38 protein-coding genes and 1 pseudogene are annotated in these 44555 nt (G+C 66.6%); 20 read left to right on the forward strand and 19 right to left on the reverse strand.

All coding sequences use genetic code 11. The features are described 5' to 3' along the window. Positions 1–458: 458 nt before the first annotated feature. The gene (locus TsocGM_RS20990) at positions 459–1892 is read right to left on the reverse strand and encodes a sulfatase (protein ID WP_158633679.1); all 1434 of its coding nucleotides are present in this window, start codon (positions 1890–1892) and stop codon (positions 459–461) included. A 303-nt stretch (positions 1893–2195) separates the two neighbouring features. Further along, positions 2196–3464, reverse strand: coding sequence for a tyrosine-type recombinase/integrase (locus tag TsocGM_RS20995; RefSeq protein ID WP_126727427.1), 1269 nt, complete (start codon positions 3462–3464; stop codon positions 2196–2198). Between TsocGM_RS20995 and TsocGM_RS21000 the strand changes: the two genes are divergently transcribed. Both TsocGM_RS21000 and TsocGM_RS26575 read left to right on the forward strand, forming a co-directional pair. Continuing rightward, positions 3384–4853 (forward strand): Mu transposase C-terminal domain-containing protein, encoded by a 1470-nt coding sequence (locus TsocGM_RS21000; RefSeq protein WP_126727428.1) that lies wholly within the window; start codon positions 3384–3386, stop codon positions 4851–4853. The genes TsocGM_RS20995 and TsocGM_RS21000 overlap by 81 nt on opposite strands. Then, positions 4846–5784, forward strand: coding sequence for an AAA family ATPase (locus tag TsocGM_RS26575; protein ID WP_199756854.1), 939 nt, complete (start codon positions 4846–4848; stop codon positions 5782–5784). Before TsocGM_RS21000 ends, TsocGM_RS26575 begins: the two co-directional genes overlap by 8 nt. An 8-nt stretch (positions 5785–5792) precedes the next feature. Here the strand turns inward: TsocGM_RS26575 and TsocGM_RS21010 are convergent, their stop codons facing one another. Beyond that, positions 5793–6851: a tyrosine-type recombinase/integrase gene (locus TsocGM_RS21010; protein WP_158633681.1), complete on the reverse strand. Its 1059-nt coding sequence runs from the start codon at positions 6849–6851 to the stop codon at positions 5793–5795. Between the two features lie 369 nt (positions 6852–7220). Between TsocGM_RS21010 and TsocGM_RS21015 the strand changes: the two genes are divergently transcribed. The 12 genes from TsocGM_RS21015 to TsocGM_RS21065 all read left to right on the forward strand — a co-directional run bounded on the left by TsocGM_RS21015 (position 7221) and on the right by TsocGM_RS21065 (position 16749). Further along, positions 7221–7898 carry a hypothetical protein gene (locus tag TsocGM_RS21015; RefSeq protein WP_126727430.1) on the forward strand — a complete coding sequence of 226 codons (678 nt, stop codon included), beginning with the start codon at positions 7221–7223 and terminating at the stop codon, positions 7896–7898. A 10-nt stretch (positions 7899–7908) separates the two neighbouring features. Beyond that, positions 7909–8586 carry a response regulator transcription factor gene (locus TsocGM_RS21020; RefSeq protein WP_126727431.1) on the forward strand — a complete coding sequence of 226 codons (678 nt, stop codon included), beginning with the start codon at positions 7909–7911 and terminating at the stop codon, positions 8584–8586. Then, entirely contained in the window at positions 8583–10022 is a 1440-nt protein-coding gene (locus tag TsocGM_RS21025) for a sensor histidine kinase (protein ID WP_126727432.1), read from the forward strand. The genes TsocGM_RS21020 and TsocGM_RS21025 overlap by 4 nt, the downstream gene beginning before the upstream one ends. A gap of 27 nt (positions 10023–10049) precedes the next feature. After that, positions 10050–11120 (forward strand): hypothetical protein, encoded by a 1071-nt coding sequence (locus TsocGM_RS21030; protein ID WP_126727433.1) that lies wholly within the window; start codon positions 10050–10052, stop codon positions 11118–11120. Between the two features lie 121 nt (positions 11121–11241). Next, on the forward strand, positions 11242–12336 hold the full coding sequence (locus tag TsocGM_RS21035; RefSeq protein WP_126727434.1) for a glutamate-cysteine ligase family protein: 1095 nt from the start codon (positions 11242–11244) through the stop codon (positions 12334–12336). 84 nt (positions 12337–12420) lie between these two features. Beyond that, entirely contained in the window at positions 12421–13374 is a 954-nt protein-coding gene (locus tag TsocGM_RS21040) for a DUF1259 domain-containing protein (protein ID WP_199756855.1), read from the forward strand. Beyond that, positions 13371–13820, forward strand: coding sequence for a chromate resistance protein ChrB domain-containing protein (locus TsocGM_RS21045; protein WP_126727435.1), 450 nt, complete (start codon positions 13371–13373; stop codon positions 13818–13820). Before TsocGM_RS21040 ends, TsocGM_RS21045 begins: the two co-directional genes overlap by 4 nt. Further along, positions 13813–13983, forward strand: coding sequence for a hypothetical protein (locus tag TsocGM_RS26240; protein WP_158633682.1), 171 nt, complete (start codon positions 13813–13815; stop codon positions 13981–13983). The genes TsocGM_RS21045 and TsocGM_RS26240 overlap by 8 nt, the downstream gene beginning before the upstream one ends. Beyond that, entirely contained in the window at positions 13970–14653 is a 684-nt protein-coding gene (locus TsocGM_RS21050; RefSeq protein WP_126727436.1) for an ABC transporter ATP-binding protein, read from the forward strand. The genes TsocGM_RS26240 and TsocGM_RS21050 overlap by 14 nt, the downstream gene beginning before the upstream one ends. 1 nt (position 14654) lies before the next feature. Then, positions 14655–15455, forward strand: a complete 801-nt coding sequence (locus TsocGM_RS21055; protein WP_126727437.1) for an ABC transporter permease — start codon at positions 14655–14657, stop codon at positions 15453–15455. A 587-nt stretch (positions 15456–16042) separates the two neighbouring features. Continuing rightward, positions 16043–16282, forward strand: a complete 240-nt coding sequence (locus TsocGM_RS21060) for a type II toxin-antitoxin system Phd/YefM family antitoxin (RefSeq protein WP_126727438.1) — start codon at positions 16043–16045, stop codon at positions 16280–16282. Positions 16283–16314: 32 nt separating this feature from the next. Then, on the forward strand, positions 16315–16749 hold the full coding sequence (locus TsocGM_RS21065) for a type II toxin-antitoxin system VapC family toxin (protein ID WP_126727439.1): 435 nt from the start codon (positions 16315–16317) through the stop codon (positions 16747–16749). A gap of 48 nt (positions 16750–16797) precedes the next feature. Here TsocGM_RS21065 and TsocGM_RS26580 read toward each other — a convergent pair whose 3' ends face one another. Both TsocGM_RS26580 and TsocGM_RS21075 read right to left on the reverse strand, forming a co-directional pair. After that, positions 16798–18024, reverse strand: coding sequence for a PD-(D/E)XK nuclease domain-containing protein (locus TsocGM_RS26580; RefSeq protein WP_199756856.1), 1227 nt, complete (start codon positions 18022–18024; stop codon positions 16798–16800). Between the two features lie 14 nt (positions 18025–18038). Continuing rightward, the gene (locus TsocGM_RS21075) at positions 18039–20324 is read right to left on the reverse strand and encodes an argonaute/piwi family protein (RefSeq protein WP_199756857.1); all 2286 of its coding nucleotides are present in this window, start codon (positions 20322–20324) and stop codon (positions 18039–18041) included. A gap of 273 nt (positions 20325–20597) precedes the next feature. On the opposite strand from TsocGM_RS21075, the gene TsocGM_RS21080 reads away from it, so the two are divergent. From TsocGM_RS21080 to TsocGM_RS21090, 3 genes are read left to right on the forward strand one after another with little or no spacing between them, the layout of a single operon-like run. Continuing rightward, on the forward strand, positions 20598–22628 hold the full coding sequence (locus TsocGM_RS21080) for an ATP-dependent nuclease (protein ID WP_158633683.1): 2031 nt from the start codon (positions 20598–20600) through the stop codon (positions 22626–22628). Beyond that, the gene (locus TsocGM_RS21085) at positions 22625–23263 is read left to right on the forward strand and encodes a UvrD-helicase domain-containing protein (protein WP_126727441.1); all 639 of its coding nucleotides are present in this window, start codon (positions 22625–22627) and stop codon (positions 23261–23263) included. The genes TsocGM_RS21080 and TsocGM_RS21085 overlap by 4 nt, the downstream gene beginning before the upstream one ends. Then, positions 23212–24540, forward strand: coding sequence for a 3'-5' exonuclease (locus TsocGM_RS21090; protein WP_126727442.1), 1329 nt, complete (start codon positions 23212–23214; stop codon positions 24538–24540). The genes TsocGM_RS21085 and TsocGM_RS21090 overlap by 52 nt, the downstream gene beginning before the upstream one ends. A 164-nt stretch (positions 24541–24704) precedes the next feature. On the opposite strand, the gene TsocGM_RS21095 is transcribed toward TsocGM_RS21090, so the two are convergent. Further along, positions 24705–30170: a DEAD/DEAH box helicase family protein gene (locus TsocGM_RS21095; protein ID WP_199756858.1), complete on the reverse strand. Its 5466-nt coding sequence runs from the start codon at positions 30168–30170 to the stop codon at positions 24705–24707. A 166-nt stretch (positions 30171–30336) separates the two neighbouring features. After that, complete coding sequence (locus tag TsocGM_RS21100; RefSeq protein WP_126727443.1) at positions 30337–30630, reverse strand: hypothetical protein; 294 nt, start codon at positions 30628–30630, stop codon at positions 30337–30339. A 197-nt stretch (positions 30631–30827) separates the two neighbouring features. On the opposite strand from TsocGM_RS21100, the gene TsocGM_RS26245 reads away from it, so the two are divergent. Further along, positions 30828–30971, forward strand: coding sequence for a hypothetical protein (locus tag TsocGM_RS26245; protein WP_158633684.1), 144 nt, complete (start codon positions 30828–30830; stop codon positions 30969–30971). A 198-nt stretch (positions 30972–31169) separates the two neighbouring features. Here the strand turns inward: TsocGM_RS26245 and TsocGM_RS21105 are convergent, their stop codons facing one another. From TsocGM_RS21105 to TsocGM_RS21150, 10 genes and pseudogenes are all read right to left on the reverse strand, one after another. Then, positions 31170–32108, reverse strand: coding sequence for a hypothetical protein (locus TsocGM_RS21105; protein ID WP_126727444.1), 939 nt, complete (start codon positions 32106–32108; stop codon positions 31170–31172). 82 nt (positions 32109–32190) lie between these two features. Further along, the gene (locus TsocGM_RS21110) at positions 32191–33594 is read right to left on the reverse strand and encodes a thiamine biosynthesis protein ThiF (RefSeq protein WP_126727445.1); all 1404 of its coding nucleotides are present in this window, start codon (positions 33592–33594) and stop codon (positions 32191–32193) included. Further along, the gene (locus TsocGM_RS21115; protein WP_126727446.1) at positions 33591–34076 is read right to left on the reverse strand and encodes an MPN domain-containing protein; all 486 of its coding nucleotides are present in this window, start codon (positions 34074–34076) and stop codon (positions 33591–33593) included. The genes TsocGM_RS21110 and TsocGM_RS21115 overlap by 4 nt, the downstream gene beginning before the upstream one ends. Further along, a complete protein-coding gene (locus TsocGM_RS21120) occupies positions 34069–34557 on the reverse strand; it encodes a DUF7665 family protein (RefSeq protein ID WP_126727447.1) in 489 nt (162 codons plus the stop codon). Before TsocGM_RS21120 ends, TsocGM_RS21115 begins: the two co-directional genes overlap by 8 nt. Positions 34558–34560: 3 nt before the next feature. Then, on the reverse strand, positions 34561–35046 hold the full coding sequence (locus tag TsocGM_RS21125) for a hypothetical protein (protein ID WP_126727448.1): 486 nt from the start codon (positions 35044–35046) through the stop codon (positions 34561–34563). 204 nt (positions 35047–35250) lie between these two features. Continuing rightward, positions 35251–38628: an ATP-dependent helicase gene (locus TsocGM_RS21130; RefSeq protein WP_126727449.1), complete on the reverse strand. Its 3378-nt coding sequence runs from the start codon at positions 38626–38628 to the stop codon at positions 35251–35253. Continuing rightward, positions 38629–39261: a hypothetical protein gene (locus TsocGM_RS21135; protein ID WP_126727450.1), complete on the reverse strand. Its 633-nt coding sequence runs from the start codon at positions 39259–39261 to the stop codon at positions 38629–38631. Continuing rightward, positions 39258–40037, reverse strand: a complete 780-nt coding sequence (locus TsocGM_RS21140; protein ID WP_126727451.1) for an RNA polymerase sigma factor — start codon at positions 40035–40037, stop codon at positions 39258–39260. The genes TsocGM_RS21135 and TsocGM_RS21140 overlap by 4 nt, the downstream gene beginning before the upstream one ends. Positions 40038–40181: 144 nt before the next feature. Then, positions 40182–41087, reverse strand: coding sequence for a DNA N-6-adenine-methyltransferase (locus TsocGM_RS26250; RefSeq protein WP_158633685.1), 906 nt, complete (start codon positions 41085–41087; stop codon positions 40182–40184). Positions 41088–41315: 228 nt separating this feature from the next. Next, a pseudogene (locus tag TsocGM_RS21150) lies at positions 41316–42170 on the reverse strand (PDDEXK nuclease domain-containing protein); the annotation flags it as partial. A gap of 110 nt (positions 42171–42280) precedes the next feature. Here TsocGM_RS21150 and TsocGM_RS21155 point away from each other — a divergent pair. Then, on the forward strand, positions 42281–42829 hold the full coding sequence (locus tag TsocGM_RS21155; RefSeq protein WP_126727453.1) for a hypothetical protein: 549 nt from the start codon (positions 42281–42283) through the stop codon (positions 42827–42829). After that, on the forward strand, positions 42805–43524 hold the full coding sequence (locus TsocGM_RS21160) for a hypothetical protein (protein ID WP_126727454.1): 720 nt from the start codon (positions 42805–42807) through the stop codon (positions 43522–43524). The genes TsocGM_RS21155 and TsocGM_RS21160 overlap by 25 nt, the downstream gene beginning before the upstream one ends. A 4-nt stretch (positions 43525–43528) precedes the next feature. On the opposite strand, the gene TsocGM_RS21165 is transcribed toward TsocGM_RS21160, so the two are convergent. Next, positions 43529–43795: a DUF1016 N-terminal domain-containing protein gene (locus TsocGM_RS21165; protein ID WP_233579080.1), complete on the reverse strand. Its 267-nt coding sequence runs from the start codon at positions 43793–43795 to the stop codon at positions 43529–43531. A gap of 150 nt (positions 43796–43945) precedes the next feature. Continuing rightward, positions 43946–44227: a hypothetical protein gene (locus tag TsocGM_RS21170; protein ID WP_126727455.1), complete on the reverse strand. Its 282-nt coding sequence runs from the start codon at positions 44225–44227 to the stop codon at positions 43946–43948. Positions 44228–44555 lie beyond the last annotated feature (328 nt).

A 44555-nucleotide genomic window follows, 5' to 3' on the forward strand; every position in this document is an offset into this window, starting at 1 on the left:
CCTACCACAACTATTCGACGGAATCTTGCATTCCTCTGAAGGTTGCGACGCCGTAGCGTCGTCACGAGCCATCGCAGCGGCCAGAGAAGAACCGTACCGATAGCGAGGAGGCCCGTCAGCAGAAATACAGCTGCCGATCCGAGAAAGGCGAATCCCGCCCCGGGCCCAATGTAGGCATGCGCCTGACTCGGGACTAAGGCGAGATAGAGGAGCAGCATCAGGCGGAGACAGATGACAAACCTCCGTTCCGGCCCGGCCCACGTTGCAACGCCCATAAGCTCAATTCCGCTTGAACGGGGAGGCTTCGTCCCCTCGGGAGTCCATCTCCGGATCCCCCAGGTGTCCATGTAATTTCAATAAATTACAATTTATAATATACTATATTTAGTGAGACCATACTTGAAATTCGATCTTCGGGCAAACAATCGCTGCTCATACCCGTTGATCTCCGGAACCGGTCAGAGATAGCCGAGGGATCGGAGTTCTTCGAGTTGATCGCTGGTCAGCGCTTCGCCGGCCTTGCCTTCCTCCTGCGACGTCCGATCGCGCAAGCCGTCGAGGATCGAATTCAACTCCGAGCGTAAGGCCTCCTCCTCCGGCCCCGGGGCCTCGATTAGGTTCTCGGTCTCGCCCGGGTCGGCGCGGAGATCGTAGCGTTCATCCGCGGCATGGGCGTGATCAATCAGCTTGGCATCGACTGTCTGGATTCCGTAGATGGGTCCTTCCTCCCAGGATCTACGAAGTCTCGCATCATCCTTCGGTCGGCGCTGGGAAAGCGAGTATCGCGGCAGGTCCTCGGGACTTGCTTCATCCTGTATCACGAGCTGCGAGAAGGAGACTCCACGCAGGAACGAGGGCAGCAGGCTCGTATCGAACCCGGCCAGCTCGGACAGCGTCGGGAGGAGATCCACGGTCCTGATCAGGTCGTGGAGGCGAACCGCCTGGCCTCGCCAGCGATCGGAGTGGAAGAGGAGCGGGATCTGGAGCTGTTCCTCGTAGAGGAACTCCCCGTGACCCTCGTAGCGGTGATCGCCGAGGCCTTCGCCGTGATCCGAGGTGAACACCCAGAGCGTGTCCTTCCCCAGCCCCATCCGCTGGACCGCGTCGTAGAACCGGCGAAGCTGATCGTCCACGTAGCGGATTCGCGCGTCATAGTTGTCGAGCACGCTGGTGAATTCCGCCGCACCGCCGAAGTGGTCCTCGGCGACGCTGCCGTGCCGGAGCGCGTGGGCCCGAATCTGCTCGGGATTGCCGCTATCCCGCATCTGCTCCACGTAGCGTTCCGGCAGCCGCCCGATCTTCTTCCACTGGTGCGGGTCGTAGAAGTGGAGCCAGAGGAAGAACTCGTCCTGCGTCCTGCCATTCTCCAGCCAGTGAATCGCCCGCGACACCTGGTCCTCTGCGGTCCGGAACCAGTACCTCCGGGAGAGCTCGGCCGCCTCGGAGTGGTCGGTTTCCGTGGGGAGCTGATCGAAGCCGACCTTCCCCTCGAGGAAGTTCACCGCCGGGAGGGCGACCGTCTCGAGGCCGGTACGCTGCAGGACGGCCTGGAGCGTGAGGTGCTTGCGGTTGAGCCGGTCGTGGTTCCGCAGTACGCCGTGCTCGAACGGGTAGAGCGAAGTGAAGATCGTCGCGTGCGAGGGCGCCGTGTGAGAGATGGCCGAATAGGCGTTATCGAAGACCACGCCGGACCGTGCGAGCGACGCGAGGAAGGGAGCCGTGTCGCGGGGCCAGCCGTAGAACCCGAGATGGTCCCGGCGGAGGGTATCGATGGTGACGAAGATGATCCGTTCGAACGGTCGAGCCCGGCGCATCCTTGCGGAGTAGAAGAACGCCGCTGACGAGGACACGAAAACCAACAGGATCAGGAACGAGAGAAATCTCTCTTTCATCCACTTTTGGGAGAAAACAAGAAAAAATAGACTTCGAGAAACTAGCATTACAGCAAATGAATGGGAATAGACGTCGTGAGAACAATGGCCTCGAGGAGGCATCGGAGGATTACTGCTTGGTGGATAGAAATATTATTCCGTGATGGGTACCGCCTCTGCCGCGATTCCATCCGCCGCATCTCTCGCCCGATACTTCTGAAACGCTCCGGCATACCTCGTCGCGTTCACCCCGCGCGCTTCGGGTTCGCGGTGACCGGCGGCGGGGCCGGAGGAGGCCGCTCACCACCGGGCGGGGCAGGGGGCTCAGATCGGCACGTCGTGCGAGGCCCCTTCCTTCGTGCTCCGCCGCCGCTTGTCATAGATCTGCGTGGTCGTCACGTGCCGGTGCCCCAGCAGCTCCTTGACCTTGACGATGTCGACTCCGGCGTCCAGGAGCAGCGTCGCCGTGGTCGCCCGGAGCGAGTGCGGCGTGTAGACGCATCGCTTGACCTTCCGCACGGTCCCGTCCTCGGCGGGGATGTCCTCCTCACGCATGGAACCAGGTAGGCGGGAGAGATATCCCTGGAGCAGGGTGTACATCGTGACCAGGCCGATCGGCCGATCGCTCAGCTCCGGGCGGCGCGAGTTCCGCCGCGCCCGGAACAGCGGCCCCTTCTTCAGGTCCGCCTTCTGGATGTACTCGGCGATCGCCTCGGCCGCGGCGAAATGCAGGCCGATCCGGCGGTGCTTGTCGCCCTTCTCGCGGAGCGCGAGCGTCGCCTCGTCGCCGTCCTGGTGGAAGTCGGCGACCTTCAGGCGGCAGGCCGTCCCGATACGGATGCCGGAGTAGAGGAAGGTCTTGATGATGGCCCGGTCCCGCGCGTCGAGCACCGTGTCCTTGTTCGGCAGGCCCATGAGCTGCCGGGCCCGGGTCGCCGAGAGAGCCTTGGTCTCGTCGCGTGGGTCGGAGGAGCCGCGGGGGATGAACTGGGCGTGGGCCGGGTTGGGGACGGTGATCGGCAGCCGGAACTCGGAGGCGACACCCTGGAGGTACTTGTAGAAGCTCGAGAGCGAGGCGATGCGGCGGTTGATGGTCTTGGGGGCCTTGTCGTCGGCGAGCATGAGGTCGCGGAAGGCCTGGACCTCGGCGACGGTGACCGTGAACAGCCGGGTCGATTCCTCGGGCCACCGGATCCCGAGACACTCGACGAAGGCCATCACGTCCCGGCGGTAGGCCCGCTGGGTGTGCTTGGACGACCGGCGGGTGACCCAGCGCTCGAAGATCTCGGCGACCGAGGCATAGAAGCTCCGGACCTGGCGCTCGATCGCGGGGGTCGCGCGGCCGAGCAGGACCGGCGGTAAATCCGCGCCCGTCTCCGCGTCTGTTAAGTTTGACGGTAACTGGCGTGGTTCTTCTGGAGCTATTCGGCGCGATCGTCCGATAAACGATTCCAGTATCCGACAATACACTTGGCTCCCCGGTCCGGGGAGCCGCAGGGATCGTCTCCGGTCATGTCGCAGCCGCCGCTCAGCGGCCTCTCCGAGGCCGAGCGTACCCTGGCCTTCGAGCGTTTTGAACTCCTCCGTCCCCATCTGGAAGAGGGGGTTCCCCTGGCTCGTGTGGCCCGGGAGCAGGGCCTCGCCCTGCGGACCGCCACCCGCTGGGCCGGGCAATATCGCCGCGAGGGTCTCGCCGGGCTGGCCCGCAAGGGGCGGAGCGACCGGGGCAAGCGGCGTCTGTCCGACACGCTGCGTCAGGCCATCGAGGGCCTGGCCCTGAGCAAGCCGCCGCTGTCCGTGGCGACCATCCACCGCCGGGCCATCGCCCTCGCCGAACGGCTTGGCGAGATCCCACCGACCTATTATGCCGTCTCTGCCACGGTGCTCGCGCTGGATCCGGCCCTGATGACCCTGGCCCACGAGGGGTCGAAGGCCTACGCCGACGCCTTCGACCTGGTCTATCGTCACGAGGCGACCGGTCCCAACGCCGTCTGGCAGGCCGATCATACGGAACTCGACATCCTGCTGAAAGACGGGCAGGGGGGGACCGGGAAGCCGTGGCTGACGGTCATCCTCGACGACTACAGCCGGGCCGTGGCCGGCTACGCGCTGTTCTTCGGCAGCCCCTCGGCGATCCAGACGGCCCTGGCCCTGCGGCAGGCGATCTGGCGCAAGGGCCGACCGGGCTGGCAGGTCTGCGGCATCCCCGAGGTCCTCTACTCGGACCACGGCAGCGACTTCACGTCCCGGCACCTCGAGCAGGTGGCCGCCGACCTGAAGATCCGCCTGGTCAATTCCGGGGTCGGGCGGCCCCGCGGCCGGGGGAAGATCGAGCGGTTCTTCGAGAGCGTCTCCCAGGTGCTCCTCCCGCGGCTTCCCGGCTATGCACCCGCCGGGACCGCCCCGGAGGCCAGGCTGACGCTGGGCGACCTGGCCGCCGAGTTGGAGCCGTTCCTGGTCGATCGGTACCACCACGAACGCCACGTGACGACCGGATGCACGCCGCACGAACGATGGGCCTCCGGCGGGTTCCTGCCGCGGATGCCCGAGTCGCTGGAGCAGCTCGACCTGCTGCTGCTGACGGTCCCGAAGACGCGGCGGGTCCACCGCGACGGCATCCGGTTCTCGGGGCTGCGGTACATCGACCCGAACCTGGCGGCCTACGTGGGGGAGGAGGTCCTGCTGCGGTACGACCCGCTCGACGTGGCGGAGGTCCGGGTCTTCCACGAGGGCCGGTTCGTCTGCCGGGCGGTCTGCCAGGAGCTGGCCGGGGAGACGGTGCCGCTGCGCGAGGTCATCCGGGCCCGGGATCGCCGTCGTCGCGAGCTGCGTCAGACGATCCGGGATCGGCTGAAGGTGATGGAGTCCTTGCTGGAGGTCCGCCGTGGCGACGCGACCGGGCAAGCGACCGGCGACGCCCCCGAGGACTCCCCGCCACCGCGACGGCCGGGGGGGACGCTCAAGCGGTACGCCGATGACTGACGCGACGGTCGCCGCCTTCGTCGAGACGCGGGAGTATCGCCGGTTCCGCGAGTTCTGCGACGCCTGTCGCCGGTATCGGTACATCGGGCTCTGCCACGGGCCGCCCGGGGTGGGCAAGACGCTCTCGGCCCGCCGCTACGGCGACTGGGACCGGGTCGAGGCGACCGAGCCGTATGCCGATTCCGGCGACTTCCGGTGCGACGACGTGCCGGGCAACGGGTGCGTCTTCTACACCGCGACGGTCGTCAATTCCCCGGGGCAGATCCAGGGCGGCGTGTTCCAGTTGCGGCAGCGGATGCGCGAGCTGGTCCGCCAGGCCATCCGCACGGAGTCGGCCCCGGTGATCGCCGCGGCCCAGCGGAGGCTGGAGAAGGCGCGCGACGACTATCTCGTGAAGCACGACTGGTTCGCGGGCAAACCGGCCCGCCTGGAGCGGGCCGAGGCCGCGGTCGCCAGGGCGATCCTCGATCGCGCCAAACGTGACCACCAAGCTGTTGATCCGACCGAGCTGCTGCTCGTCGACGAGGTGGACCGGATCCGGATGGCGGGCCTGGAGCAGCTCCGCGCGATCTTCGACGACGGGGGGATCGGCCTGGTGCTGATCGGCATGCCGGGGCTGGAACGTCGGCTGGCGCGGTATGCCCAGCTCTACTCGCGGATCGGGTTCATCCACGAGTTCCGCCCGCTGGGTGCGCCGGAGGTGCGCGAGCTGCTGGGGGGCTGGCGGCCGCCCGGGGCGACGCTGCCCGACGACCTGCTGGCCGACGCCGAGGCGGTGGCGACGATCATCCGGATCACCGGGGGGAACTTCCGGCTGCTGGATCGGCTGCTGACGCAGGTGGCCCGGATCCTGGAGATCAACGCCCTAGATTCGGTGACCCGGGAGGTGGTCGAGGCGGCGCGCGAGGTCCTGGTCATCGGCGCGGCGTGACCCCGGACTCAGAGCGAGATCCGCTCGACGATGTTGCGGGTGACCTCCTTGTCGGTCCGGTTGTAGAGGTCGGTCGTGCGGGCGTCGGCATGCCCGAGCAGGTACTGGACCTGCTCGCGGGCGACGTCCTGCCGCAGCAGGTTCGTGGCGGTGGTGGCGCGGAAGCTGTGGCAGCAGAAGGTCCCCTCGGGCAGCCCGGCGGCCTTGAGCCGCCGCTTGACGATCCGGAGCAGGTCGTTGCCCGTCAGGCCCCGGTCGGGGGAGAGCCTGCGGGCGCGGCCGCGGGCCGAGCGGAACAGGGGGGCCTTGCCGGGGCTTCCCGCGAGGTTCGCGACCCGGAGGTAGGTCTCCATCTGCTGCTGGAGGTCATGGCGGGCGGGGACGAGGTGGACCTTGCCGCCTTTTTCCCCGAAATGGAACCACCACTGGGTGCCGTCGGAGTAGTAGTCCTCGATGCGGAGCTTGGCGACGGCCCCGGCGCGGGCGGCGGTGTAGGCGAGCACCATGAGGATCGTCTTGTCGCGGAGGCCGAGGATGTCGTCGGTCTTGATGGACTTGAAGAGCGCCCGGACCTGCTTGTCGTCGAAGGCGGGGGTCTGGCCCTCGTGGGCGACGTGCTTTGGGCCGCGGACCGAGGCGGCCGGATTGAGGACGACGCCGTGGTACATCTGCTGGTTGTCGAAGAAGTGCCGCAAGGCGGCCAGGTGCTGTTTCTTCGAGGGGGCCGCCAGCGGATGACCGGCCTGGTCGATGAGGTGATGTTCGAGGTAGTCGCCGATCAGGAAGGACGTGACCTGCCGGAGTTCGATCCGGCGCTCCTGGCAGAATCCGAGGAACCGGTCCACGGCGCGCCTGTAGGCCTTCCTGGTATTCGGGTTGGAGATCTTCGCCTTGAAGAAATCGGCATAGGCGTACTCGGCGTTGGGACCGGCATCCTTGACAATTTCGGGCGCGGCGACGGCGCGGCGGAGCCGCTCCAGGTCGGCGTGGACGACCAGCTCATGCCCGTCGCCATTTGGGCCGGCCGTGGCCGGCAATACCTCGATCTCGCCCCTGGTCTCGTCCATGACACCCCCCTGCCCCGGATTCTTCCATGCCGAATAATGTCCTTTATTCGGCATGGGCGCAAGCGAAAATTGAGGGCAGGGGCTGGCTGCCAACGGCCTCGATCCCGACCCACCGCGAGCCCGGTCGCCGGGCCGAACCCGTGCGTCGGCCCCATCCTTCGTCATCCGGGGAACCCGCATGGCCGCCACGGTTGGCGGGATCGCCGATGAGATGCGCGACCTGAAAGGCCTCACGAGCGCCGCGTCTCGGTATGAAGCGTTTCTAATGATCTTTTAAGGTGACCGGCCCGGCGTCACGCGGACAATAGAATCGCGGTCGGTCATCCGCCGCGGCCCCCAGCCCCAAACCTACGGCGAGATGACGCGACCATGGACACCAATGGTGAACTCGCCAGGAGGATCTCGAGCCTCGAGCGAGCGAACCACCGCCTGGCCGCCTTGCTCGCCGCGCTCGCCGTCGGAGTGTGCCTGGCATTCGTCCTGGGGGCCGGCACCGCCCGGCCGGAGACCCTCGAGGCCCGACGCCTGGTGCTCCGCGACCGCGAGGGGCGCATCCGGGTCGAGTTGGGCGCCGAGCTGACCGGGTCGTGCCTCTCCCTCCTGGACGATCGCGGTCGGCGACGCATCCGACTCCGTGCGATGGACGACGGCACCGCGGTCCTCAGGATTGAGGCGGGCACGCTCGGGGAGGACACGCGGCGTGTGGTCGATCTCAAAGTCCCTCCCGATGGGTGGTCGTCGCTCACCTTCGCCGATGCCCGCGGCACGGAGCGGCTGGCACTGGGCCTCGGATACGACGGCGAGCCGAGGCTGAGGATGTACACGGAGAACGGGCGGTCGCGCGTGGTCCTCGGCTCGGACAGGTCTGGGAGGGCCGATCTCGTCATCCACGACGAGGCGGGTGCGCAACGCGCCGTCGTACGGTCCGCGCCCGGTGGGGCCGCGAGCTTGGAGCTACTCGGCGGGGACGGGACCACCACCTTCATCGCCCCGCCCCCTGCCCCGACCGCGGCGGGTGGCGCGGCCGACGGCCGGGACGGGCCCTGAGGAGGATCGCGTGTCGCGGCTGCTCGTCGTCGAGGACCAGAAACGATTGCTCCAGAGCCTGCGGCGGGGACTCCAGGAGGAAGGGTACGAGGTCGTGGCCGTGGCCACGGGCGAGGAGGGCTTCTATCTGGCGAGCACCGAGACCTTCGACGCCGTCGTGCTCGACCTGATGCTCCCCGGCCGGGGCGGGATCGAGGTGCTCAAGGACCTGCGGATCAAGGGTTTCTCGAAGCCGGTCCTCATCCTCACGGCCCGCGACGCGGTGGAGGACCGCGTGCTCGGCCTCGACATCGGCGCCGACGATTACCTCGTCAAGCCCTTCGCCTTCGCCGAGCTGTTGGCGAGGCTCCGGGCGCTGCTCCGCCGCGACACCACGGGCCGCGAGCTGTTCCTCCGCGCCGACGACCTGGAGATGGACCTTCTCGGACGCCGGGTCGTTCGGGGGGGCGTCGAGCTTGATCTCACGCGGCGCGAATTCGAGCTGCTGGAATATCTGCTCCGATCCAAGAACACGACCGTCACCCGGGAGATGATCACCCGCGACGTCTGGAAGGAGACGAGCGGCGTCCCGACCAACGTGATCGACGTCTACATCACCCAGCTCCGGAAGAAGATCGAACGCCCGGCCGGGAGGCAGCTCATCCAAACCATCCGGGGCGTGGGCTACGCCGTGAGAGACATGCCGTGAAGGGCCTGAGCATCCGCTGGAAGCTGACCGCCTGGTACGGGGCCGTGCTCGCCGCGGTGCTCGCCGCCTTCGGCGCGGCGGTCTACCTCACGATGCGCCACCAGCTCTACGGCCAGGTGGCAAGCGGCCTGCTCATGGAGATGGGCGAGGTCAACGACGAGGTGGGCAGGGCCCGCGACCTCGCGTCGCTCCGCGCGGGCCTCAACCGCCGCTTCACGCGGCACCCGAGCTACGACATCCAGGTCACGACCCCGTCGGGCGAGGTGCTCCTCAGAAGTGAGCGAATCCGTCCGGACGGGCTCCCCGTGCCCGCTCCCTTGCCCTCCCCGCAGGAAGTGAACCTCCAACGGCTTCCCCACGCCGAGCAGGCGGACCGGTACCTGGCGACGAAGGTCGTCGCGAGCCCCGTCGGCCCGGTGGTCGTCCAGGTGGCGACGACGCTCGCCCACCCCGAGCACGAGCTTGGCGAACTGCTCGCCGTCCTGCTCGTCCTGGGTCCCCTGGCCCTGTCCGCGGCGATCGGCGGGGGATATCTCCTGGCTCGCAAGGCGCTGGAACCCGTCGAGCGGATGACCGAAGCGACGCACGCGATCACGGCCTCCCGGCTCGACCGTCGCATCGAGGTCGTCAACCCCGACGACGAGCTCGGCCGGTTGGCCCGGACGCTCAACACGATGATCGAGCGACTGGAGCGATCGTTCGACGAGACCCGACGCTTCACCGCCGACGCCGCCCACGAGCTCCGGACGCCGCTGGCCGTGCTGCGAAGCGAGGCCGAGGTGGCACTGCGGCAGCCCCGCTCTCCCGAGGAGCATCGGCGCGTGCTCGAGAACATCCTCGAAGAGGTTGATCGCCTCACGAGGCTCGCCGAGCAGCTCCTGTTCCTCTGCCGGGAGGATGCGGGACTCGTGCCCGTCGCCCGAGGGTCCGTACGGATCGATGAGCTGCTGTCCGAGGTGATCGAGCACATGCGGCCGGTGGCCGAGGAGAACGGGGTCATGCTGCACGTCGAGCCATCGGCCTCGACGGAGGTCTCGGGCGATGCCGACCAGCTGCGGCGGCTCTTCTTCAACCTCCTGGACAACGCCATCAAGTATACGCCCAGGGGGGGGCGGATCGTCGGCCGCGTCGAGCCGAGCGGCGGCGGCATCCTGGCGATCGTCTCGGACACGGGCATCGGTATCCCGCATGAGCACCTGCCGCGTGTCTTCGAGCGATTCTACCGCGTCGACCAGGCGCGCACCCAGGACACCGGGGGGGCGGGCCTCGGGCTCTCGATCTGCCGGGCCATCGCCGAGGCCCACGGGGGCCAGCTCCGGATCGAGAGCGAGCTCGGGCGCGGGACGCGGGTCCTCCTGAGCCTGCCCGCGGCGAGGCCCCAGGGCGGGCGGACCGACGGCCATCATCGCGCGGAGTCGGAGCTCTTGCCACGATAGGACGGAAAACCGTATTGGGAGATCTACATGAGAGTTATAACAGCACTTTTCGTCGTCGGCCTTGCCGGGTGGATCACCTGGCCTCCCGCCCCGGCTCGGGGAGGCGACGACGGCGATGCCACGGCCGCGACGAAGGAATTCGAGATCCGCGGCGACCGGGCCTTGTTGGGGGGGCAGCCCGTCGAGCTTTGGGGATTGCGGGCCGGCAACGCGCTGATGAGCCGCGCCGTCACCGAACGGCACGTCAACGCGCTCGACACCATGGTCGCCCACGGCATCAACCTCATCGGCGTCTACCTCCAGGGCTCCAACGGCGGCTGGCCCGACCCCGAGGCGGGCAAGAACGGCTACACGCCCGACGGGCACTTGAAGGGAGACGTCGCCGAACGGCTCGAATGGCTCATCCGCGAGGCGGACCGACGCGGCATGGTCGTCATGGTGGGGCTGTTCTCCCCCAGGAAGGACCAGGAATTCGGAGACGAGGCCGCCGTGAGGCGGGCGGTCGAGGAGACCGCGCGATTTCTCCACGGGCGGAAGCTCAAGAACGTCTTCGTCGACCTCATGCACGAGTACGACCACGAGCGGATCGACCTGGATCTCTTCCGCGAGCCGGGTGGCGAGCGGAAGAAGGCGCAGCTCACCGAGTGGTTCCGAGCCCATGCCCCGGACATCGAGGCGGGTGTTTGTCCCACCTACCGATCCGGCACCGCCGACCTCTACCCCGGGATGCAGGTGCGGCTGATCCAGAAGGAGGCCGAGATCCCGAACGAAGGCTTCGTCGTCAACGTCGAGATGCAGCGGCACGACCCCTACGACGACGAGGGCGTCTACCAAGCCGAGGAGTTCGCCATCATGCGCGGTTACTTCGAGGCGTACCGCGACGCGCCCAACGCCGCGCTGCTGTTCCACTCGGCGTATTGCCAGGGGATCACCGGTAAGAGCGGCACCGGTCCGCACCCGGAGATGGGCGGCTCCGGCCGGGCCGAGGACGACCGCGGGATGCGGTTCTACTTCGAGTGGGTCCGGGACAACATCGGCCGCTACGAGTACCCGAACCACGTCGAGGCCGCGACCGAGCTGTCCGGGCGCCCCGGTTAATCATTTTTAATGATCATTTAAGCTGACATGGTCGTGTCGGCCTGACAGGATCGCATCGGGGGCCGATGGCGCCGTGGCGTCCGCGCCGTCGCACCGGCGACATACCTGCGAGGAGACGGAAATGACACCCGAGACTGGTCCCGGCTTCCGCTTCGGCCTGGAGACCGAATACCTGCTGGTCGACGCCGAGACGTACCGGCCGCTCTGGCACCCGGATCTCTCGTTCGGGACCCTGAACGCGGCCCTGGAGGCGATCCCGATCGGCGACCTCCCGTCGCTGCGAGGGCTCGAGGTCGAGCCGCCGCACCGCAAGGCGATGCCGTTCGTGGTCGAGGGGTACCATCTCCCCGATCCGGACTTCAACCCGATCGATCTGCTGCCCAAGGGGGTCGAGATCCGGACGCCCGTCTGCGCGACGATTGCGGACTGCCTCGCCTGGCAGGCAGAGTTGCTCCGCAGGCTCGAGACGGCGATGGCCGAACTCGGCTGGAGGCTCGTGGCGCTGTCGCACCACCCGGTCGCCGACCACTTCGAGGGGCCGCAGAACAAGCGGCGCTACGACTACTGGCAGTGGGCCATGCGAGCGATGACGACCTACGGGCCGGACGTGAACATCAGCGTCCCCGAGCATCGCGCGCGGCGGCTCGACGCGTCGGACCTCTTCGCCAAGGTCAACTACTACGCCCCGGCCCTGACGGCGCTGACGCTCGCCTCGCCGATCTGCGGCGGCGGGCTCTGGGAGACCCGGGGGCGGACCGGGAAATCCTACCGCACGCATCGCCGGAGCGTCTTCGGGGCCGCCCTCGAGCTCCACCCCGAGGAGGCGGGACGGATGGAGTTCAAGACGTTCGAGATGACCCACCGCCTGGAGGACTTCCACGCCTATTTCCTGCTCTGGCTCGCGCTGCTGCTGGACGATGGGCTGACCGGCCGGGCCGACGACCAGGACCGGGTCTACGACCTCGGGCAAGTCGCCCGGGACGGCCTGGAGGCCGAGACGGTCCGGGAGCGGGCGGCGGCGGTCCTGGACCGCGCCCCCGACGTGCTCGCCGCCCACGCCTTCGACCCTTCACCGCTCGAAGCGTTCCGGCATCGCCTCGAGATCGGATATCTTCCCGCTGATGAAATCAGTGATATGTATCGACGGGAAGGGTCCCTCGGTGCAATGCTCCGCCACCTGGCCGATCGCACGTCCATGGGCGTCGTCGTGCCCTGACGGGCGAGGCGCCCATCGGCGGGATCGGCCTTGGTACTGTTCGCCAGTTTGACACCGACATCGTTATCCTCAGGAGAATTTCCCATGGAACGCACGCTCAAGACCGCCCTTTACGCGACCCTCTTCACGGCCGTGACCCTCGGCTCCGGCCTCGCGGCCATGGCCCAGGAGGTGCGTCGGCTCGACGCCGAGCGGATCGGCTCGGCCGCCGGGAGCGAAGCGACGACGACCGCAGACGGTGTGGTCCGCATCGGCTGGCCGCGCGATGACGTGAAGGTCACGGTCGACGGCCTGCACCTGAAGCCCTTCGCCGGGCTCGGCTCGTGGGCCGCCTTCATGCCGACCGAGCACGGCGCGATGGTCATGGGCGACACGGTCGTCTTCCAGGACGAGGTCTCGCCCGCGATGGACGCGGCCTTCGCCAACGGCCTGGAGGTGTCGGCCCTGCACAACCACTTCTTCTTCGATGAGCCCAAGGTCTACTTCATGCACATCGGCGGCCAGGGCGACCCTGAAGTGCTCGCTCGCGGGGTCAAGGCCGTCTGGGACGCCATCAAGCAGGTCCGTTCCGAGCGGGGCACGCCCGCCGACACGTTCCCGGGAGAGGCCCCCCGCCACGGGACGATCGACGCGACCAAGGTCGAGCGGATCATCGGGCACGAGGGCCAGGCGCAGGACGGCATGGTCAAGATCTCCATCGGCCGCGAGGCATCGATGCACGGGGAGACGTTCGGGGGCTCCATGGGGCTGACCACCTGGGCGGCGTTCTCCGGCACCGACGAGCGGGCCGCGATCGACGGCGATTTCGCCATGACCGCGCACGAGGTCCAGCCCGTGCTCCGCGCCTTGCGTGAGGCGGACATCCACGTCGTGGCGCTGCACAACCACATGGTGGGCGAGGATCCGGCGTATTACTTCACGCACTTCTGGGCCAAGGGGAAGGCGGACGATCTGGCCCGCGGGTTCAAGGCGGCGCTCGACGCCCAGGCCGCCGCCTCGCAAAACGCCCGGCAGCATCGCGGGACGGATGCGCCATGAAGTGGGTCACCCGCGAGAATGCCAAGGTCGATCGCGTCGCCTGCCCCTGGCTGATCCGGCGCTTCGTCGATCCGGAGGCGGAGTTCCTCTTCGTCCCGGCCGACGAGGTGCTGGCGGTTGCCGAGCGGGAGGGGGCGATCCCGTACGACGTGCCCGGGGCGGAACTCGGGCACGTCGACGGCCGTTGCTCGTTTGAGAGCATCGTGCTCCGATACGGTCTCGCGGGTGACCCGGCCCTGGCCGAGCTGGCGAGGATCGTGCACGCGGCGGACATCGTGGCGGAGGTCGACACGGCGCTCGAGGGCTGGGGGCTGAAGGCGATCGCCCACGGCTTCTCCCTGCTGCTGGGCAAGGAGGATCACCGGAAGATCGAACTGGAATCGCCGCTGTACGACGCGCTCTATCTGTGGTGCCGACACAAGCTTGCGGAGTTCGAGGATGAGTGATGATCCGAGACGGGCGGCCGAAGACGGCGAGCGGCTTGGCGAGATCGGCAGCATGGCGATCGCGACGCTCCTCATGGTGCAGACAAGCCCCGAGGCTCTCGTCATCGTCGCTGCCGGGGTCTTCGGCTCCCTCAATCGACGACCGATCCATGAGAGCCCGTGAGCCGTTGGTGAAGGCCTGCGGACTTCGCAGGCGAGTGCCGGGCGGCGACGAACTGCTCCTCGACGACGTGCGCCTCGAGGTCTTCCCGGGAGAGCGGCTCGCCATCACGGGCCCATCGGGCTCGGGGAAGACGGTACTCCTGCGCGCCATCAGCCTCCTCGATCCCGTCGACGGGGGGATCATCCACTGGAGGGGCCAGCCCGTGATCGGCGACGAGGTGCCCGCGTATCGCGGGCAAGTGATCTATCTCCACCAGCGGCCCGCGCTGCTGGAAGGCTCCGTCGAGGAGAATCTGAAGGAGCCGTTCCGCTTCGCCATTCACCGCGCGCGCCGGTTCGACCGGGAGCACGTCGTGGCGCTCCTGCGGGAGCTGGGCCGGGACGAATCGTTCCTCGAGAAGCCGAGCCGCGACCTCTCGGGCGGCGAGGCGCAGGTCGTCGCACTGCTGCGAGCCATCCAGCTCCGGCCGACTCTGCTCCTGCTCGACGAGGCGACGGCCTCCCTCGACCCCGCGACGGTCGCCGCCGCGGAGGACCTGCTCTCCCGCTGGCTCGCCGATGCCCCGTCCGATCGGGCGCTGGTCTGGGTGAGCCACGACGCCGAGCAGACGCGGCGGGTCGCCGACCGAACCGTCCGCATGAATGCGGGCCAATGCGAACCGGAGCGATGACATGGAGCGGCCCTATCTCGAACTCTCGGCCTGGCAGCTCGCGATCGCGACGTCGCTCATCCTCATCAACGGCGCCATCTCCGCCCTGCTCGGCCTGGGCCTCGGTCGTCGGCTCTTGGTCGCCGCGGTCCGCACGGTGGTGCAGCTCCTGCTGGTCGGGCTCGTCCTGGAGTGGGTCTTTCGTTTCAGCCGCTGGTACGTCGTGCTCGGGCTGCTTGCGGTGATGACGGTCGTCGCCGGGCTGGCCGCGATCCAACGGGTCGGCTTCCGCTATCCCGGCATGTGGCTCTCGAGCGTCGTCTCCGTCTGGGCCAGTTCCTGGCTCATGGGAGCCGCGGCGGTCTTCGCCATCGTCCCGGTCGAGCCGTGGTATGCCCCGCAGTACGCCATCCCGCTCTTGGGGATGATCCTGGGCAACGCCCTGAGCGGCATCTCGCTCGGGCTCGACCGGCTGGGCGAGGAGCTGATCGGAAGACGTCCACAGGTCGAGGCGATGCTCGCGCTCGGGGCAACACGCTGGGAGGCGGCGCGACAGCCCATCCGGCAGGCGGTGCGCACCGGGATGATCCCGATCATCAATGCGATGATGGTCGTCGGCATAGTGAGCCTCCCCGGCATGATGACGGGGCAGCTCCTGGCGGGGGTCGCCCCGATCGAGGCGGTGAAGTACCAGATCGTCATCCTGTTCCTCATCGCCTCGGGCACGGCGCTGGGAACCGTCGGCGTCGTGCTCCTGAGCTACCGGCGACTGTTCAACTCCGACCACCAATTCCTCCATCAGTTGATGAAGGAGTCTCGCTGATGTGCCCGAATGGACTCACGGGCGCGGGCCCGGAAACTTCGGCTGAGCGTGTCATGAGTGCGCACAGGCCGACGAGTTGATGGTGCCAGATAGCGTCAAAGAAACCGTGCCATTTACCGTCAAACTTAACACCCTACTCTGTTTCGGCCTTTCTTCGGCGGAAGATAACCGGTTTTATCTTCCATCGTCAAATGCTGGAATTCAGGGCAGGGGGCTTATTCTTTCGCCGGTCAGAGACCGTCGCGGATTCGCTCGGCCGGCACACGCCCGACCCCAATCGTCCCAGCTTTGCTGCCCACCGGGCCGTCGAAATCCCCTCTTTCAGCTCCTCCTCAGGAATCAGCTCTGGGGTCACGGGATCTCTCGACGCAACCCTTGCTTGTGAGACTCATTCCAGGATAGTGCGACAGCTCCGGTGAAACTTGAGATGCTCGGGTTGTTCTCCCGCCACTTGTGCGGGCGATCACCGTCGAGAAGACGCTCTTCGCCGAGGTCGACGAGCAACTCGACAAGCCGGAAAATCGAGGCTCTACACCCGGCAACCGATGTGTTAGACTGGTTGGAAAGACTAGTTGAAAGAGGCGGCCATGACAACGGTCGGATCGTTCGAAGCGAAGACGCATCTCTCCCAACTCCTCGAGCGGGTCGCCCGGGGCGAGCGGATCACCATCACGAAGCACGGCCGGCCCGTGGCGGTGCTCGTGCCCCCGCCCGCCGAGAAGGCCGACGTCGAGGAGACAGTTCGGAAGTTGATCGAGTTTGGCAAGGGCCGCTCGCTTGGCGGCCTCACCGTCCGCGAGATGGTCGAGGAAGGCCGCCGCTTCTGACCTGACAATCGACGGCCCGGAGGTTATAGCGCATGGACGTCAAGGAGGATTTCGTCCTGGACAACTCGGTCACGATGACCTGGTGCTTCCCGGACGAGCACGACACGTACGCTGAGGACGTGCTGAAGGCCCTGCCGGGGGCTGCCGCGGCGGTGCCCTCGTTGTGGTCGCTCGAGGTGGGTAACATCCTGCTGGTGGGCGAGCGTCGCGGGCGGATCAGCCAGGCCGACACGGCCACGTTCATCGGCCTGCTCGAGGGGCTCCCCATCCTGATCGACGGCGAGACCTCCGAGCACGCGATGAGGGCGTCGCTCGACCTGGCTCGCGCGCAGAACCTGTCCGTCTACGACGCGTCGTACCTTGAGCTCGCGATGCGTCGCGGATTGCCGATCGCGACGCTCGACGGCAAGCTCAAGGCCGCCGCGGCCGCCGTCGGCGTCGCGATCTATGCCTTGCCTCAGCCCTGATGAACCGGCCTCGTTGCCCTCCTGCGACCGGTAGTGCTGCTATCGGGCCTATCCGCCCTGGGGTACCACGATGACCGAGACGCGAAAGGCTCCTTCAGTATCCGAGAGATCGGACTCCAACGCCGCCGGGTTCTCGCAAACACTTGTAGGATCGTAGATAAAACAGACCAACGCCCGGCAGTCGGGATGTGAGCGGTATCGCTCCTTGTCTTCGGTGAGCTGCACGATCAGCTCTTTCTGATCGAGTCCCTTCCTCGTCATCTTCACTTCGACGACGACCTGCTCGCGCTTGAGCAGGAAGTCCATCCGCGTCGACTTGCCCCCGTAACTCGGCGTCCATTCCTCGGGCCGGACGTCGGCGAAGTGCAGGTAGAGGAGGGCCCGCATTGCATCTTGGACGTCGTACTCATCTTTGAACTCGATGGTGGTTCGGTTGCTGTGTCGCAGTTGGATCTGCCGCGCGAAGAAGTGGAATTTGCGGCAAACGGCCGCAACGAGCGTAACGGCGTCCGCCGTATGACGGCCTACGAACCACGTCGCGGCGAGGTCGGACTCGAGGCGCTGATACACTGCCCGTCGGATCGCATGGTGGACCACGGCTGCCCTGGCAACGTCGGTCGGCATGGCGAAGCGGGAGAGCGACTGCCGGAGTATCGACTGGTCCAACTGGTTGAGATCGGACGCCCCGGGCACCTCCGCCGGAGGGAGTTGATTAACCAGTATCCATCGTCGGAGGGCAAGCACGTCGACTTGTTCCTCGCCCAGGTCGCCCCCCGCTCGGCCCTTCCATTCCGCGGCGAGAAGCTTCGAGGCCCGCGAGCAGAACACCTGGGACCAGGAGTCGGAGCCTACCTCACGTACCAATCTAATCAGCACTTCTTTGAACCATATCCGGAGCTCATTCTCGGGCTGGAGCAACCTCGCGATCCCGAGCGCGATCCCATAGAGCTCGAGTGGTCGGAACGCGAATGTCTGTCGATCGATCGGGAAGGCGTTCTTGCCGGAGAGTCGGCGCACCCCGCTCTCCCACGCGTCGACAACCTCCGCCAGCGGCGTCACAGCCGGGCTCACGAGCTGGTACGCGGCGGCGGCGAGCGGCGGGCCTTGGCCCTGGCGAAGTTCGCTAGCCGCCGGGAGCGGTCCCCATGTCGGGATGGGCCCTTCTTCCTCCGCTGCCTCGTAAACGTGTAGAGCGAAGTGGCCCTCCGGTGTTCCCGGGCGGAACTCGGACTTCAAGAAGCCTTCCAGGTCGGCCAGCTGACGGCTGAAACTCATCGCGATCGGCGAGTTCACAGGAACCACCTGCTGGAGCGAAGTTTCGTGTTGAGGATTGCGGGCGACCAGCCCGGGACCTCTTGCAACCGGGCCAGGAGGGCGGAGATCAATTCCGAGTAGTAGATGGTCACCGGGTCGGAAGCTGGCTGCGTGGACCGCCAGGTGAGCGATGTGAACTTCAGGATCTGTTCCGTCAGATACTGGAGGTCCTTGTAACCGGACTCGCGGTGAAGATGGATGAGGACAGGGGAAGGGAGCGGAGTTGTGGGACGCTTGATCTGATGCGGCCCGTTCGTGCAGAGAAGCCGCGTGTGCCGGCCGAGCTGGGCCACGGTGCCGCGGGCGGGGGCGTAGCGTCCCTTCACTCCGGTCGGCTTCGTGATTCCCTTCTGGGAATCATCGATCAGTTTGAATGGATGATCGTGTGATACCGTTAAGAAAGCGAATTGGATGTCCTGGGTTCGGGCCGCCTCGTGGACGCACTCCTCGGCGATCCTCGCTACCTCGATCTTCTTGAATGGCCTGTGGGCGTGGAAGACGACGCGTACGATGTCTCCGTCTCGCCAGTCGTTGCGCTGCTTGAGCTCCTTCAAGACGTCCGTCGTCGTAGTTCTCAGCACATCCGGATAATCCTCGTAAGAGCACACGCGGGAAACATTGGAGAGAAGATAATTGCCATCACCGCGGAACACAGTGGTGATGCCCATGAACCGATGCCGCGACTCGAATCGGCTCCCGGTCAGTTCGGCCGCACCCAACCCGATCACGATCTCGTCGTCCACAGTCTGATCGTGGGCGACGGTCCACGGCGTGCCGCCCATCTTGGCATAGAGGGCGACGGCCAGGTTCTGGATGGACCACTGGAGGGCTTCGGGCCGCGCCGACAAGGTCGCGTGCCGCACTTCCTGGGTGGGGATGCCGTTCAGCAGCAGAGTACCCTTGGCGTGCAGGTAGGGATTGATCTGGTCGGGCAGGCGCGCGTGGTGATCGAGGAGAGCGACCACCGCGGCGTCGTAGGATTCCTGGTTGCACGCGAGATGATCCTCGATTGAGCGGCGGTAAAGCATGGCGGCCGAATTATCCGCTGTCCCGAGGAGCGGGACCGTGCAGGTGACGAACTCCGGATTGACGAGCCCGAACGTGCCGGCGAACCCCTTCGGATACTTCGAATTGGGGACGGATTGAATGCCGTCGCGAAAGGCCCTGACGAATTGACTTACCTTGCCCGCCGATTGGTCGGGACAGACTACGAGGACCCTCGGGGTTCGCTTGGAGAATGTATCTCGGCTGAACGGGCCGAACCTCATAAGGCCGGACCAAGGGATGATGTTCCGCTTGGACTTGGCGGCGTCGAAGCAATACTCAACATCGCCGTACTTCACCACCGATTGGTAATCACCGCTGTTGTTCAGTTCGACCCGATCACGGATCGTGCATGAGAAGTCGGTGGAAAGTCTGATGGGAGACGCGTTGGTCAGGAACTCCCCCATCTTGCCCAGGAGCTTGTCGAGGGCGGGCCCGAGGAGGAATTCCCCCTCACGGGCATGCCTTGCTGATTCGAAGTCCTCAAACCGCGGGCCCAGCAAGGCGCGCAGGCAGCGAGTGAACGACGCCTTGCTCCCCTCGAGCCAGACCTGGTTGATCGGGATGGCCTTGAGATCGTCGAACGCCTCTGCGAGTTCCACGTTAGCGCCGACGGAGGCGATGGTGCCGACCAGGCGGCGTTCCGTGACGGCCGGGTTCCGCCGGACGACAGCAAGTCCGGAGAGGTCAATACCGGCGCCTTTCAGCCGATCGAGCGGGGCCAGTACCTGCCATTTCATGCCGATTCGCAGGACGACGGCGGCACTCGTCTCTCCCTTGCGTACTTCGATAATCCGCGGATCGAGCTCGAATTGGGGGCTGATCTTGAACTCGTTCACCAGCGGGTGCAGATTTGGCCATCCCTTCGTCACCAGCCGAACGATCTCATCCTTGCGCCCGAGGAACGAGAACGGCCGCCGACGGAAGGCCTCGTATTGGGGGAACACGTCGGGCAGAACGTCGTTCAGGCGGGCGACAACGAGATGCAGATGATCATGCACATCGGTGCTCAGGTCCTCCATCTTGCCAATCGGCTCTGATGGCTCGTCGGCGCGAGGAAGGCAATACGCCCGACCGCCGCGCCAATGGAGGAACCACTCCTTCCCGTACCGCGTCCGGAGAGCTTTCATCTGGTCTGGATTCGGCACATCGAGCACACGGGCGGCAAACCTGGTGGCCGAAAACTCGACGTAGAAACCGTTTAGGGTAATGGGCATGTGCTTGTCGTCCCCAACAGGGATCTACGACCATCCTCGGCAATCGAGCCCGCTTCACTCGGCGTCTGGGCTACACGTTTGCTCGATTCTAATGCAGTAACGTACAGAGTGCACGCGTTTCCATTCGGGCGCGATATACTGATCGGGTGTCCAGTTAGAGACCAGGTCGCGCATGGGTGATAGTGTAGGACTATGGCGGAAGGGATTCCCTGCCGGTTAAGCCGGTCGGGATCCGCGTCGGCTTCCCAGTTTGCTAGTCGTCTGGACCCCCTCATGCGGATCGAAACCCTGAAACTTGAGAATTTCCGGTGCTATGGTCCGGAGACCACCTGCATCCACCTGGTCAACCTGACCACTGTCATCGGCGCGAACGGTTCCGGCAAGACGGCCGTCCTCTTGGCCCTAGCTCGCTTGTTCGGGATCACATCGGACGAAAGGAGAATCGTTCCCGAGGATTTTCACGTCCCGCCGGGCGAGGAATTGTCCGCGGTCCCGGAGAGACGGCTCGCAATCGAGCTCCGCGCCTCCTTCCCCGAACTCGATCGCGGCGAACTGACCCTCGCGGTCCCCGAGTGCTTCCAGCAGATGGCGGTCGACGAGCCCGATGGCGGCCCGTTCTGCCGAATCCGCCTCGAAGCCACCTGGACCAGGGGGTTGGGCCAGGCGGGGTTCGTGGAGGAACGGATCTCGTGGATCTGCAGCGACGCGGAGGTGCCGGCTCAGGAAGACGTCCGGCCGATGAGGCCTCACGAGCGGGCCCGGTTCCAGGTCATCTACGTGCCGGCCGCACGGGATCCGAGCCGTCAGCTCCGCAACGTTCGGGGTACCCTCCTGGCCCGTCTTCTGAATGCGGTTCAATGGTCTGAGAGCCCCGCGGAGGCGATCGGGGGGGCCGCAGAGGCGATCGAGAACCTGTTCGGGAAAGAGCGTGGGATTGAGCTCATACACGAGCACCTGGAGAAGAACTGGCTGGGGCTCCACGACGGCGAGCATTACCGGAGGCCCCGACTGCGTTTCGCGATCAGCCGCATCGAGGAGATCCTGCGAAATGCGGAGATGGCCTTCGGTACGAGCGAGGTCGGCGACAAACACGACGCCGGCCGACTGAGCGACGGTCTCCGTTCACTCTTCTATTTCGCATTGGTGGGATCGATATTCGACATTGAGCAGGCGGCCGTGACTGCCGTCTTGGGAGATCCGGCGGCGGCAGGAGAGACGAGGCCACTCGCCCTCGATCCGCACTTGGCCCCGATCCTGACAGTGTTCGCCATCGAGGAGCCGGAGAATCACCTTTCGCCCCACTTCCTCGGCCGGATCATGGCTCTGCTCCAGAGGATAGCCACGCTTCCCGGTGCCCAGGTCGTCCTGACGAGCCACTCGGCCTCGATCGTCGGCCGGGTCGAGCCGACCGACATACGCCACGTGTTCTTCCAGAAAGACCGAGGGCTCACGGCAATCAGATCCATCCAGATGCCCGAGGCCGGTGACGAGGCGTTCAAGTTTGTTCGTGAGGCGGTCCGGTCCTACCCCGAACTCTACTTCGCCCGTTTCGTGGTACTCTGCGAGGGCGATAGCGAAGAGATCCTTATTCCGCGGTTGGCGCAAAGCCACGCCCTGGACATCGACAGGAGCTTCGTATGCGTGGTTCCCCTCGGGGGGCGACACGTGAACCACTTCTGGAGGCTCCTTCAGAGCCTTTGCATCCCCTACATCACGCTCCTCGACCTCGACAGGGAACGAGACGGCGGCGGGTGGGGACGAGTTAAGTACGTCTGCAAGCAACTGATCGCCGCCGGATTCGACCGCGATAAGGTTCTCGAGATTGAGGACGGGACGACGCTCGACGACGATGACTTTGATGGCATGCACACATGGGACGTGACGGATCACGAGCTGATGGGCGGCTGGATCCGTGCCCTTGAAGACTTCGACGTCTTCTTTTCGTCCCCGCTGGACATCGACTTTCTCATGCTGGAGGCCCATCCGGAGGCCTACAAGTCGGTCGCTGGCGAAGGAATGGGGCCGCGTGTCCCGAGTGATGAAGCCAAGCTCGGAGCGTATATGGCCGACGTTCGGGCGGCGGTGCTCGGAGAGTCCGCCTCGGGCGAGACCTACAGCACGAACCAGGAGGCGCTGTTCCCGTGGTACCGCTATCTGTTCTTAAACAAGGGGAAACCGACGACGCACTTGGCCGCTTTGATCTCGAGCGTTGACGTCGGCGGGTACGACGAGGCGCCGGCGGTTCTGCAGAGGTTGGTCGATCGGATCAAGGTCGCGCTCGACCCCAGCGGAGCTGAACGATGAATCGCTTCATCCGGCACTCGGACTGGCGGCCAATGGGCATCGACGATCTCGAGCCAGAAGCCGACGAGGCGCTGCGGTCGGAGGGCAATGTCTCCGTCATCGCGGGCCCCGGGGCCGGCAAGACCGAGTTGTTGGCGCAGCGTGCATGCTATCTGCTCCAGACGGGGGTCTGTGCCCCGCCGTTCTCGATCCTGGCGATCAGCTACAAACGCGACTCCGCGCGAAATCTCCAGCAGCGAGTTGGGCTGCGCTGCGGTCCTGTCCTGTCCCGCCGCTTCCGCTCGATGACTTTCGACGCATTCGCGAAGAGTCTCGTGGATCGATTCCTTCCCGCCATCCCCCCGGCGTGGCGTCCGTCTCGCGGCTACACGATCGAGAACATATCCGAAGCGGCGTGCAAGGAGTTCCTGCGGGCGTTGAGACCTCCGGATGGGGTGGCGAACCCCAGAGCGATCCACGAGATCAGAGAGGCCGAATTCCTCCGGGACTGCTTCTACGGTTCTCCGCTCGACCAAGCCGTGTCGAGAGCCCCAATGCTCTCGAGTGGGCGGCGGCGCAACTCTGGGATTACCGGATCCACAGGTTGCGACCTTCTCGCCTCTCATTCCCCATGTTCGGGCGGCTCGCCGAACTGATCCTCAGTTCGAATCCCAGGATTCTTGGGGCCCTGAGGTCGGCGTACTCGCACGTCTTTCTCGACGAGTTCCAGAACACGACGCACATCCAATACGACCTGCTGAAGACAGCATTCTTGGGTTCCGCCGCGTCGTTGACGGCCGTCGGGGACAACAAGCAGCGCATCATGGGATTCGCGATGGCGCTGCGAGACGCGTTCGGCCCCTTCGAGGCCGACTTCTCGGCGACTTGCCATCGGCTCAGGAGGAATTACCGATCCGTCTCGGAGCTCGTGCGAGTACAGAAGATCCTCGCGGATGCCATCGACCCCAGGGCGGCCCCGCCGGAGGCGGCCGGTCGCGATGCAGGACTGGAGGGGAAGTGTATCATCTGGACCTTCCCCGATCCGGATGTTGAGGCGCGCTTCCTCGCGTCCTACGTCGCCCATCTGATCAAGAAGGAAGGTGCAGGGCCGCGGGACATCTCCGTCTTGGTCAAGCAGAGAGCGGATCTGTATGCGCAGGGGTTGATCCGCGGTCTCGGGGCTTTAGGGATCCGGGCACGAGTCGAAGCCGAGCTGCAGGATCTCCTGGCAGAGCCGCTGACCGAGGCCATCCTTGATTTCTTGAAACTGGCCCTCCATGCCCGCAACGCGAACGCGTGGGGACGAATTGTCGAACTCCTAGCCGCGACCCGGCCCGGAGAAGATTTCGCTCGAACGCTGCCATTACTCGAACACGACTTGGCACAGTTTAGGAAGGCCTGCCGGGACAAGCTGCTCGCAATCGACGCGGCAGATCACCTGAGTGAACTGGTGCGGGACATCGTCCTGTTCATCGGTGACGCCTATCGCGCTCTCTTTCCCCAATATAGGCAAGGCGACCTCCAGGCACGGGTCGTGAAGGGGTGCGTAGCGGCATTATGGGGCGTTTTCGAAGGGACGAAGAGCTGGGAGCAGGCAGTCCTGCAATTCGAGGGGCACGAATCCGTGCCCATTATGACCATCCACAAGAGCAAGGGACTGGAATATCACTCGGTTATCTTTGTGGGCCTTGAAGATTCTGCATTCTGGAGTTTCAAGCAGCAAAGCGAGGAAGATCGGAATGCATTCTTCGTCGCCTATTCGCGAGCCAAGAGGAACGTCGTGTTCACATTTAGCGCGACGAGGCAATCGAACCCGAGAAGATCCGTCGAGCAACAGTCGAGACGCGAGATCGGGGAACTCTATCAGCTCCTGCTCAAAGCAGGGGTTCGCGAACGTCACATCAAGGAGTGGCCGCCGGCGAAATCTTCGTAGGGCCTTCCGGCTCGGCGGGATGGTGTGGATCCCTACCCGTTCTCTCGGTCGAACCGAGTTGGTGCGCTCAAGATCGCAACTCTGACTCGACGCCGCTTGAGCCTGCTGCAGCTCAGGTCGCTCGGAGCAGCCTGGTCCGGAGGATATTGCCGACCATCCTGACGCTAGAACAACCACTGCTGATACTTCTTGCGGCGCTGCTCGCGTGGTGCAAGCCTCGTTGTTGCGACGGGCTCCACGATCTTTGGCGCTCGCTCGAAGGCTGTGGCTTGCGTCTTCACAACCGGCGCCATCACCTCCTCGGTCAGCTCGGCGACGGCCGGTTCGGGTACAGCGGCTTCCCGACGAGTAAGTATCCGCGTCGTGACCGGGCGTTCCGCCGCGGCAACCCGGCTTCCCTCACGCCGAACGGGGGCCGCCTCGACCGCGTGCGTGGCCCGAAGCTCCCGGATGCGCCGGGCGAGCTCCGCGCTCGATGCCGCGGTCGACCCGTTCTGGTCTCCCGTCGTGACCGCGAGGGCCACCCTCAATTCATCGCGCAGGCCCGAAAGCTCCGTCATGTACGCCTCGTGCGTGAAGCGAGCCCCGAGCCGCGCCTCGTAGTCCCGGAGCTGGCCCTCCGCCACCGCCAGCTCGCGGCCGAGGTCCTCTCGGCGCAGTTCGTAGGTCGCCACGAGCCGATCCAGGGCGTTCAGGACCGCCCGCGGGCCATGGGCATCGCGTGAGAGCGTCGCGTGCCGGACGGTCGCCCCCTCCAGGAACACCTCCGGTGCACTGTGGCGATGGACGACGTAGCCGAAGGAGAGGCCGCGGAATCGGCCCAGCCAGTGGCGTCGCGTCTCCGGCACCAGCTCCGGGATGGCTTCGAGCCAACCGCCGAGGACCGGGAGCACCTCCTCGCGGCGACAGGTCCGCTCGCCGATCACCATCGGGGCCTCGGCGTGGGCTTGGAGAGTCCCCATGTCGGCCGTCAGATCCGCGAGGCGTTTGGTGAGTCGGGCGATCGTCTCGGGCAGCTCGCGCACGCTCCGGCGGGCGAGGAACTGCTCGTCGGTGTGGTGCTTCCGCAGGGTCGAGAGCCGCTGGAGATCGGCCTCGGCCTCGGCCAGAGTCAGCACCGCCGGATTGCCCGAGGCGATCGCCTTCACCTCCGCATAGGACAGCTCCTGGCCGCCGATGTCATCGGCCCGGCGCACGGCGCTGTCCCCGGTCATCACCTGGGCGATGAACCGGGCCTTGGTCTCCAGCGCCTGCCACATGTAGGCGTCGAAGGAGCCCTCGGTCACGTAGCGGAAGATGGCGACCTCCTCGTTCTCGTTCCCCTGGCGGAGGATCCGCCCCTCGCGCTGCTCGACCTCGGCCGGTTTCCACGGGGCGTCCAGGTGATGCAGGGCCACCAGCCGCCGCTGGACGTTGGTGCCGGTCCCCATCTTCTGCGTGCTGCCGATGAGGACGCGAACCGTGCCGTTTCTGACCCGATCGAAGAGGGCTTGCTTCTTCGCGTCCGTGTCGGCCTCCCCGATCGCGGCGATCTGCCCCCGGGGGATGCCGCGGGCGACGAGCTTGGTCACCAGCTCCTCATAGACCGAGTAGCCCCACGGCGTCGGATTGACGCCGATGTCGCAGAAGATCAGCTGCGTGCCGCGAGTCGGGGTGCTCTCGGCCCAGATGCGGGCCGCGTTCGCGACCAGGGCCTCGATCTTCGAGTCGGGCGATTCCGGCGCGCCGCCTGAGATCAGCCGGGCGTCGAGCGCGAGCTTGCGGCCGTCGGTCGTGATGGCCAGCGCATTGTCTTCTCTGGGGTCCACCTTCTGCGTCCGCAGCCGCTCGTAGCGTTCGACGAGCGATTGTTGGATAACGCGCTGCTCGTCCGACATGGGGCAGGACACGACGGTCGCCTTGCCTCCCTGGAGTCTCGGGCGCGGCAGATCGAGCATCTCGGCCGTCTGAACGTCCGAGAAGGCCCGAAACATCTGCTGCAACTCGGGCAGGTTCGTGAACTTCGCGAACCGGCTCCGCGGCCTCAAGGAAGACCCGTCGGGCGAAAGCTCCATCGTGTCCACCACCTCGCCGAACGTGGCCGCCCAGGCGTCGAAGTGCTCGATGCCGCGTCCCGCGAGGCCCTCGGGGTCGAGGAACCGCTGCATCGTGTACATCTCGACCATCGTGTTCGAGATGGGCGTGCCCGTCGCGAAGGTGAGGCCGTGCCCCGGGTGCTGTTCGCCCAGGTAGTGGGCCTTCATGTAGAGGTCGAAGGCCCGCTCCGAGCCCCCGGTCTGGATGCCGGCCACGCGCTCCATCTTGGTCGGCGTCTCGAGGTTCTTGAAATGATGCGCCTCGTCGATGAAGAGGTGGTCGACGCCGAGCTCGTCGAAGACCAGCCCGTCGTCCTTCTTGTCCTCGGCCAGGAGGTCCTTGAGCCGCTCCTCGCGCCGGACCTTCTGCTTCTCGATGGTCTTGATGATGTTCCGGTGATTCGAGGACGAACCGTGGCTCGCCGCGTCCCGCAACAGCTCGTCGTATTCGGCGATCTGCGCACGAAGGAACCGCGCCTGGTAGTCCCGCGACATCCCGATGCGCTCGAAGCTGCTGTGCGTCACGACGATGCCGTCCCACGAGCCGCTGGCGATCTGGGCGGTGAGCCGCTTCCTCCGCTCCCGCGTGAAATCGTCCTTCGTCGCCACGAGGAGCTTCGCGTTCGGGTAGAGCTGGGCGAACTCGCGGGCGAACTGCTCCAGCACGTGGTTCGGCACGACGTACATCGGCTTCCGGGCGAGGCCTGCCTCCTTGAGCTTCATGCCCGTGGCGGCCATCGTGAACGTCTTCCCCGCCCCGACGACGTGGGCAAGCAAGGTGTTTCCCGCGCTCATCCCCCGCCAGACGGCGTCCCTCTGATGTGGATGCAGCGTGATGGCCCGGTTCAGCCCGGGGAAGTCGAGGTGCGAGCCGTCGAAGACGCGCGGGCGCAGGTTGTTGTAGGTGTCGTTGTAGAGGCGCACCAGCCGCTCGGCCCGCTCGGGCTCGGCGAAGACCCACGAGCGGAATGCCTCCTTGATGCGGCGCTGCTTCTCGCGGGCGGCGAGCGTCTCGTCCCGGTTGACCACGCGCTGCTCGCGGTCGCCGTGATTGATGGTGTCGTAGATGACCGGGGTCTTCAGGTTCAACGCCTGCTCCAGGAGCATGGTGCCGTTCGCGCGAGCGGTCCCGTAGTCGCTCGTCGCGGCGACTGAAGCTGCGGCCGAGTAATCCGCCTCGATGCTCCAGAGGGCATCCTTCTTGAGGTGCCCGACCCGGACCGCCGAGGCGGGCACGCCGAACAGGTGCGCGGCGAACGCCCGGACGTCGTCCTCGGGGATCCAGGGGGCCCCGAGGTTGGCGTCGATGTCGCCGGGCAGCACGTCCTCCGGCTGCACGGTCCGCAGCGCCTCGGCGTTCCGCCGGTACTCCTCCCCTGCCCGCTCGGCGACGGCGAGCTTCGCACGCACGTTGCCGGAGAGGTACTCGTCGGCCGTCTGCCACGTCCGGGATAGCGGGTCGTGGTAGATGAGGTCGGAGAGCTCCTCCACGACCTTCGCCTCGGACGCCCCGTAGAGCGTCGCGATGAACGGGACATCGACCGCGCCGCGTTGGTCGAGCGAGACCAGCAGCCCCTCCTCGGCGGTCTTGACCGCGGTGACGGGCGGGGGCCGGCCCACGACGTCGCGGTGCATGATGGCGGCCTTCGTCGCCGTTCCCGAGACGGGGTCGCAGTCCTCCAGCGACATCACCAGCATCGCGTCCGGGTCCTCGCGGAACTTCACCAGGTTCGGCATGCGGGTGATGACCCTGCCGTCCTTCGACTCGCTGAAGGTCGTCTTGTTGATCAGGCCAAAGGCGGCGACGAACCGGTCGTAGGCGTCATTGAGCGACCGTCGGGCCTCATCCCGGAGCTCCTCGGCCCAGCCCTCGTTCTGCGACTGCAGGACCCGCCGGGCCTCATCCCGGAGCCCGATGAGGCGTGCGAGCCTCCGGCCCGTCATGGTGCCGCCCGCCTTGAGCCTCGTCCCGCCGTAGGCCACCGGCTCCGAGCGGCCGTCCACGCACTGATAGATCTGGCGGTCCTCGCCGACGAAGAAACTCCCCTCGACGATGTGCTTCATCGGCGGCGGGAGCGTCGCAACCCTCGGGGCCTGACTTGCGGGCCGCATCGCCGCGGTGGTCTCGAACCGCGGCAGGCGTTCGATGGCCGCGCGCAGCTGCTCGGCTAGGTCGCCGCGGCCGAGGACGCTGTAGCCCTGTGCTCCCCCGTAGATCCGGTCCTTGCGGCTCCAGGTGCCGAGCACCATCTCCGGGTGCTCGTGGAAGTAGCGGTTGATCGGGACCTCGACGCCCTCGATGATCAGCGGGGCCATTTCGAGCCAGGCCGCATCGGCGTGGCGCGGCGGCTCCTCGGGTCCGCGGCGTCGCAGGAAGACGATGTCCGTTACCACGCTCGTCCCCTCGCGTCGGAACGCCTCCGAGGGGAGCCGGATGGCCCCGAGGAAGTCCGCCTTCTCGGCTAGCCGCTCGCGCACGGCGGCGTTCTGCTTGTCGAGCGTGTAGTGGGTCGTGACCAGGGCCAGCACGCCTCCGGGCTTGAGGCCGTCGAGCGACTTGGCGAAGAAGAAATCATGTAAGGCCAGCCGCGAACCCCGGTAATCGAGCGTCACGTCGGCGAACGGCGGGTTGCCGATCACGGCGTCGAGCGTCCCCTCCGGCAGCCGCGTGTCGCGGAAGTCCTCGATGCGGATGTCGTGCTCGGGGTGCAGGGCCCGCGCGATGCGGCCCGAGAGGTCGTCGAGCTCGACGGCGAGGAACCGCATGTCCCGGGGGGCATGGCGGAGGAAGTGGCCGCTGCCGCAGCCCGGTTCCAGCACGAGTGCGTCCGGGGGCACGCCCAGGCGGGCCAGCGCCCCGTACATCGCCGCGATGACTGTCGGCGACGTGTAGAAGGCGTTGAACGTCGTCCGTTTCGCACTGGCGTACTCCTCGGGGGACAGCAGCCGCAGGAGTTCCTCGCCGAGGGCCTCCCAGGAGAGGGACTTGTACTGGCCGCTCACCGGGTCGGGGAAGAGCGTCAAGGCGACCGCGCCGAACCCGCCGAAGCGAGCCAGGGCGTCGCGTTCCTCGGCGTCCGGGAGTCGATGCTCGGCCTCGATGTGCTTGAGCACCCGGATGGCCTGGAGGATGTCGCGGGCCTTGCCCATCGCGCCGCCGGCCACCGGCTCCGCCGGCAGGTCCGGCCGCGCCTCGGGCCGGGGCTGGTGCGGTTCCGGCTCGATCCGGGGCAGCGTGTGGTCGGCCAGCGTGGGAGGCCCTTCGCTGCCCCGGCCGGTGCGGCGCTCCGGTGCGACCGGCCGCGTGGTGGGCGCGCCGAACGGGAGCAGCGGCTGCGGGCTTGCGGATCGGTGCGGGCGGGGACGGTCGTGGTCCCACGGCCGCGGCGGGAGTCGGAGTTGGTCCTCGGGCGGCGTGCCCGGCCCATCGTGCGGCCGCGGCGTGCCGTCGGCCGACGAGGGTCGGTGGAGCTCTTCGAGGACCTGGTCCGAGAAGAGTGGGTACCGCGGGTCTCGGGGGCTGCACTGTGGGTTCTTTGGGGGGTCCGGCCGCATCAGGCCGGACCATCGCACGGCGCGTCCGCGGCGTGCAAGGTGCAATCGCTCCTGTCAGGCCCACCACCGATTGCGGGCCCACGCGAGGAACGCGGCCCGGCGCTCGGCGTCCCAGACGGCCAGCGCTTCGATCACATCGAACCGGCTCCGGGTTCGGAATCCCGCGTCAGGGCCACCAGGGCTCGGCAGCCCAGGTGAGGAATGCCCGGTGGTGCGCCTCGTCCCACGTGCTCAGAGCCTTCATCAGGTCGAAGTGTCCGCAGTCCCAAGCAGACCCGGAGTCCCAGACCGCGAGGATGAAGCAGGCGGCCTGGCGTTCGCCGCTGCTGACGACGGACGCAGCCCAGGAGTCGAGGTTCCTCGGCTCCCAGGGCTTGATCCCGGGCGCCCCGACGAGGCTGCTGGGAAAGGTCCGGGCGAGTTCCGCGATGCGCTCTTCTGGGGTCCGTTGCACTGTCATGGCTTGCACTTCACTACCATGCAATGACGGCCCGCGTATAGAGCTCGCTGGCCGGCCACCGACAGCTTCGCCTTGAGGAAACCACTCGGCCGTGGCTTCGCCCCCCTGCGGGTCCTTCTGCTGTCTAGAGATCGCGAACGACTCCGCGTGCAATCATGCATCATTAAGTCGAGCCATCCCCGGAAACGCTAGGCCCCGTGGCCGTTGCCTGCTTCGACCTCGGGGCCCGGACGCTCGCGGCGTTCGGGGTCTTCCCGTCGCTGGCCAGGTTTGCGGCGGCGCTCGATGCGGAATGCCGGTTCCTCGGCCACCGCGTCGCGACCTCTGTCGCCGCCGACTAGGCTGGATTTGGCATCGTGGCCTGCCGGAGGCATCCTCCGGGGTCAATGGGGCCGCACTCTTTGTAGGTTATGTAGGGCGTTATGACCTACTATCAGAACCCAGGGCGGGGGGCTTGAAGTCTCGGGCGAGCCGGGAGTGCGGTCGAGATGCCGGTGCCGGCTCGGCGGTTCGATCTCTGCAATCGACACCGCCGGTCATCATGCCGCTTCGGATTGGCGGTCCAGCAGCGCCCGGACCCGAGCGTGCCAGCCGGGCATGTGAATGATCCGGTCCTTCTGCAGGTTGTGGTCGAGGATGGCAGCCTTGGTCATCTGCGAAAGGGTCTGCCAGTCGTTCTCAAATACATAGGTCGCATTGTGCTTATAGACGCTCTCGCAGACGTAGAGATTGAGCTGCGGGAACCCGAAGATGACATAGCCACTGAATCCGGCACGCCCCACGGCCGCGAACGACGGTCCGAAGGAATTAATGTAATCGAGGTTGTTGCGAAAGGCGATGTTCCCGTCGCTGTCGAATCGCTTGATGACGTCCCTCAGGCGGGCCGCCAACTCGCCCCAGGGCCTGACGCCCGGGGGCAGAACGTGCCAGTTCAGCCGCCTCACCTCGACCCGGATGATCGCGTCGAGGTCCTGGTCCAGGACGTGGCATTCCCCGAAGAGTTCCAGGTAGAGGTTGATGACGTGCAGGCAGCTCGCGTCATTCTGCTCGGAAAAGGTGATCGGATCGGCGACGATGATGCTCTGACCGTCCGTCTTCGTGGCCACCCCGAGCTCGACGCTCGGCGGCGGGATGAACGTGCGCGGGTAGCGTTGGTAGGGGATGTCTTTGATGTCGGAGCGCTCGACCTTATCCTGGCCGTGCCACTCGACCCAATGCCACTCCCGCTGGCGATAGACCGTCTCCTTGGGCTGGTCGCGATGGACGATGAACTTCCCCTCCGCGTTGAACCTGCTGACCGGGCCCCGGATGCTCGGCAGGACCGACGAGCCCGACTCGCAAGGCGTGGGGAAGCCGGCCCCCGCGACCGCTCCGGCCAGATCGGGGAGGTTGGGCAGCGCGAAGACGAGTGTCTTTCCTCGCGGAATGCCCGGTAGGTTCAGCATGAGATTCCGAATACGTTTCTTCTTGATGATCATGGAACTGGTCTCCCGTGAGGAAGGATTATGATGCACGGACTCCGTCATTCCCTGGGCGAACTCATGCCCCGCGTTGAGCGTTTCATCGGGTGTACCCGGGGTTGAATCGGTTCGGTGTCCTGGTGGCCAAGACGGTGGCCCGGCTGCCGACGTCGCAGAGAGTCATGTCGATAACCTCGGTGGCCGGTCCCCCGTTGAGTTGCCGGAGGACCTCGGAGACCACGAGGGCCGCGGCCGTCGCCCCCACGAACGGAGCGCCGACGGTCCGCGTCGCGAGGCGGACCAGGCCGCAGGCGTCCATGCCGGAGGCCGCGAGGTCGGTGTAGGCGGTGGTCTCGGGGACCGGCTTGGTCGGATTCGCCCGCGCCCCGCCCCACTTATCCCGGGCGGTGGTTGAAGCCGGGAACGTATGGAGCCGGAGAGCGAGATACTCGGTCGGGCCCGCCCCGAGCCCGGCCTCGACGACGCAGTCGAACCCCGCGTCCTCGTAGGCGGCGCGGGCCTGGGCGTTGTCCACGCCGCCGAGAGCCAGGCGGGGCTCATCGCCGGCGACCTTGATCCCGCCGGGGAAGGTCCGCTCGACGAGGCTCGTGCGGAAGCCGCGGGCCTCGGCCCACTCGGCCATGGCGCGGGTCTTCCGCCGCCCGACCAGCCCGGGGTTGGTCAGGAGCGAGGTGCTGTCGTTGGCGAGCGTAAGCCGATCGAAGTCCTGGAGCACCAACTCGACGTCGCCGGGGCTCTCGTACGGGAGCAGGCCGAGCGTCCAGAGGTAGGCCTGGCCGAGATGACCGAGCCCGATGAGCCAGAGCCTCGAAGGGAGGACGATGGATGCGGGACCGTCCCGGACCCCTTCCCAATCGAGCCGATCGGGCGACCAGAGCGAGAGGCCGACGGGGCGGCGTCCCGCCATCGGATTACCCCGCAGGTGCTGGAAGACTTCGGAAACGCCGATGGCGCCGGCCAGGACCGCCGCGGGGATCACCGCGTCCCGTTCGCCGAGACGCCGGTGCTCGGAAGTCGGGATCGCCCCGCCCCGCCAGCCGTCGAAGGTGACGGCGAGCGAGGGCGAACCAGGGGTAGTCTCGCCGGCGACCGCGCCGAGGGTCAGCGTGGGCACGTCCGGGGGCACCACGGCCCCGATCCGGCCGCCGAGGAGCCGGACGGCCTGGTCGAGTCGATCGGCACCGACGAACGGCACGCGTAGGGGGACGTCGAGCCCTCCGGCGACCTCCACGCCGCCGAGCAAGGCCCTGCGGCCCGTGTTGACGATCGTAAGCAGGGCGGCCTGGTGAGCGGCCGAGGTGCCCAGCTCGGGCCCCGCGACCACGGCCAGACGGTACGAGCGGAACAGCTCATAACCAGCCTCGACGCTCGGCACCTCGCCGGTGTCGATCGCCATCTTGACGGCGCGATTGATGGTGTCGGCGTCCACATGGTTCACCATTTGATTAGTGTTATTCATTGATGCTGAATCAATGGCGGTCATCGGAAGCTCCAGGGGACCTTGACGAAAGCTCGTGCCCTCCAGCCGCTCAAGTCGGTCCACCGATGATCACCATCGTAGCGATAAAGCCCGAGATGGTGGCGCCAGACCGGGGACCTCGCGAAGTTGGGGACGATCACGGCGATGTGGCCGGGCCGGGCGATCATGGGATTGCGGCGGTCGGCCGTGCTCTGGAAGGCCTCGCCGCCGTGCGTGTGGATGTCGGCCACGACCGACAGGCCGTCCGCCCGGCAGATCTCCCAGAGCTTCGAGAACGCGCCGCCGTGAAGGACGCAGACCCCGCTCTCGTAGGCCCGGGGGTCGAGCTCGTCGTAGTAGACGCACCGCATCGCACGCCTCCGCGGTCCGTCGATCGTGCCGAGGACGAAGCAGCCGCTCTCGTGCCTCTCGCGCCCTCGGCGGTGAAGCTGGCCCATGCAGTCGAACCAGAGCGACCGGGGGAAGTTCAGGGAGCCCTCAGCCATGACGCGCCCCCGTGTAATCGCTCGAATTCAGCAGGGCGTGGAGCTCGCCGAGATAGAGCGTGATGCCGCGTTCGGGGGACCAGAGGAGCGACGGGTGCTGGGTCCGCCAGTCCTCATGCCCCTGGGCGCTCACCCGATCACACGGCAGATACAAGCAACTTCCGTCCTTCCAATCCGTCCGGAAGACGGCCGGCACGCGAGACTTCCCCGCCGGCCAGCGATCGAACGGCAAGGGCCGATCGTGTTCCGGGTCCCACGGGCGAGCCGTGGGCGCCTGCTGCGGGTAGCCCGAGCAGTCGAACCGGAACCACCACTTCTCCGGGGCGTTGGGCCACGGCGACGCGAAGACCGCGATGTGGGCGAACGGCCAGGTAACCCGGCCGAGCTCCCAACGTCCCTGGCAGACGCCGAGCAGAAAGGCGCCCGACGCGAGGTCCGCGTGGAGCGCCCGTTCGTCGGGCAATGCGACGACCGCCTCCATGGGTCAGCCCTCGACGCGCTTGATCGGGACGAGGTCGAAACACAGCGAGCAGCAGCCGCTGACGAAGGCGCCGATGTGGTTGTCGGGCTCCGGCCGGTCGTCGGTGCCGCAGAGCTGGAGGGCGTGCTCCGTCGCGTCCACGTGGGACATGCGGATCTTCTCGACGAAGCGACGCTTCACCCGCTCGACCGTCGCCGACGGCGGGAAGTGCATCTTCTCCGTGATGTCGTTGAAGTGGAGCGAGACGTCCACCTGGTGACAGCGGTGGACGTGGACGCGGTGGCGGTGGCCGACCCCGGCGTCGCAGAGGCGGGCCTCGTGGTCGAGCGGGCGCTCGCCGTCCACCTCGAAGACGAGGCCCGCCTCCTTGATGTGCTCGGGGATGGCCGCGAGCTTCAGGATCTCCCGGACGGGGGCGTCGGCATCGATCTCGATGAGGTCGATCCGGCGGCGTCCCTCGACCTGGAGGAACAGTTCGACTTTCGGCATTCGTGGCTCCTTCGTGCGGTTGTTGGGGCGGGCTTGAGTGCCTCTCTACCCCCATCAACCGGCCCGGAAGGAAGGCCGGAAGCCGTCGGCTCGATTTTTCTCACCCCGTTCCTCGGTTGCCGTCGTGAGGCCCGGCCGCGGCCAAGCCGGGGCCGAATCGCGGCCCTGGCGGCGGAATCGTGGAGCGGCCGCCCAGGCCGTCATTCAGAGGGTGACGCCGTGGGACGGGCAGATGAAGTAGTAGGCGCAGGTCGGGCACCACGTGTGTGGCTTCGGGTCAAAGCAGCCCGACCTGATGCCGTCGATGGCCTCCTCGAAGGCCTGGAGCTGCTCCTCGACCTTCGACGGTTCGACCCGCGTCGCCCTCCGCTCGCCGTCTAGAAGTGAGACGTGTTCAAACGAGCAATATTGGCCAGGATGGTCGTTCAGTACCGCCGCTTGCCAGAGCGCATACCGTGGTTCCGCCTTCTCATTCTTCGCGAGTGTGCTCGTCTTCAGCCGGCGGATCACGATGCCCCCGGTCGTGGCCTCGACGTGATCGACCCTGCACCGGACGACGTGGCCGGTCGCGGGGAGTCGCACCTGCCGCTCCGTGGGGAGGCACTCGCCGCCCATGACGGAGACGGCCGTCCTCAGCATCTTCTCGGCCACGGACCTGTAGACGGGCCCGAACGGATGGTCGCTCGGACCGATGCGTGTCCAGTCGTCCTCGAAGCGGGCGGCGAGGCCGTCCTCACGTTCCTGGGGGGAAGCGACCGATCGCATCCAGGCGATTGTCGCGTGGAGGGCCGACTGGAACTTGAGGTACGGAGTTGCCTCGTCGCTGCCGGAAAGTTCGAGGACGTGTTCGTAGTAGTACCGGCGGGGGCACGTCAGGTACATCTCGAGGGAGCGCGACGACAGCTCTCCGCCGAGCGGGGGTGCCCAGAGCAACGGCCAAGACGGCTCGGGCGGCCCCACCGCCGTCCATCCGGCCGCGCCGTCGAGGGGGCGTGGCAGATGGCTCGCGACGTGTGCCAGGAAGCGCGACGGATTCTTCGTGCTCTGGCCCCCGTTCGTGAGGGCCCTTGAGAGGAAGAGGATGTCGCGGGCCCGCGACAACGCCACGAAGAAGACGCTCTCCTCCTCGGCATCGCGAGTCATCAGGGAGTCCGTGTCGAGCATGCCCGCGGGCAACGGGCATGGCTCGGGTCGTGCGGCCGAGGGGAAATGCCTCGTGGTGAGCGACGGGATGTGGACGCACGGGAACTCCAGCCCCTTGCTGGCATGGATAGTCATGAGCCGGACCGCGTCGATGTCGACCGCGGCGGCGGGTAGCTGGCGAAGCTGCTTCTCCTCGTCGAGGACCTCTAGGCGGCGTACGTGGTCCAAGAAGGCCCTCTTCGGGTCGACGTCGGAGGGGGCCTTGAACGAGAACGCGACGAGGAGGAGCTGATAGACCGCAAGGCGACGCTGTTGACCGGCCACGCTCTCGTCATCCAGCAGCCGCCTCAAATGGGTGCCGGTGCCGAACAGATATCGCATCAAGAATGAATGTGCCGTCATGGGCCAATCAACGTCGACGAGGTCCGCCGCGAGGCGGGCTAGGCCCTGCCGTCCGGCCTCGCTCACGCCGTCGATTTCCGCGGACCGGCGTACGGCCGCCAGCATCGGCACACGCTGGGCACGCCGCCAGGCGCACATCGGAGTGATGTCGCCCGGCGGGATGGCGTACTGCGGCAACTGGGCGACGCGGAGCAGGCCTACGCCCTTGGGCTCCGCGACGACCGAAAGGAGCGCCAGCAGGTCGCGGATCTCGGGGCGCTCGAAGAAGTCGCCGAAGTAGAGGCACGGGACACCGGCGCTCTCGAGGACGCTCGCGATGCGTGCGAGGACGGTGTGGGTCTTGCCGAGGATCGCGTGGTTGCCGAAGGTCCCTCCGGCGGCGACGCGGCTCTGGATGGTGGTGGCGATGCCGTAGGCTTCAGCCTCCCTGGTGGTGGCGAGCTCGTAGTGCACCTCGCCGTTGTCGTCGCCGCGGTGGGCGGTGAGCACGCACGCTGACGAGAGCGGGGCGCAGCCCATCCGGATGCCGAAGGCCTCGAAGGTGCGAACGATCTTCCCGCCCGAGCGATAGTTCACCGAGAGGTCGGTGGTTTGGGCGCCTGGGAAGTCCTGAGGGAACCTCGACATGTTGGTGGGCGACGCGCCGCGAAAACGGTAGATGGCCTGCCGCACGTCCCCGACGACCCAGGGGCCGCGTCCGGGCTCGACGAGCTCCCTCAGGAGCACGCCGCTCGCCCGATTCATGTCCTGGTACTCGTCGACCAGGATGTGCCGCTTCTCCTCGCGGATCGCTGCCCTGACTTCGGGATGCTTCTGGAGGAGCTCGACGCTGCGGGCGATGAGGTCGCCGAAATCGAGCCACCCGCGTTCGCGGAGCGTCTCCTCGTACACGGCGTAGGCACGGGCGACTTCGAGGGCCCGCCGCGCGGCGAGCCGCGAGGGCTCGTCGGCCGCGTCGTCGAGCATCTGCCGCGCACAGCGCTCGTAATCTTCCGGGGTCGCGAGTTCGTCTTTCGCCCGGCTGATCGCGTTCAGGATGGACGCGAGGGCGCGGAGCGGCTCGTGGAGGTCGAGATAGTGGTCGAGTTTCAGCTTCGGCAGGAGCTCCTCGAGGAGCATCAGCGAGTCGGTCCGGTCGATGTGCTTCAGCTCCACGGGGAGGCCGATCGCCCCGCCATACTTGCGGAGCATCTCCAGGCCGTAGGCGTGGAACGTGCCCGACCACAGCGCCGTCGCGCGTTCGCCGATCGCCGCCCGGATTCGTGCCGCCAGGTCCTGGGCCGCGGCATTCGAGTACGTGAGGGCGACGATGGACGAGGGATCCTCGCCCTCCGCCACGAGATGGGCGACGCGACCGACGAGAGTCCGGGTCTTGCCCGTACCCGGCCCCGCCCGCACCATCCGCGCCTCCGCGGGCGCCCGGATCGCCTCTCCTTGGCTGTCATCGGGAGGCTCTTCCGGGCGACGCTCTTCCTCGATGTCTCGTTCATCGGGGAGCAGGAGCGCATCCGCCATCTGCTGCATCACGAGGTCCACCGGTACCCCCAGATCGGTCGCAAGGGCCCGGGCGTCGATGTCGCCGCGCGAGCAGCGGCGGCGGAGCTTTTCCCTCGGGAGCAGGAACTCACGGGCGAACAGGTTTGCTTGCGCCTCCGCACGCTCCTTCGGGCTGTAGGCGTCGGCCTCACCGACCGACGACATGCCCGGTTCGGCGGGAGTGGACACGCTCAGCTCGGCGTGGTCGCACGCGGTGTCCGTGGCGTCGAGCCAGTGGTGGCCGTACTCGTGGGCGATGTGGAAGTTAGCCAGGGACGGCTCGGTCGCGTTGGAATAGTAGATGTGCCTACAATCCCGGTCATAGGCCGCCTCGGCCCCGTCCAAGAGCACGTCGTTGGGTGGCCGCGGGATACGCTTTACGCCGGTCTTCTCCTCGGCTGCGGCCAGGAGGACAGCCGCCGGCACGAGTTCGTCGGTCGCGGGCGCGAGTTCCGCGTGGCGGAGCCGAGCAAGCCGACGCACTTCGCTCCAGGCGCTCATTCAGGTCCCCTCGTTCTTTCGCTCGGCCTCGATGATGCGAATCCACTCGCTCTTTGCTTCTTCCGACAGGTTGGAGCTCTTGACGGCGTCCAGGAAGTCTTCCGTCCGCGCAGCGGGCCGCGATCGCGACTTGTGGGCCCCAAGTGGTATCGGGTCTCCGGTCAGCATTGCGCGGACGAAGGCGACTTCACGCGCGATGGTGCTCGCAATCAACTCGAAGGCGACGCGCGGGATGCTAGCCACCGGGATCAAGCGGCGGTTGAGCTTCGCGATGAGGGTCTCGTCAAGGTTGCAGCGACGCGAGAATTCCTCCTCGGGAATCCCGCTCTCCGTGATCGCCTCGCAAAGCCTGGTAGTCACCGCCTCGGCCGTGTCCCTCGCGGCCGCACCCTGACGATGCATGATGCTCAACGCGTGGCTCATCAAGCGGCTGGTGATGCGTGCCTCGTCGATCTGCGACCCTTCCGGCAATGACTTCTGGACGGCTCGCGTCGCGGCGAAGCGAGTCAACGCGTCCCGATGCTCCGGATACCGGGCGCACCATTTGGCGAGCGTGTCGTAGCTGGTCTCCGGGTCTTCGAGCAGCATCTCGTCGATGATGGCTTCGAGTTTGTCCTGATGGTTCTCCGTCATAGGCTATCTCCTGCCATGGCACGCACCTCCTCAAACGCCTTGGCGAACCAATTGCTGATCTGCCGGTCCGAGATCCCGAAGTGCGTGCATAGCGATGGTTTCGTCTTGTCTTTGCTCACGATGGGCCAACCCTCAAAGAAGCGCAGGACGACTGCCTCGCGGTGCTTGGGGTTCGATATCGCCCCCAAACACCTCCGCAGCACATCCGGCCTTTCCCGGGCGATGGCTATCTCTTCCGGGCTCGGCTCGCCATCCGCCATCCCTTCGAGCGGATTTGCGACCGTGCCGTCCGAGCCATCCCCCGCGTCGGTCGGCGTGGCAAATCGATAGGTCCGAGGTTGGCTCTCACGCCTCTCAACGGCGTTCAGAGTCCGTCGCTTGACGGCCTCTGCGAAGGCGACCTCAAGGAACTCGCTCTGGCGGCTGGGCGTGTCGGCCAGGATGAGCTCGACCACACGCTCGCCCACCTGGATGACGATTTCTTCGGTCGTGGTCTGGTCGAACCCCTTGGCCCAGGCGGTCGCCGTCTTCTCCATGCGTTTCACGAGTTGCTCGATGAGCTGGCCGGCGATCGCCGTCTCGCCGCGTGCGCGGAGTATCCGAACGAGGTGAACGATCACCTCGCTCTTGAGCCGGTCGTCCGACCCTGCCGGGGCCTTGGCCAGGGCGGGCCAGGTCGCCGGGTCGGTGTCGCGCACCCGGCAAACCTGGTCCTCCACGTCCCGGCGCCTCGTGTAGGGGCGACCGTCCCTGTAGTTGCTCGTCAGCGGCTCCACCGCGGGAGCGGTCGCGGGTTTCCTATCGGAATGCGCTTGGCTCATACCTAACTCAACCGGCGTCAGCTGAGGGCCGGAAGTCCGTCGGGTGAAATTTTTGTCGCGGCATCATGTTAGCCCATACGGGCCAGTGACTTGTGAAATTTAACCGGCTCGCCACGCCTCTGGTAGAGCTTTGTCTAGACCGATCAACTCATCAGAAGTGGCGCCCCAGACGGCCAGGGCCGAAGGGAACGGTGCGCTCGGCTCACTGCCGCTGAACCGAAGGCGGCCTCGGAGGAAGTAGACCACGGCCCGAGCGGCGACATGGTCGTGCCAGTATGCCGCGTCCGGCCGGGCCGGGAGCAGAGCAACGACCGTCCTAGCTCGTCGCTCCTCGACCTCACGTCGTGCCTTCGCGACCCAAGCGGCGAGGCCTCTCCCGTACGGCGGATTGACGAAGACCGTCCCGTGCCACGGGAGGGCGAGCCCGCCGTCCTCCGTGAAGTGGACGCGGGCCTTGACCCGCGTCCGCGATTTCTGCAGGGCGCACGGGTCGAGGTCGAACCGCGTGAACACCCGGTAGAGGGCATCGAGGAGTTCCGTGGGCGTCTCCCATCGCTGCCCGACCGGTGCGTTCCCCGCGTGAGTGAAGAACGCCGCGGTCCCATCGCTCGGTGAGAGATAGGCCCCCGCCCCCAGCACCGTGAGCACGGCTTGTAGCATCGAGAGCCTGCCGCGGCCTTCGCGTTCGAGGATGCCGATGGTCGGCTTGGTCACGCCGACGCTCCGGGCGAGGGCCTCTTGCGAGAGGCCGCGGCGGCGGCGGAGCGTCGCGAGACGCTTGCGCGTCGTCTCGCCCCCGGGGAAGTTCCGGCCAGATAGGACGAGCCCCAGCGCCTTCAATGCCGCTTCCCACGAGTCGAGCGTGCCGCTGCCCTGCTCCAACGCGCGGACGGTCCGCTCGGCGAGACTGGCTCTGAGTGCGAGTTCGAGTTGGGTGAGGCTCGCCGCTCTGCGGTGCGTCCGGAGGTCGGCTCCGAGGTCGAAACCGGCAGAAAGTTTGCCCATTCCGGGGACTCCACGCGGTTGAAACCGGCAAGAAGTTTACCCGGAACGTCTCGGTGCTGGGAGACGCTCGTACACGATAAAGGCAGCTTATGGGACGGTTCCTCCGACCAAAATCGTCCCTTCGGGCACCTATCCCCGCTGGACATGACGAGTTGGCTTCAGTGCGTCGGCCCCGGCCAGAATCCAAAGTTCTCGGCCGGTCCGGGATGTCCTTCTCGCACAATTCGCTTACTCGTCACCCGGCATCGTGGGTTCTCCCTGAAACTGCGCCCTCGCCCGCTCCACGGCCTCGTGGAGCTTCCTCTGGAGGAGCGGCCTCGGCGGCAGCTCGGTCATGTAGGCGGCCACCCGAATCCCGCTCTGGTCGAGCTGCAATAACTCGACCTGCTCATCCGATTTGTCCGCGCAAAGGATCAGGCCAATCGGTGGCTCCTCGCCCGGCTGCTGCTCGTGCTTTTCGAGCCACCTGAGATACAGCTCCATCTGGCCCTTGTGAGCGGCCTCGAAGGGACCGAGCTTCAGCTCGATCGCGACCAGTCGCCGGAGCTTGCGGTGATAGAAAAGCAGGTCGAGGAAGAAATCCTTCTGGTCGATGACCATGCGTTTCTGTCGGGCGACGAAGGCGAATCCGGTCCCGAATTCGAGGATGAAGCTCTCCAGCTCGCGGAGGATCGCGGCCTCAAGGTCATTCTCGCTGTAGGTATCCTTCAGGCCCAGAAAGTCGAGGAAATACGGGTCGCGAAAAACCAGGTCCGGCGTGAGCCGATCCTCCTCGCGGAGCTTCGCCAGCTCGTGCTTGGCCAGTTCGGCAGGCTTTTTCGAGAGGGCCGTCCGCTCGAAGAGCATGCCGCGGAGCTTGTCTCGGAGGACTCGGACGCTCCAGCCCTCGATGCGGCACATCTCCGCGTAGAAGTCCCGCTTCATCGGGTCGTCCAGCGGGATGATCTCGACGAAATGGCTCCAGCTCAATTGTCTCGACAGTGTCGAGACAATCTCGGCATTCGGGAAAACCTCGGCGAAGCGGACCATCCGGAAGACGTTCGGCCGGGAAAACCCCCTCCCGAATTCCCCGGCCAACTGTCTCGACGGTAGTCCCTCAGGATGTTGGCACGGTTTGTCGGACTTTCTATGCTGAAGTTGGTTGACTTATGCGAGGTTCGGTCCCGTCCTGACCCGGTGCATGGAGACCGGCCATGGGACGCAAACCTTCGAACCCAGACCACCACGACACCAGATCGGGCGGCTCACTGGCGGCATTCGCCTGCCCCAACCCCGACTGCTCCCTCTTCAATCGCTTCGACGCCGGTAACCTCTCGGTCGTCGAGTTCACCGGCAAGCACAAGCACATCCGCCGCCTGTACTGCTCGGCCTGCAAGCATCGCTTCACCGAGCGGCAGGGGACGTTGCTGCGGTACTCCAAGCTCCCGGAGGCGACCGTCGTCCGGATCGTCAAATGCCTCGGGCATGGCTGCTCGGTCGAGGCCACCGCCGACATCTGCGAGGTCGATCCCCGCACCGTCGAGCGGCTCCTGGAGCAGGCCGGCCGCCGTGCCGAGGACTTCCACCGCCTGCAGCTCGACCGGCTCCGGGACCCGCCCGAAGCGGTCCAGCTCGATGAGTTGCACGGCCGGGTCAGCCCGACGCCCGAGAAAAAGGGGGGCGCCGCGGGACTGCTGGCGGTCGTCGCGGCCTGGGTCGGGTCTGGGTCCATGCGGCGTTGGCGGTCGTCAGCCGGTTCCTGATCGACCTGCGGGTCGGGCCACGCGATCTGGCCACGGCCACCGAGCTGGTGGCGTCGGTGGCGCTGTGCCTGCCGGCCGGGTCCGTGCCGCCGCTGTTCCTCATCGACAACCACCTGCCCTACCCATCGGCGTTGCTGCAGGTCTTCGGGGAGGTCCTGCACCGCCGCCGCACGCGGCGACGCGGGCGGAAGAAGAAGCCGGGGCTGAAGCCGCCGCCGGGGCTGCTGGTCGGGGTCGTGGAGAAGGTGCGGGACGCCTCCGGGCGCGTGATCCGAGTACGGACCAAGGCGTTGTTCGGCCGGCTGAGTGCGATCAAGGCCCGGGTGGCCGAGCTGGGCATCGGGACGACGATCAACACCGCGCACCTGGAGCGGCTCAACGGGACGTTGCGTGGCCAGCAGGCCCGGCTGGCGCGGCGGTCGCGGTGCGGATCGCGGGACGGGCTCCGGCTGCAGTGGTCGCTGTGGCTGTGGCGGGACCTGTACAACTGGGTGCGGGTCCACGGCTCGCTGGCCGGCCGGACACCGGCGATGGCCCTCGGCCTGACCGACCGGGTCTGGTCGGTGCGGGAGTACATCCGCCATCCGGTGCATGTCGACGACCTCACCCGAGCGATCTGGGCCGAGCAGAGGGAGGAGACGCTAACATCGGCTCTGGATCACGAGAAACGCCGAAGACCCGTGCCATCATCGTGAGGCACTACCGTCTCGACACTGTCGAGACAATTTGCTCGCCGTACTCGGCTCGCTCCTGCCCAAGGATTTCCTTGTGAATGCGGCGGCCGATCTCCCAGTAGAGCAGGACTTGGGCGGAATTCACCGCCTGGGCCACGCCGGACCGGGTCCGCTGGATCATGCCACGGAGGTCGGTCAGGAGCTTCGCCTCGACGGCGGGCTCGCCGCCGGACGTGGCTGTCACCGGCTGGGTCTGTTTTCGCTTCTTGGCCATGGCCCTCTGGTATAGCACGCCCCCGGCCCCCTCGGGAGGCCAGCCTGCTCGCGGCCTCGAAATCTGCCACGGCCGTGGCAGAGCCCTCAATTGTGCAACAGGCTGCTGCATAAATTGCTTCGGGCGGCGGGCTTCGTGCCCACACCCGGCTCGCTTTCGATATGCGGTTCACGGCTCGGGGTCGGCAGGGAAGAGCCTCCCCTGCGTATGGGGCGACTCGGTGCGTCCCGCCCCTCGGCACACCTCGGCTGGCCGGGCCGCCTCCGCCGCCAACGCCTGACAGATGCGTGTGCGGGCCGTCTCCAGGGCCGCCCGGTGCTCGGGCGAGAGGAAGGTCTCGCGGGCCTCCAGGTAGAGGAGGCTCCCGAGCCGCCAGCGGGGCGGCAGCGTTTCATCCCCGACCTCCGAGAGGAACGGCTCTAGGTCGTCGTCCTCGTATTGGATCTCCATCCGGAGAGCCTGCCCCGGCCAGCGTCGGGGCGCAAGGCCCTCGGCACGGCCGCCCGAACACGAGGTCGCTGGTCGGCTCGTGACAATATTGCTCGCCGAATTGGCCCGGCCCGATTGTGCAGGAGCCTCTTGCACGAACGCCTCGGCCCGCGTTTTCAGCGGCGATTTCCGGGCCTGCACCCGGTCACTCCCAAAGAGTGGACGGGTGTGAAATTCAGATGACGATTTAGAAATTGGGGAAAGGCTCTGGGGTTCGGGATTTCCCTGCGGGGGAGATGGGGCCGGGGCGAGGGATTTCTGGGGGCGGGAGGAATTCGAATCGAATGGC

Source organism: Tautonia sociabilis (genome assembly GCF_003977685.1).
GTDB lineage: Bacteria > Planctomycetota > Planctomycetia > Isosphaerales > Isosphaeraceae > Tautonia > Tautonia sociabilis.

Bases quoted from the DNA above. Each gene is read 5' to 3' on its own strand.
- TsocGM_RS21030 (WP_126727433.1), top strand. From the start codon at position 10,050: ATGAGAGTTATAACAGCACTTTTCGTCGTCGGCCTTGCCGGGTGGATC.
- TsocGM_RS26580 (WP_199756856.1), bottom strand. From the start codon at position 18,024: ATGAGTTTCAGCCGTCAGCTGGCCGACCTGGAAGGCTTCTTGAAGTCC.
- TsocGM_RS21100 (WP_126727443.1), bottom strand. From the start codon at position 30,630: ATGACAGTGCAACGGACCCCAGAAGAGCGCATCGCGGAACTCGCCCGG.
- TsocGM_RS20990 (WP_158633679.1), bottom strand. From the start codon at position 1,892: ATGAAAGAGAGATTTCTCTCGTTCCTGATCCTGTTGGTTTTCGTGTCC.
- TsocGM_RS21040 (WP_199756855.1), top strand. From the start codon at position 12,421: ATGGAACGCACGCTCAAGACCGCCCTTTACGCGACCCTCTTCACGGCC.
- TsocGM_RS26250 (WP_158633685.1), bottom strand. From the start codon at position 41,087: ATGGGCAAACTTTCTGCCGGTTTCGACCTCGGAGCCGACCTCCGGACG.
- TsocGM_RS21125 (WP_126727448.1), bottom strand. From the start codon at position 35,046: ATGCCGAAAGTCGAACTGTTCCTCCAGGTCGAGGGACGCCGCCGGATC.
- TsocGM_RS21115 (WP_126727446.1), bottom strand. From the start codon at position 34,076: ATGGCTGAGGGCTCCCTGAACTTCCCCCGGTCGCTCTGGTTCGACTGC.
- TsocGM_RS21015 (WP_126727430.1), top strand. From the start codon at position 7,221: ATGGACACCAATGGTGAACTCGCCAGGAGGATCTCGAGCCTCGAGCGA.
- TsocGM_RS21065 (WP_126727439.1), top strand. From the start codon at position 16,315: ATGGACGTCAAGGAGGATTTCGTCCTGGACAACTCGGTCACGATGACC.
- TsocGM_RS21075 (WP_199756857.1), bottom strand. From the start codon at position 20,324: ATGCCCATTACCCTAAACGGTTTCTACGTCGAGTTTTCGGCCACCAGG.
- TsocGM_RS21085 (WP_126727441.1), top strand. From the start codon at position 22,625: ATGAATCGCTTCATCCGGCACTCGGACTGGCGGCCAATGGGCATCGAC.
- TsocGM_RS21095 (WP_199756858.1), bottom strand. From the start codon at position 30,170: ATGCGGCCGGACCCCCCAAAGAACCCACAGTGCAGCCCCCGAGACCCG.
- TsocGM_RS21170 (WP_126727455.1), bottom strand. From the start codon at position 44,227: ATGGAGATCCAATACGAGGACGACGACCTAGAGCCGTTCCTCTCGGAG.
- TsocGM_RS20995 (WP_126727427.1), bottom strand. From the start codon at position 3,464: ATGGGGACGGAGGAGTTCAAAACGCTCGAAGGCCAGGGTACGCTCGGC.
- TsocGM_RS21035 (WP_126727434.1), top strand. From the start codon at position 11,242: ATGACACCCGAGACTGGTCCCGGCTTCCGCTTCGGCCTGGAGACCGAA.
- TsocGM_RS26575 (WP_199756854.1), top strand. From the start codon at position 4,846: ATGACTGACGCGACGGTCGCCGCCTTCGTCGAGACGCGGGAGTATCGC.
- TsocGM_RS21135 (WP_126727450.1), bottom strand. From the start codon at position 39,261: ATGACGGAGAACCATCAGGACAAACTCGAAGCCATCATCGACGAGATG.
- TsocGM_RS21000 (WP_126727428.1), top strand. From the start codon at position 3,384: ATGTCGCAGCCGCCGCTCAGCGGCCTCTCCGAGGCCGAGCGTACCCTG.
- TsocGM_RS21060 (WP_126727438.1), top strand. From the start codon at position 16,043: ATGACAACGGTCGGATCGTTCGAAGCGAAGACGCATCTCTCCCAACTC.
- TsocGM_RS21055 (WP_126727437.1), top strand. From the start codon at position 14,655: ATGGAGCGGCCCTATCTCGAACTCTCGGCCTGGCAGCTCGCGATCGCG.
- TsocGM_RS21050 (WP_126727436.1), top strand. From the start codon at position 13,970: ATGAGAGCCCGTGAGCCGTTGGTGAAGGCCTGCGGACTTCGCAGGCGA.
- TsocGM_RS21120 (WP_126727447.1), bottom strand. From the start codon at position 34,557: ATGGAGGCGGTCGTCGCATTGCCCGACGAACGGGCGCTCCACGCGGAC.
- TsocGM_RS21080 (WP_158633683.1), top strand. From the start codon at position 20,598: ATGCGGATCGAAACCCTGAAACTTGAGAATTTCCGGTGCTATGGTCCG.
- TsocGM_RS21110 (WP_126727445.1), bottom strand. From the start codon at position 33,594: ATGACCGCCATTGATTCAGCATCAATGAATAACACTAATCAAATGGTG.
- TsocGM_RS26240 (WP_158633682.1), top strand. From the start codon at position 13,813: ATGAGTGATGATCCGAGACGGGCGGCCGAAGACGGCGAGCGGCTTGGC.
- TsocGM_RS21045 (WP_126727435.1), top strand. From the start codon at position 13,371: ATGAAGTGGGTCACCCGCGAGAATGCCAAGGTCGATCGCGTCGCCTGC.
- TsocGM_RS21130 (WP_126727449.1), bottom strand. From the start codon at position 38,628: ATGAGCGCCTGGAGCGAAGTGCGTCGGCTTGCTCGGCTCCGCCACGCG.
- TsocGM_RS21105 (WP_126727444.1), bottom strand. From the start codon at position 32,108: ATGATCATCAAGAAGAAACGTATTCGGAATCTCATGCTGAACCTACCG.
- TsocGM_RS21155 (WP_126727453.1), top strand. From the start codon at position 42,281: ATGGGACGCAAACCTTCGAACCCAGACCACCACGACACCAGATCGGGC.
- TsocGM_RS21010 (WP_158633681.1), bottom strand. From the start codon at position 6,851: ATGGACGAGACCAGGGGCGAGATCGAGGTATTGCCGGCCACGGCCGGC.